Genomic DNA, 57671 nt, shown 5'->3' with positions numbered 1-57671 from the left:
ACTGTACATTTCGAAGTAGTTTTTCTGAGAAATCGGGTCGTATTTATGGTCATGACATTTAGCACAAGCATAAGATAAACCTAACAAACCTTGACTAACAGTTGCGGTTCTATCTGCTACATATTCCGATCTAAACTCTTCATCAATAATACCTCCTTCAAGATTTTGAGGGTGTAATCTATTAAATGTTGTTGCTAATTTTTGCTCTCGCGTCGCATTTTCGAACATATCGCCTGCTAATTGCCAGGTAACAAACTCATCATAAGGCATATTTTTATTAAAGGCCTCAATAACCCAATCTCTCCAGGGCGAAGTATCTCGATATCTATCATTACTATACCCATGTGTATCTGCGTAACGCGAAAGATCCATCCAATCCAAAGTCATGTGTTCACCATAATGAGGCGATGCTAAAAGACGGTCTATTTGTTTCTCAAAAGCATTCGGCGATGTATCTTTTACAAAAGCATCTAATTCTTCTAAAGTTGGAGGTAATCCTGTTAAATCGAAAGAAGCGCGACGTAATAAAATTTCTTTATCTGCTATTTCTGAAGGTGATAATTTAAAATTCTCTAATTGTTTAACCACAAAATTATCAATAGGATTTGATATAAAAGCGGTTTGTTTAACCTTAGGAATTTCTGGATTTTCGGGTTTTAAAAAGGCCCAATGTTCTTTATACTCTGCTCCTTCTTCAATCCATTTAATGAGCACTGCTTTTTCATAATTGGTTAAAGTAAGATGAGAACCGGGATCTGGCATAATTAAATCCGGATCATTGGAAATAATACGATGAAAAAATTCACTTTTTTCTAAATTCCCGGGTGTAATAGCTACTTTACCTGGTGATTCTGGCAACTCCGCATAGGCCACATCTGCTGTATGCAATTGTAACCCTCCTTTAATATTGCCAGCATCAGGCCCATGGCACAAATAACATTTATCCGACAAAATGGGTTTAACATGTTGATTAAAATCTATGCTTTTTGGTAGCTCTGTATAAGCTACATAAACAGCTTCCGGCAAATCTGGTCCGCCACAAGAAAACATAAATAACACCCCCAAAATCAGGGTGTAAAAACTCATACCTTTAAACATAAAATTATAATTAGTTGACCTTTCAAAGATAAATTTTACATTTCCGTTAAAACTGTATAAATCAGTCTTAAAAATACACATTTCCGATATGTTCAGTTATTGTCAAGTATAAAACACGCTTATTATTTGTAGTTTTATGAATGAATTGGTGTAATTTTGAAAAGAGTCTCTTGTAAACAAATCAGTAATTAAACTAATCATAAAAACATGCTAAAAGTTTTTCAGTCTTTAAGATTAACATTACTTAATACCGGTTATGCCAAATTAAATGCTTTATGGGATTTTGATAATGTAATCAGCCCGTTTACTCGTATGTATTATATAACAAAAGGCTCTGCAAAAGTTTACCATAGTAATAAGGTTTTTAATTTAAAACCAAACCATATTTATTTAGTACCAAGTTACACTTATGCTCGATATACCTGCGAAGATTATCATGAACAATACTACATAAGTTTTTTAGAAGATATCAATAACGGACTTTCTATATACGGTATAAAAGATTTTGAATATGAAATTGAAGCAGACCAAAACTGTCTTTACTATTTTGAACGGCTAGTAGAATTAAATAATAACAGAAAAATAAAAAACAGTAACCCCAAAACGTACGACAATCGACCAACTTTACAAGATTTTATTAAACAAAACGACACGTTAAACGCCAAAGAGTTACTAGAAACCCAAGGAATATTAACCACTTTATTGTCAAAATTTATAACCAACCACAAAATAAATAAAGACCAGGTTACTCCAAACAAAGCAATTTACCTAATTCAGAACTATATTAATGAAAATCTACATACGCAAATTACTATAGATGAATTGGCTAACAAGTGCCATTATAGCACCGATTATTTCTCACGACTTTTTTATAAAACTCACGGTATTAGACCTAATAAATATATACAATCGAAAAGGATAGAGCGTGCACAATTACTGTTATTAACCACATCAAGTTCACTTAAAGAAATTGCTCAAAAAGTTGGATTTGAAAATTTAGCATACTTTTCTAGAACGTTTAAAAAACATACAACAAAAACACCCGCTGCGTTTAGAAAAGAGCAAGTAACCATATAATAAACACTATTTAATATAATAATCAAATGTGTTATAAAACAATACATTTATTATGTATCAACTTAACAAACAACTTTACTTTTAAACTTTACAAGTTGCTTTGTAAATGCAGTATTTAATTTACTCCAATTAAGTTGTAAAAAGTATAAACCTGCTAACAAAGACGCTCCTTAATGTTGTATTAATTGACCTGAAAGAATTCTAATAAAATCACTAATACAAAATAAACTAAAAAATGAAATTTAAAAATCTAAAAACCATTCTATACGTTTTTATAGGTATAGCTTTATTTAATTGCAAGCCCGCAGAAAACAACAAACTTGCTACAGAACACATTAAAGACTTTAATTTTGATTGGAAATTTAAATTATCAAATGATAGTATTTCTCTAGCTAACACTCCCGAATTTAATGATGAAAATTGGAGAACACTAAATTTACCACATGATTGGGCGGTAGAAAGTAAATTCGATTCTTTATTAGCTAACGATGCCAAGGCAACCGGCTACTTAGCAAGTAAAGGTTATGGTTATTATAGAAAAACATTTGATAAACCGTTTAACGAAAACGAAGTTACCTATGTTCTTTTTGATGGCGTTTACAACAATTCTGAAGTTTGGATTAATGGTAAAAAATTAGGATTCCACCCTTATGGCTACTCTCCTTTTTATTTTAATTTAAGTTCGTATTTAAATAAAAACGGAAAGAACAATGTGCTAACCGTAAAAATTGATCATACTAGATATGCCGATAGTCGTTGGTACACAGGCGCTGGTATTTACAGAAACGTACAGCTTATTACAGCTAACAAAATACACGTTCCGGTTTGGGGAACATTTGTTACCACACCAGAAGTTTCAACTGAAAAAGCAACAGCACAAATAATAGTTTCTGTAAAAAACGATTTTTCTTCAGAAGAACATGTTGTTGTAAAAACAAGTATTGTTAATCAAAGTAATGTAGAAGTTGCCTCGACTAGCAGCAACTTAAGTCTTGCAGCGAATAGTTTAAAAAATGTTACTCAAAATATTGAAATAGCTAATCCATCGTTATGGGATATTGACAACCCGAATCTTTACAAAGCCATAACTACCATTATAAAAGAGGAACAAGATATTAATACTTACAAAACTGATTTTGGAATTAGAACCATTAAATTCGACACAAATAAAGGCTTCTTTTTAAATGGCCAAAACATGAAAATTAAAGGTGTTTGTTTACACCACGATGCTGGTCTTGTTGGCACCGCAGTGCCAAAAGGTGTTTGGAAACGCAGATTGCAAATTTTGAAAGATGGAGGTTGTAATGCCATTAGAATTTCGCATAACCCTGCATCAACAGAGCTTTTAGACCTTTGTGATGAAATGGGCTTTTTAGTTCAAGATGAATTCTTTGATGAATGGGATAACCCAAAAGACAAACGTCTAAACCAAAACGAATCTAAAAGCACCGATTATATTACCCGTGGTTATGGTGAACATTTTCAAGAATGGGCTCATAAAGATTTAGAAGCTGTAATGCTAAGTCACAGAAATCATCCTTCTATTTTTCAATGGAGTATTGGAAACGAAATAGAATGGACCTACCCAAGGAATGCTGCAGCAACCGGATTTTTTAACAATATGAACTGGAATGGAAATTATTTTTGGGATGAACCTCCATATTCTGTTGAAGAAATTAAGCATCAACTAGAAACCTTACCTAGAGGAAAATATGATATAGGCGAAACAGCGCAAAAACTTTCAAAATGGACTAAAGCTCTAGATACAACACGTCCTGTTACGGCAAACTTTATTTTACCTTCTGCTAGTCATTTATCTGGATATGCCGACGCTTTAGATGTTATTGGCTATAGTTACAGACGTGTTTTATACGATTATGGTCATAAAAACTACCCAGATAAACCTATAATGGGTACCGAAAACTTAGCACAATACCACGAGTGGAAAGCCATTATGGAACGCCCTCATATTTCTGGAACATTTTTATGGACTGGTATAGATTATATGGGTGAAATTAGATCGCCTTGGCCTGTTCGTGTTCAACCTTCTGGTTTATTAAATACTGCTGGATTCAAAAAAGGATCGTACCATATGATGAAAACATTATGGACTAACGAACCACACCTTCATATTGCTACTCAGAACATTGAAAAATCATTAAATAAAATAGATTCTAACGGCAAAATCACTGCTAAAAACCCTGAAAAATGGAAGCATGCACTTTGGGAATGGCAAGACGTAAACGAACATTGGAATTATAATACAGACGAAATGATATCAGTAGAAATTTATTCTAACTGTGATGAAATAGAGTTGTTTTTAAATCAAAAGCCTCTTGGTAAAAAGAAATTATCAGATTTTGAAGACCACATTTACAAATGGGGCGTTCCTTTTGCTGATGGTAAGTTAATAGCAAAAGGCATTAAAGACGGAAAAGAAATAACTTCTGAAATAATTACAGCAAGAAAGGCAACACAAATAAACCTTTCTACAGAAGAAAAATCAATCAACGCCAACAATTATGATGTTTCGCATATTATTGTACAATTAACTGATGATAACGGTAATCCTATTAAAACGGATAACAAAGAAATTACTTATGAAATAAAAGGAAATGCCAAATTATTAGGCATTGATAATGGATGGAAAAAGAGTGTTCAAAAATTTCAAACTAACGTGAATACAACCTATAACGGGACCACTTTATTAATTATACAAGCTATGGACAAAGCAGATGATATAGAAGTTATAGCTAAATCGGAAGGTTTGCCTTCTACCTCAATTAAAGTAAGTATAAATTAAGCTTTTTAATTACATTAAAACTAAATACAAAAAAAAACGAAAATCAAGTTGATTTTCGTTTTTTTTTGTGATGTTTAAAATCCTTACTGCTTAACTATCCTTTTAGTAACCTTTCCTGCATCGGTATTTAATTTCATAAAGTAAACTCCATTTACAAGATTTGTTAAATCGGCAGAAGTACTTACCAAAGCGCCAATAACATTATATACTTTAATGCTTTCAACTGTAACACCGGGGCTAACAATATTTACTTTCCCATTTGTTGGGTTAGGATATACTGCAAGATCATTTATTTTTTTTGATTTTACTGTACTTAAAGTCATTGCTGCATTTTGCGTAATATCATCAATATAAAATACATCACCGTCATACGTACCTGTGGCATTAAGTTTAATGTCTAGTCTTGATAAATATCCTGGCTCAGTTCCTGCAAGAATGCTATTATCGGACTCTTTTACCGCTTCTTCAAAATTAAATTCAACTTCGTACCAAGTATTTAGTGTTAAACCAGAAAGTGAAACCGTATTTGTTAAATATCTAGCACCTCCAAACCAAGGTTCTAACTGTACATCTACCGCGGTTTCATTAGTCGATAAAATTTTAAATTTACACCAAGTTCCATCAGTTACTCCATAAGTTCCTCCAGGGTTTTGAATAGCCAACCATCTCCATGCTGGAGCTGTATCTGTTAAAGTAATTTGAAAAGCCGTTGCACTAGGATTTATATCTGTAGTTGAAGGGTTAGAGGCATTAACAGCGGTGGCTTGTGCTGCTGCACCTGCCCTAACAATTGGAGATAGAGTTCCAGACTCGAAGTCCATAGAATACTGCCCGTGAGCTAAACCACCTATTATTAAACAGGTAGTAACAAGTAAATTTTTAATCATAATATAGTTGTTTAAATTAATATGTTTACAAAACTCCTGATTTATAATAAAATACAGTGATATGAATGGTTTTTAGAACACTACATATGTTTATTCTACTTTACAATGTAAAGCGCCATATTAATACTAACAAAAAATCGCCTGAACCAATTCAGACGATTTTTACAACAAAAAAAACTAACTAAAACTACTAACTAAATTTTATATTTAAAGTAGATATTTAATATCTAGTCATATTTGGTTTTTATATTATTATTCATCTTCTAACTTCCATGTTCTTACCCAATCATATTTTGTAGTTAGGTCATCAAAAGAGGCTGTTTCGAAAATAGTATTCGCATCAATTGGATTCCAATCATAGGTTTCAATAGCCATTGTAATATGGCCTTCTAAATCAAAATCGGCTGGAGGATTTGTAATTGAATGGCTTAATTTTCCGTCTAAATAAAACAATATTTCTGTTGGCGATTTCCACCAGCAACCATAAACAAAGTACCTTGAATTATTTTTTTCGGTTAAAATAGTTTTGGCTGGGCTTTGCTTAGAGCCTGTAACTTCTGTATCACAATCCCTTTCATGCCTCCATGTATTAGACGCATATATTTGATCAAAATTATCTGCCCAAGCTGCTGTATTTGTAAGTCGGCCAACGCATTCTTGTATATCTAATTCTAGTTTTCTAACAGGTCCTGTATTACAATTTTGTTTAAAAGCTATCCAAAATGTAGAGGACATTATTGTTTTATTGGCTTGCATTTTACATTCGTAATAATAGCCTGGTTTAGCTGTAATTTTTGATCTCACAATAGCTCCACCATGAGTCCAATCTATACCATTAACACGTTTTGGAGCGTCAAATTTTTCAACAGTAATATTTAAATTACCATTAGCTACTGTTACGTTATCCGCTTCAAATAATGCAGGTGGTCTTCCTATCCAACTAAATCCATCTGATGAAGGATATCTATGCCATTTATTATCATTAAAAGTAGTACCGTCAAATTCATCTGACATATCTTCTACTTTTACCCATTTTTTTCCGGTAGGCACCTCAACACCGTCTGCTACAGCATAAGGCTTATTACTCGAAGGTTCCGTAACAACAACATCAAAACTACATGTAGCAGTATTTCCTGCTTTATCGGTGGCTACAAAAGTATTTGTTGTTGTACCAATTGGGAATGATGCCCCAGATGCTAAACCAGCCGTTTGTTCGGTAACTGTACCAGGTAAATTATCCGTACCTACAGGTGTGGCATAATTAACGGTTGCTACATTTTTTCCTGCATCAATAAAAACAGTAATAGAAGACTCACAAGTTATTGATGGGTTTGTTTTATCTACTTGAGCTACTTCTTCATTTTCATCTGAGTCTCCACTACTACATGCTGTAAGCATAACTAATGTTAGTGCCAAAAGTGTATATTTTTCTATTTTTTGAAACATAAGTTTATTTTTTTTTACAAACTTAGTCTTCATTTAGAAAAATCGACTTTTCATATGTATTTCAAACTATAACAAATGGTTCTATGCAGTTAAAATTTATCACTAAACCTTGGTAAACCACTATTATCATTAAAAAAAATGAGCGTAATTATAAATTTTAAAGTTTTTAAACTAAAATTTACAATTACGCCTAACATGATATTAAATAAAAGACTTTTTATCGTGTTTACATTCCGTAATCAATGTGTTATTCATCTTCTAATTTCCATGTTCTAACCCAATCAATTTTCATGGTGTTTATAGTATTATCTCCTAAATCAGATTTTGGAGGAAGTCCACCTACCCAAACAGCTTCATTTGTCCATAAATCGAAAATAATTTCTAAATCTCTTGTAAACACTCTATCGGTGTAAGTTTGCCCAGATCGATCTTCTCCAACTTCAACACTTCCTGCTGGTTCTCCGTTTAAATAAAATTGAATGTGTTTAGCATCTTTCCACCAAACCCCGAATGTGTGATAATCTTCATTCCATTTTACATTTTTTAAGGGATTAGTATCTGATAACCCCGAACGGTTATAATTATCTTCATCTCTAATCGTTACCGGAGATTTACTGGAATCGGCATGAAAATATTGCGAATTCATTTGGTTAGGAAAATCTGTTGCCTGAGAACAGCCAAAACAAGAAGGTTTAGAATTATTTTCAATAATATCAATTTCATCTCTATTATTAATATCTCCATTATTTAACCAATAAGTATTATATGCTGAAATATGAGCGGCTTTTATTCTAGCCTCGGTATACATAGGATAACTTGTTTCGGCTTTTGAATGAATTCTAGCGGTTTGAAACCATCTATTTTCGGGATTACTTTCGTTTAATGTCGCTTTTATCCATAGGTTACCATCTGTTACTCCTGAGTTGGTAGCAGCGGAAGTCATGAAAACAGGCACACCATAATTCCAGGTAGATTTAAACCATTTATTACCATCCCATGCATCAAACTCGTCGGACATACTTTCTAACTTCACCCATTTTTTTCCATCTGGTGTTGTGTTGTCTATAGATGTAAAAGATGGTTGTGCTGGGTCAATGTTGTTAAAATCTTCGGCAGTAGGTCCATCAACAACATCATTAACCGTAATATTTACAGTTGCCGTATCATCATCTCCATCTTGATCTGTAATGGTATAAGTAAAACTATCAACACCACTAAAATCTGCATTTGGTACATATTCGAATACACCATCGCTTATTTCGGTAATTGTACCGTTGGTTGCGTCAGTTTCAAGCTTATAATCATCTCCATCTCCTCCATCTTTACCAATATCATCATTTGTAGAAACATTTACTTGATTTGAAACTCCTGCTGTACTATCTTCATCAACAGTTAACTCATCATTATTAGCAGTAGGTTTAGAGTTAACAACCTCAACTAAATCATCTGATTTTGAATCGTTACTACTACAACTTGTTAAGCATAAATTAAGTGTAAGGATTAACAAATACACTTTTTTACTAAAAAAATTTAATTCTATCATTTTATTTTCGAGTTTTATTATATGTACTTGAAACAAATTCATTTACATATAATTTATTCTTATTTATAGAAATCAAAACTATTGATTAAGTAATAATTTTAAAGTTTTTCTGTCTTGACATAAACTGAACATCTTAAAAAAAAATATTTTCAGCCCATTAGCCTTGATTGTTAATTTATAAGATTGAAAATTACAATTCCAAGATTTTAAAATGCCTCCTTCGCTTTTTTACTACTTACAACTAAAAAAGAGAAAGTTTAAAAATAAACTCTCCCTTTTTAAGAATGACTAACTATAATACTTTTTAAGGTCTACTTGTTAGTTTATATAAGGCTAAATCGTCCATATAAAACTTAAGCGTTTCAGAATTAACATTTTGCCCTCTTATCATAAAACTCTCATTTCCATCTGCTGAAAAAGATACAACAACTGATGTATAAAACCATTCTCCTATTGGAGTAGTAGCACTAAAAGCAGGGTTATCTGGTACACCCCAATCTGTAGAAGGTCTCCAAAACATTCTAATGTTAGATGTTACAGGAGTTCCAACATCTACAGCATAAATCCATGCTCCCATTTCATATTTAAATCCTTTTTCTGTAGGGAATGTGATATTATTACCATCTGCGTCTGTATTTCCAATAATCATTCCTCCATTAGGATCAAACTCTAAGTACATACTTTTTGATCCGGAATGTGCTTGATCAAAAGAAAAACTCATGCTATACCCATCCCATGGTGCACCCCACCAAAGATATGGCCAATTGCTAACTTCAGATTTTTCAAATGAACTATCAATATTTGAAAAATCTGGATCCTCAAACAAGTTTTCTTTTATAAAATCTGTTAAAACAGCATCGGTAAATGCATCAGAAGCAACAGCATCTAGTGTTCCTAAATTTCCTGGTATATAAGATACTTTTACAACATCATCATTGTACATAATTTCATTATCCAATTCAATAATTAAAATATTGCCTTCTTCAGAATCTACAAGTACACTACGTATTACTGGTTTTAATACAGCCCCACCTGCAGTTTCGATTGTTAATGAAAAATTATTTTTATTAACGGTTGCAGGATCCATTTCTCTACTAAACTCTAATCCTATTTTTGTTTGAGCTTCTTTTTCAAAAACTCTATCCAATGTAACAGGTTCGGTAGAAGGAATAACCTTAATGAATTTCTTAACATTAATAGTATCTGCTCCTCCAGGTCTAGTTCTTGAGGTTATAAATTGCAAATCCCAAGAACCTAATTTGCTATATTTTACATCTACCTCTGGAGCCGCATCCATTATTTGGATTGGTTTAGCACCTGGTAAATTCCAAACAAAACTAATTGGTCCTCCTTCCGTAGTATAAGATAATCTTATTGCTTTACTCGCTGTAATTTCATTTTCAGCATTATCAGATAAAGTTAATTCATCACCTGTACTTCCGTCATCATTTATATAATGAGCTTTTATAGAGGCCTCGACCGCACCAAGTACAGTTACTACAATTGTAGTATCAATTTCTCTACTATTGTTAGGCATCGCACTATCTTCATTTGGGTATACATCCCCTTTAAACACCTGATTTAACGTTACGTTATATTCTCCTGGGGTGTAGAAAAATCCTTTAACAACATCTTCTGAAGATGTATTTGTGTCGCTTCCAGATATTTTGGAAACAGTTTCTGGAAATGTCCATGTTCTAGATTTTACACCTCGAGAAATATCGGCAAAATCGATATGACCTCCAACATTAATTGTATTATCAAAATTCATCTCTGAAGTTACAATAGCTCTATGACTTGGCTCTACTAAATTAACCGACTCTTCCTCGGAACAAGCAACTAATACTAGTGCCATGAAGAGAATAAGCTTAAAAATTCCTATATTTTTCATAATTCGTTTTTTTTAATTAAATAAACTATCGTTGGTTTGAACTTCTTGAGTTGGTATAGGGAAATAATTGTGTTGGGCTGCCTTATAATTAGCTGCACTTTGAACAAAATCTGGTCTAATTCTCTCAACTATAAATAATGGTGCTACCCCGCCAGAACCAACATTTAAAATTGTTTCCTTATTTTCTTCTCTCCAAACTTCATCTGCTCTAAGTTCATCAAATACTTCTTGAACAATACCCCAACGTACTAAATCTTTCCATCTATGGCCTTCAAAACATAACTCAACAACGCGCTCTACACGTTGCAAATGTGTTAAAACTGTTGCTGCATTAGCAGGTACCATGGGTTGAGCACCATGTACTTGTTTACTAACATGCAATTGTGGGAACATACCACTATTCTCGTCCATGTATTGTTGTAAAGTAATAACACCTGCTCTACTTCTTACCATGTCAATATAATCTATGGCTGTTTCATAATCTGAATTTGCCATAAGTACAGCCTCTGCATACATTAATAATACGTCTGCATAGCGCATATGCCTAAAGTTAATACCCGATCTAGATAAGGCAGGCTCAGCACTTAAATGATACCAATTTGAATGCTTTTTAACGTATGCACTTTGTCCAAATCCAAAACCTTTAACTTCTGAAGATTCTAAATTATAATACGTTCCTTCCATATTTCGAACGGCAATGGTAGCGTTCATTCTTCTAGATTCTAAGTTATCATCGTTTATAGAATTATTAACATCTACTTCATCATTAACAAGCATTTCATGCAAGTTATAAGTAGGCAATATGGTATTAAAAGCTCCGTAATTTAGTTGCCCTACAGCCGTAGCCATAGTGGATGATTCTGCTCCTGTTTGATTTGGAGTATCATCAACAGCATTTCCGGGTGCTCCTGCAGATAAATCGAACGAGTAATTTACTTCAAAAATAGATTCTTCATTAAACTCATTTTCATGACCAAAATTATCACTAATATTTCTGGTTAATGAATACACATCAGAATCGATAACGCTCTTTAAAACCGTTACTGCTGTTGGCCATTCTTTTTTATACAAGTATACTTTACCTAACAATGTTCTTGCCGCTCCCCAAGTAACACGACCATTATCTGTACCATTCCAAACTTGTGGTAAATTTGATTGTGCAAATTCTAAATCGGGAATAATAATAGTGTCTGTAACATCATCAATACTAGAAAAAGGTTTAGAAAGCTCTTCTTTAGTTTCGGCAACTTTATCATGAATTACCGCACCACCGTAAGTATGAGCTAACTGAAAATAAAAGAATGCTCTTAAAAAACGTGCTTGTGCTTCTATTTGATTTTTTGTATCTCCAGTAAACACATTATCATCTGCTTCTTGAATATATTGAATAACTTGATTAGCTCTAAAAATACCAACATAAAGTTCATTCCATTTATCAGTAACATGATAAATTCCCGCATTAAAAGTTAAACTTCTAAAAGCTTGTGGTCTATACCAAGATTCTGTTCCTGCTATATCCCCTAAAATAAATTCATATTGTAAATCACCACCACTTATGCCTTGAAATTGAAGTGCACCATAAACGGTTGTTAGCGCGCTATTAAACTGTCTTTCAGACTTCCAAAAGGTATCTGTTGTAATCGCGTTCGGATTAATTTCTTCCAAAAATTTATCTTCATCACAAGCAACAAATGCAAACGAACAAAGAAAAATTAATGTAAAAGTTATGTTTTTTAATAATTTCATAATAATTAATTTTAATTTTTTAAAAACTTATTTGAAAACCTAACATGAACTGACGTGTAACGGGATAGTTACCACGGTCTACACCACGAGTAAATATTCCATCGCCCCCTACTTCTGGATCATATCCAGAATAGTTTGTAAATGTAAATGGGTTAGTTGATGTTAAATACACTCTTGCCTTTTCTATACCTGTAGTTGTAATACCTGGTATAGTATAACCAAGAGTTAAAGCTCTAATTCTAAAATAGGTTCCGTCTTCTAAAAAATAATCTGAACCGGCTTTTACATTACTATGGAATCCATTTTGTCTAAATGTGGGTACATCTGCAGTTGGGTTTTGTGGAGACCACATGTACAATAAATCTCTATGTCTTCCATTTTTGTATGCATATAGCTTCGCTCCATTATAAATTTCGGCTCCATGTGAATAAAAACTTTGAGCGCTAAAATCGAAACCTTTATAATCTAAGTTTAAAACTAACCCTACCTCAAACTCCGCTTGTCCTGAACCCGAGTAAACCCTATCGTTATCATCAACCTTGTTATCATTATTGGCATCTTTATACATCATATCGCCCAATTGCGGTGTACTTAAACTACTTAAATCTAACTTTTTATATTCATCTAATTGTTCTTGAGTTTTAATAACACCATCGTTTTGCAGAAGGAAAAAGGCTCCAGCTTCATAACCTTCAGCTAAAAATGTTGTGTATTCAACATTATTACCCATTGATATTACAGGTCTACCATTAGCATACCCTCTATCAATACCATTTAAATCTGTTACTTCGTTTATATTTTTAGTGAATGTACCTGACAAGCCATATTTTAATTCGCTTCCAATTTGATCCTTATAACTAATAGCGATTTCAAGCCCTTTATTAACCATGTTACCAGCATTTACAACTTTTACATCGTAAACTCCCGAAGCGCCAGTTTGATAAGTACCTGATGATGCTGGTAAACGCTCTTGAAGTAGCATATCTTTTTTATCATTTTGATACACATCTGCAGTTATGTTTAGTTTGTTTTTAAACAATGCTAAATCCACACCTATATTTTTAGACAATGTGGTTTCCCATTTAATATTAGGATCTACGTAACGTCTTTGAATTGCTCCAAAATTTAGCTCTTCATTAGGTCCGAAAGGGTAGTTTATTCCAGACTCGATAATAGGTGTAAATAAATACGGTGCAATACCTTGGTTTCCTACCTCAGCCCAACTTCCTCTTATTTTGAAATTACTAATAGCATCAATATTAAACCAGTTTTCTTCATGTATATTCCAACCCGCAGAAAAACCAAAGAAATTACCATACCTGTTAACTTCTGAAAATTTAGAAGATCCATCTCGTCTATAACTTGCAGATAATAAATATTTTTCATCATAGTTATATTGTACTCTAGCTAGTTTACCACTTAGTGTTGTTTTTTCGTTATAACTAGTTGGCTTAATACCTTCCGATCCGCTTCCTAAAGTTTGTAAATCGTTACTTGCATCATCACTAAAAATAACGCCAACTCCTAAATTTCTTCTTTCAAATTTCTCATAAGAAAGCACACCTAATAAAGAAAGATTATGCTTTCCGAAATTGGTAGAATAATTTATTATATTCTCAATGGACTCTCTTTTAGAAAATATATAATCTTCATTTAACAATGCATTTGGTGTTGATGCCGTAGCATTATAATCGCCTGTTCGCGTGTATGCCAAATATTGAGGTCTAAAAAACTTTCTAAAATAGTTAAATTCGTTTCTACCTAGGTTTACTTTGTATTTTAAACCTTTAGCGACTTCATATTCTAGGTTAAGTGCTATGTTATTAGACTTTGTTTCTCTTTCATCAACATTATCTAATTGACGTGATAAATAACTGTAAAAAATTTCGTTACCAACATCCAACTGCACACTATTCTCGCCAACAGAAGGAATGTCTCCTAGCGGTCTAGCCCATGGTTGCTGACCAATTCCATATTCATAAAGTGACCATGGCTCCTGAGTACGATTCTCTACAGTGTATCCAATAGTAGCAAAAGCTTTAAATTTTCCTTTTGTAAATTGACCTGTTAATCTATTTGATAATCTATCAAACCCAGAATTTATTAAAACACCGTCCTGTTCAAAGTAATTTGTAGCAAAGTTTAAAGTTAAATTTTCAAGACCACCAGAAATGTTTAAATTTAAGTTTCTAATTACTGCATTATCGTTTTGCACATCACTAACAAAGTCGGTATCATAATCTAATGGATCTGCATTAAAAAAGAACGTTAAAGGTTCTGTTCCTAATAATTCAGTGGTTACTTCCAAATTATAAAGTTGTTCAACTGTATTCATTAAAGGTGTACCAGAAGTAATATTTTGAACACCAGCATACGTACTAATATCAACCTGCATTTTACCCACTTTACCTTTCTTTGTGGTAATTAATATAACGCCGTTTGATGCTCTGGTTCCGTAAACAGATGCCGCAGCACCATCCTTTAGAATGTCGATACTATCAATTTGCTCTGGGGCTATATTAGGATTTCCTTCATAAGGAATACCATCTACAACGTATAATGGTCCTAATGCTCCCGAACTTATTGATCCCAATCCCCTAATTTGAACGTTAGCCGCTTCACCAGGTCGCCCACTAGATGCTTGAATATTAACTCCGGCTACTTTACCTTGAATGGCCGATCCTAAATCTGAAGTAGCAATACTCACAATATCTTCCGAACTTACATTTACAACCGCACCAGTAACCTCTTTCTTTTTTTGAGTACCATAGCCGACAATTACAACCTCATCCAATTCAGATAAGTCTTCTTCTAAAACTACATCAATTTGTGTTTTTCCTTTTATTGCAATGTTTTTAGATTTAAAACCAATAAAACTAAATTCTAACACCTCATTGGCATCAGCTTTAATTTCAAAAAAACCATCAAAATCTGTAACACTTCCTTTGGCTGTTCCCTTAACCAAAACATTTACACCGGGTAAAGGTTGGCCATCAGAGGTTACCTTTCCCTTAACAGTTAGGTTTTGACTGTGCATGAGTCCATAACTCAAAAACAGCAAAAACGCCAACCCATATTTCATAATCGTTAGTTTAATACTCATAAGTTTATTTAGTTTATAAAATTGATACCCAAATATTGTAAATTTGATAAAACAACAAACCAAAATAGACTTGACATGAACTTTACGGTGTATTAATTTAACATTTACGAACTTGACAAAAACTTGACACCTACGCATAAACAACCATGCAAGGTGTTGATTTACAGCAATTTATACAATCAGAGTCATACATATGTTTTTTTTATGTTAATTATTAACCTAATAATCTTCTATAAAGAAAAAAATCAAACATAAAATAGTTAACCTTTGTAAAATTTAATGCTTAAAAAAAACCCTCGCAATGTGCAAGGGTTCTATTTAAAATGTTGAATAGTATAATTTTGTAATAATTAATTAACAAACTAAAACATAATGTATTTATAAACGATTAATTATTTTTTAACTACCTTAAATAAATCGCTAAATCCATCCCTGCTGACTTTAACTAAATAAAGCCCACTTTGAAAGTCACTAAGATTAATATTAACCCTATTTTCTGTTACCTCCATTTGTTGTATCATAGTACCTTGTATACTAAAAATAGTAATAGTTGTTGATACACTTAACCCTTCTATTATAAGATCCCCAAACGTAGGATTTGGATAAACAGAAATACTACTTAAGTTCTTTTTGCCTACTGATAAAATACCAGTATAGGTTAAACTAAACCAATCTGCATTCCATTGCCAAGTTGTGGCACCTGTAGATTCAAAACGAATATTATGAGCGCCTTCTGCAATATTAATAACACCAGAACCTGGTTGAGTGGTATATGTCTCCCAAGCTCCAGTTCCCGATAAATCTGTGGTGTTCAACAAAACTCCATCTACATATACATTTACTCCTATTCCTGTCGTACTTGGAGTGCCAATGTTAAATTGAATTTCATATAAACCACTAGCCGGAATATTAACGGTGTAGTCTGCCCAATCTCCAGAAGTATTGTTGTTTAATCCAACACCAGGATTTACCACCATGCCATCGGAAGAGCCTCCCGTGTTTACAAGAGTTTCTGCTTCAATATAAATAGTTTTACTTACATTTACGGTACAGGTAGCAAACACACTACTATTTGTTGCTGAGGTTGCTGTAATGGTAGCTACACCATCTGTAAGTCCTGCGTTTACAACGCCATTTTGATCTACGGTTACAATATCATTGTCCGATGTCCAGTTAATATCCGTCTCTGTTGTATATTCAGGAGTAAGTATAGCAGTTAAAGTTTTATTCAATCCTGGAAATAAGTTTATTGATGAAGGTATTGATATCGACTCAATGGGAACTATAACCTCACCTTCTTGAACATTAATGGTAACTTCATCAAAAATTGTTGGCATATCATTTGAAGTAGCTCTAATAACTACATCTCCTTCTGCTATTCCTGTTAAAACCCCAGTGTTTTCATCAACTATTGCAATTCCTTCATTGCTAGAACTCCACTTTATATTCGTATTAAAAGCACCTGTAGGCAAAACAGTTGCCATACGAGTAATGGTTTCTCCAACTTGTACCACAGTAACACCGTCTTCTATAGTTAAAGAAGAAACACGAATATGGTCTATAATTTCAATTCCTTTAGTTTCAGTATCCAATACATTAGCGCCATCTTTTAGGGTTAGCCTTATTTCGTATCCAGTACCAGGAGTTGGCTCACTAGCCAGTATATATGGAACCGTTACTGTTTTATCTCCTAGCGCATTAATATTTAAAGACCCAGAGCCTAAAATAGAACCGTCTTTTACCAATTCCATTACTACTGTGCGGTCTCCCATTGCTGTTATAGGCACTGAAACATCTCCTGAGGTAAATGGCCGCATATAATCTGGTAAATTTCGAGTAAATATACTCTCTTGCCCAGCTATACGTACATCGACTGTGATATTGTCGGAGATATTTGTTCCTTTTACTTTTGCTGTTATTACTGCAGAACCTCCTATAACTTTACCAACCACTTTGCCTGTTGAAAGTACTTCCACAACAGCATCATTGCTTGAAGTCCACTCAATTTCAGGTGCATTTTCAGGCTCTGGTATTAATTGCAAAGTTAAAGGTGTATTTACGTATTGGTCTGCGGTAATCTGGTTACCTTCTAAAATCTCAATAGATGTAACTATTGATTCTATATAAGGAATAGCAGTTATCGTTTTAGTATCAAATATACTCGCTGACACTTGACTTGTTGCTGTAATAACGGTAACGCCAGAATCTGCAACTGCAGTAACTACACCGTTTTCATCAACGGTTGCAACATTGGTATCAGAAGAGGTCCATATTAGTCCTTTGTTTGAAGCGTTTTCTGGTGTAAAAACTGGTACAATTCCTAAAGTATTTCCGTTCATTAATGATTCCGCATCGCTTCCTAAGGAAATTGAGGTTAGCTCTACAGCGGTATCATCAGTGCGACCAGGATCTGCTGTCATATCAAACACTTGAATCATGGCTGTTGTAAACTGAACGTTTCGCCACCTCTCGAAATAAACTGTATTTTGTCCGTTTACAAGATATTCAACCGGACATTCTAACTCAACGACACCAAACCAGCTACCTCCCCAACTTCCAACACCATAACCCCGTGTATTTGCTACAAAATTATCGGCATCTACAATAACTTCATTTCCGTTTACGGTAAGCTTCTTTACTTTTATACCTGAAGACCCATCGGCTAATGTGCCGTCCGTAGGACCATCAAAGAATCCTCCAATTCTAATTATTGCTTCTCCAGTTGCTGGCTTAACAACACCATTTACAGTTGCCGTAATACTAGTTTGTCGAGGCGTGTGACAAAGCTGAGTACCACGCTTGTTGGTTGCATTTCCTGCTAATGGATCGCACATATACTTCGATTCCTTTGACTCCTCATCTAGAGTAATATTTGAGTCATACGAATATTCATAAATAATAGTCGAGTTTGGTTTAAGAGTCACTTGACTTGGTGCATCTGCCATTTGAGTTATTGTCAATACTGGAATGCCGTCATCTCCTTTAAATAGGTGACGAAACTCAACATTACTAACAGTATTTTCACCTTCTCCATGAAAATTCAGATTCATGGTCTTACTGAAATCCTGTGTATTGTTTAAGATTAAATACGCACGATCATCAAGCACGTATGCATCTACCTGTACATCATTGTCAGTTGATTGGGTGTCAATTCTTGTACCATCCACACCTTTCCAAAGTTCGAAAAAGGAGAGAATCTTACTCCATCCCCAACCTTCAGTAGGTTCATTCATCGTCCAAGTATTTGGATCACCTGTCCATGATCCCCGTGGCTCCATCAAAGTAGCTCCTTGATATCGAACTACATTGTTACCTGAAAAAGATGCTCCCCAAACCGCCTTGGTTGGAGCGAAGGGCATACTGTAAACAACATGTGATGGACGCTCTAAAAACTGCATCTGCATTTGGTTGAAAGACTTTAAGAACGGCCAGTCACGAACACCATTTGGCAATGACAAAATATAATTGCCACTTACGGCTCCAAACTCAGAAAGGACAATATCTTTTTTGTCTCCAAATAGCGTACTGTCATACCACTCAAACATATCAAGGAAAGCTTCTATATGTCCTCCTGCTCTGGTATGTTGTTTATCTCTAGCAAGGTCTGCACTAGGCCAGTCGTACATATGTACTCCATAGAAATCCATATCGGCACCAGCATAGTCAATGAATCCTTGGTACATGAAATCCCACTGCCACCATTGGTCCTTTGTATTATCCCATGCTTTTGGCCATACAGCATTACCAATTCCTGGATTTGGAATACCGCTTCCTACTCCAGACAGCATATTATCATACCACAAACCTGCTGCTTCACTTGAGTTATCATACCAAAATTGTCCGTCTGTTCGGTTAAGACCATCTGGTTTATAAAGGTCTAATTGTCCCCAAGTCATCCCACCAATCAAAGGTGCTTTATTACCGAGTTTAGCACGGACCTCTTGGGCAACTCGTTTGTGATACTCCCAATTTTTTTCTAGACTTGATACTATCATTCCAAAACCCGTATTCATAAAGTTCATATCAGGTTCATTGTAGGCTTCCCAATACTTTGGTAATGGTTCCCCAATGTCTTGGTCTGATTGTGCAAAATAATGTGCTAAATAATTAGCGACCCAGTCTGCAGCAGCATCTGTATCTTTTACAAACCAACCATCTGCACCTTTACCAAAACCAGGATACCAAGATAAGTTTGAATACATAGGCGAAAAGTCATTAATACCCATAATCATGCCCTTTGATTTAGCTTCATATTGGTGGCGGGAAATAAAGTCGTTTGAGTTGTACCATTGCTTTAAGCCACCACCATGCTCAATCATTTGAGTTTCGTTAGCCCAACCAGATTTATTAGGATCTTCTTCAACGAATTGCATTTTCCAAGTTGCTCCACCGGTTTCACGACCAAAGTAAACATCGAGGTCATTGATTAAGTAATCCAACATATCTTCATGACCTCTCCAATCTGATTCTTGTGGTGTAGCATGAATAGTCATACGACGTTCTCTTCCAAAATCTGAAACACCATCAACGGCATGTTTCATATTCAAGTTCACATCAACCATTATGTTTTGTGATACTCCTGTGTTGAAATAAATAATGCCTACTAGCAACATCAATATAGTTTTGTAGCTTTTCATTATTATTGGTTTAGTTTAATGTGAGATTTATAATTAAATTATTTACTTAATTTTGATAAAAAGTCGTTTTTTTTTAAGTATTATCCTTTGCTATTGAAAGGGCATCTTTTTTTACTTAAAAACAACCTTTTTGGTTAGGCTTCCCATATTAGAAGTTAGTCTAACCACATAAATAGAGGTATTGTTAAATTGATAATTTAGTGTCTCATTATTTTTTAACTGTTTGGAAGCTAATAAACGACCAAATAAATCTATAATTTGAACATTTCCCGAAATAGCTTTTAAAGTAACTCCTGTTTTAACAACTGTGAAACTATTTTTTAATACATCATTGTCTGTGCTTAAAGTAGTTCCTAAATCAGTTATTTTCATACTTAAAATTCGCGTTTTGTTAAACATATCAACAGTGCCATCTCTACCAATTCCTACTCCAAAAGTCATGGTGGTAGCATCAGCTACAAAGTTTTTGGTTAAAAGCTCTTCAGGTTCTTCTAACCCAGTGGTAGTAGTATATAAAGAATTAGCTGAAGCAAAGTTAGTTGATGGAGGCGTTGTACTCCACGCATGTAATGTGTGGTCTACCTCTGGGCGACCTTGTTTTCGAACTACGGGAACTTCAACTTGGTACATGTTCCCAATAGTTAACCCTGATTTGGTAAAGGTAAACCAAGCCTCTTCATCTGCGGTTGTATTTCCGTTACCAGGGCTGCCCAGAGTTAGAAAACCTTGTAACCAACTGCAAGAGCTTACTGAACTATTGCTCCACCCAGTTGATGGGTTAATAAAACCAAAACCATCTGCGTAATCAGTCAATATTAAAGTTTGGTTAGGTCCCCAAGCGGTTTTACCGTTTGCAGTACTAGAGGCATAAGTAGCATCAAAAGTTTGATCAAGAATAACTGTCTGTGCATTTAAATTTAATGTCCCGATTTGTAAACCGAGGATAGCGAATAATAATGTAATTTTTTTCATAATAGTTAATTTAGATTTTATCATAGTAAACTTATACCTAACCACAACAATATCAATGATTTAAAACTTGACCAAAACTTGACAAATAAATAAAATTTCGACAAAACACTTATTTTACAGATGTAAAACTTGACAACAACTCAATATCTTTTTTTGCGATATTCACAATTAATAAGCTTAAAAAATAAAGAGTTTGTATAAATCACAGTTGTCTACGAAGAAACCATCACTTTAAAGTTTATAACACCTATAAACCTTCTGAATTTAAATCATTTATTTCCTAAGCACCTTAAAATCTTTTTAAAGAGCAATGATTTTTGCTTTTTTTTTTAAAATTGGAACAAAAAAACCAGAGAAATTAACTTCTCTGGTTTAATTCAATTTTATTAAAACTATCAACCTATTACAGGACGACTCAATAAATAATTACTCAGGTTTAAAAACCCTTATATAATCAAAATAATTTCTTGTTCTTTCAGGGTTTGTTACTCCTGGATCGGTAAGATAGTCAATACCATTACTTTCTCTCCAACCTTGCGCTGCTTGACTTATAATTAAATACATAGGCTTATTTAAACCTGTACCATTTGTGTAGTTCTCTGGGTCTATTTGATTCTCTGGAGTTCTTCTAACCTCTTTACCATCTACAAAATACCGCAAATCTTTGGGTCCCCACCACAATACACCATACCTATGGTAATCTTGGGACCAAACTGTATTTTTACCATCAGCATACCAAGTTTCTGCACCTGTAGGTTGATAATCTTGAAATGGACTTCTAATAAAAACATGATGACTTAAATGCAATCTCTTAGAAAAATAATCGTTAGTTACATCACCATAAGCTTCAAGATTATCTATTTCTTGTGTAGAATCTTCACTTAGCATCCACACAGCACACGCTAAAGGCGAGTTACTTATTTTTGCCCGAACCTCCATATATAAAGGGTATTTAACCATTTCTTTTGAGCTAATGCAACCTGTTTCCACAGTTCCATTAATTATGGCCGCTTCATATATCAACTCTCCATTACTAATAGCGGAACGAGAAGGGGAATACCTGGTTTTATCAGGACCTCTCCATCCGTTAAAAAATTTATCTTGCCAGTTAGTTGTAAATTCAGCAGATGATTTATCGGATGAAAATTCGTTTGAGAATTTATCTTGATATTTCCATAATTTACCTTCATTTGGTATAGGTAATTGCTCAGGAAGCATATATTTATCTTCAGTTTCATCGCCTGAATCTTCAATATCAGTTTGTTCCTGCTCTTCAACTTCAACTTCTTTTATAGGAGAATCAGCTTTCTCACAACAGAAAGCAAAAACGCATAATAATATTATATAACTTATATTTTTCATTTCTTTTACCTTTTTTAAAAATGTGAAAATCAAATTATTCAATTGTTTTTGGAGTACGTTTTAAAGCTTCTACTTTTAATTCTTCATGTAATTCTCTATACATTTCTAATCGCTTTTTTTGATAGGCATTAGCTTGCAGCCAGATAACTGGTTGATTATTGGCATTCCAACTATTCCACAAATTCGCCATTTTCTTTCGCTGTAGGTTACTAGATTCTATAAGGTTATTAGATTCAAATGGGTCTAATTCCATATTATAAAGCGCCATATTTTTATTCTCTAATAAAAATTTTGAAGTTGGAGTTCTTACAGCCCACCCCTTACCTTCTGATGCTCGCCAAAACAGTGCACTATGAGGAGAGTCTTTTACTTCTTTTTGTAGGTATGGCAACAAATTCACACCATCAAGTTTTGCATTCTCGGTGTCAGCTTTAGCAACTGCAATAGCTGTGGCTGCAATATCCAATGATGAAACCAACCCATCAAACTGTCTAGGGGTTTTAATTCCATTAGGCCAGTGCACTATAAATGGAACATGACTCCCACCTTCGTACATAGAACCTTTACCTTTTTTAAATGGATAATTACTAGAAAAAATCTCTTTATTATATCCGGTAGTTGCGACCCCGCCATTGTCGGAAAGGAAGAAAATAATAGTATTGTCTAATTTTCCACTTTCTTTAAGCGCATCCACAACCATACCAATACCTTCATCCATCTTATCAATCATGGCCGCATAAATGCGACGTTCTCTACTTTCGATATGCTTATATTTTTCAATAGTTTCTTTTGGAGCTTGCAGTGGCATGTGTGGAGCGTTATAAGCCAAATACAACATAAAAGGCGTGTCTGATTCCTTAACAAATTTGGCAGCATCACGACTTAAGGCCGTGGTAAGATATTCATTAAATTCTCCTGCCCCATTATTTAAAACAAGCGGATAAAAATCTCCTTCGTTGGCTCCATAATTAGGTTTTCCTTTTTTATTTACTAGAGGTTTAATAGTATTTACTTGTTCTGGAAAATAGGTATGTCCACCTGATAAAAACCCATAAAAATGATCAAAACCTCTATTATTAGGATGGTAAGGAGCTGCCGCACCTAAGTGCCATTTACCAATAATTCCCGTTCTATAACCGGTTTCCTGCATACGTTTGGCAAAGGTTTTTTCTTCAAGCGGTAAACCCATATACAGATCAAAAGGAGAATAGGTTGAATTGATTTCCATTCCAAACCTAGCTTGGTATCTACCCGTTATGAGTCCTGCACGAGAGGGCCCACAATAGGGATGTGTTACATAACCATTTGTAAACACAATACCATTATTTGCTAATTTATCTAATTGTGGCGTAAAAATATCTTTACATCCGGTAAACCCAACATCGTGATATCCTAAATCATCGGCGAGAATTACTAATACATTAGGACGATTTTGTGCCGTAAGAACTATAGATTGTCCGTGCAATAGCAAAATAATTAGAAGGAACATACTTGAAACTTTCTTTATCATATTTTAAACTTAAAGGATTTATTAAACTAGAACTTATAAAAAAACACGTATGTAGAATACGTGTTTTTTTTAATGAATAATCATCTGTTAAATAATTAATTAATCTTTAATAAATTTTTGGTAAATACTGTCAAGACCTAAAAAGTATATACCCTTTTGTAACTTTTCAATATTTATAACTTTATTAAAATCACCTTTTTTGATTACTTTACCTGTTACATCTATAACCTGAAAACTTTCAAAGTGCATATTAGTTTTTATATTAATTTCAGTTTTGGCAGGATTTGGATAGAAAGTGAATACTTCTTTAGCAAAATCTTCGGTAGATAGTGCTGCCGCTACTTTCCAACTATAATCAAATATATTATCACCAGAATTACCAAAATTCGTTGATGATGTAGTTCTTATTTGTAATATAGCAGGATCTACTATAGTTGTTGGGGTTAGTGTAACAGTAACCTGTCCAGATGCTGTTGTAATTGGAGCAGAAGCAAAATTAGGCGTATCAGCAAAACTACCCCCTGCTAATATCTTTACAATCACCTCATTAGGATTAGAAACATCTTGACCTGAATAATCGATAACGAAATCATAACTAGATGCAACATTTAGCGTTGCATTAGTTTCCGTTTTAAATTCAGTAACAGTCTGACCATTTATAGAAACCAATGAAACAATTTGTTGAGCAAAAGCAAATGTTCCACTCAATAATAAAAATAATAAAGTAATTTTTTTCATAATATTTAGTTTTAGATTAATTATGTAACAAATCAAATGTTTTAATTAAATAAAAACTAGAAAAGGTACTTGACATAAACTAGACAATTCTAAAAATCTACTTTTTAAGCACTTTAAAGTTATAACCCGTATCTGTTTTTAAAAAATAAATTCCGTTAGCAAGATTTGAAATATCAATAACCTTATCTGATTTAAATGTTTTTACCACCTTTCCAGAAATACTATAAACACTAATTTGTTTATAATGAATAGCGTCCTTAATACTTATTACTCCAGTAGTTGGGTTAGGATAAATTTTCATGGAAGATGTTAATTTAGTATTATTAACACTTAAAGTTTGGCTTCTTAAATCACTACTAAAATTAAATACTTGCAGTGATACAGTACTTATATGACCTCCCGTATCACCAAACTCAACTGATATTATATTGTTTGTTTGAATTAAATCAAATGGAACAGGAATTTCTAAAACACCAAAAAAGCGTTCTCGCTGTGCCTGATCATCACCTCTCCAATTGTTTGGCACATCAACCAAAGTACCATTTACTTTAATTGAAGGTCGTAACGATAAACCATGTATTCTACCAATACCAACTCTTAAAACAGCTTCTCCGTAAGCATTTGTTGAAACGGCATTTAACTGGAAATTTACTTCTTGATTTGCAACAATTGGCTGTAAGTAAGTTGTGGCATAATATTTAGTTTCCGTATTGGATTCATTAATTGATATGGTATTATTAAATGTGTATTCTAAAACCATGGTACTTTCAGCATTTAAAGTAACTGTTGAAGTATTTACTGCTATAGATTCTTCTAATAATTGGGGTAAATTACTTCCATCTAAATACAGATATTTTTTTGTTATAGAAGCAATAGATAAACCATCGGTTTCAATTAGATTTAAATCAATTTCTTCATCTGTAAAATTTAAATTATTTAGTACAACATAAGCCTTATTACCATCTACATACCCATCGACTTGAACATCCAAATTATCTGAAAATGTATCAATTCTAGTGCCATTTACATTACTCCATAACTGATAAAATTTCACCATATCTGTATAAACCCATTGTCCTGTATAACTGGTTGGTTCATTCTCTTTCCGCATTAAACGGTGATTGTATGGTATACCATTGTTATAACCCCATTCTGCTTTTACTATAACGAAATTAATAGCAGAAGCAATATGGTTTGGCCTATCTAGAAAAGACATTAATTGTGCATTTTGTGCTTTTAAATGAAGCCAGTCTCTATAAGGACTCCATTGTTGCTTTGAATAATCGTGCATTTGCGCACCATATTCTGAAATTACAAACGGCTTTACTTCTCCAAAAGACATGTAACTGTATTGCTCCATCATATCAAAGGTAGCTTCAACATTACTACCCGAGCGTAACTTTTTCTGCCCGCCTCCAATAGAAGGAAAATCGTATAGATGTATAGACCAAAAATCCATATTATTACCTGCTACATCCATAAATAGCTTATCTCTATTTATCCAACGTTGAAAATCACCTTTTTCAAAATTTGGAAAAGCAGCAGTATAACCACCGACCTTAACATTGGGTGCTTGAGCCTTTATGGCTATGGCGACATCGTTATGAAAATCCGCCACCTCTTGTAACGAGTTGGTATAATCTTCTGGTCCGCCAAGATGCTCATAAGCAGGTTCATTTATAATTTCGACAAATTCGGGAACGGGTTGACCATTATTGCCATGAAACTCATTGATATAGCGTCCCATATATTCACCTGTTGCAGTTCCATTAGCAAAACTCCAACCTTGATTTGTTGCTTTTTGCCCTTCGCCTGTCCAAAATGGATATTTTTGAGCACCTAGAATTAAAGTATTTCTAGCTTCATATTGATGTAAATTTGTTTGAGAGGCATAAGCATTACGTCTATTTAAACCAAGTGATGCTATATGCTCGGGGTTAGCATAACCTGTTCTAGATGGATCTTCTTGCATTTGATTTGAATACCATGACACGCCACCAGTATCTCTACCCATATAAACGTCATACCCATTTAAAAAATGATCTCTTAAATCTGAAGTAAAATTAGTGCCATTCCATTCATTTTCTGTTTGATTTGCATGAATAGTTATAAACTTTGAACGATCAAGTGTTTCAACATTTCCAACGCTATGCTTTGCATTTAAATTTGCCGTTATTTTAGAATTATTACCAGTTGAAGATATAGTAATATTTACACTACCATTAGCAGTACCATCTACATCATCCTTCAAAAAAACAATTAATTTATAGTAATTACCGTTAGCTAAAGTATTGCTAAATGGCACATTAGCGGGAATTGTATAATTATAATTAATAACATCATTATTAGGATGCGTATCTGAAGATGAGCCTGAAAGTGGGCAAGTCATAAAAGCGCCATATTGATTAACTGTGTTTTCTGCAGCATCAACTTCGCGAATCCAGACACAAATATAATCTCAATCTGGAGTGCTATAGGTTATTTCCATATCAAGTACTTGCCCTGGTAAAAACGTTAAATTAGTTGGTGCATTTGTCCAAGAAACTGAACTTTGCGCTGTTATTATCGCTGATGTTAAAAAAAATAATAAAGTAATTTTTTTCATAATTTTATATATCAAATTTTGTTTTTTAAAGAATTGATTATGCTAAATGTATATAAATAGCGAAGGCCAATCGATAATTTAAACTTGACAAAAACTTGACAGACCAAATTCTTAAGGTTTATAACCCTTTAGGAGTGCTTAACATTCAATAAAATAAAACAAATTCATTCTATTGTTTAATTTATTTTCTATATAATTACTCATACATATCCCTCAATTAAAAACTAATACTATATTTTTACCTCACACCAAAATTTATATAATTCTTAAAAAAAAAGACATATTTTATGTTATACCTAAAATCAACTAAATAAATTTATATTTTTAACATTCAAAACAGTATTACACATAATTTAATGATAGTAAAAAAGAATATTAAGTTTTACAAAAATTTAGAATACCTAAAAAGTGCTGTAATTTTAAATATATTAGTATTTACTCTCTTTTTAATTACAGGAAGTCTAAGTGCCCAAATGAATACTATGCAAACATTTGATAAGGCGATGGATTTACGATATAAAAAACCAGATAGCTCAATCATCCTTTTTCAGAAAAGTCATGAGTCTTATTTACAAAATAAAGACACTATTAATGCCGTAAAAAGTTTAATGGAGTTATCTTTAGTTTATGCTAATAAGGCACAGTACGCAAACTCTTACAATGTATTATGGAATGCATTATTACTTACAGACAACACAAACCTAATAACAACTAAATCAGTAATATACAACAGGTTAGGGAGCATCTATAATTACTTTAAAAGGGAAGACAAAGCACTAGAATACCTAAAAAAAGCATTAGAGATTCACAAGTCTTTAGTTAAAGAAAATAAAATTCCAGCATCAGGTCTTGTGCCCTACTATTTTTCAATTACCACTAGTTTTAGAGAGTTAAAAAAAACAGAGCTTGCTCAAATTTACTTAGACAGTAGCTATTTATACTTCTCAAAAAGTAAACCTGCTATTGCAGAATCTTTTTTAGAATTTGAAACAGCTAATATTTTGGCATTACAAAATGAGAACGAAAAGGCATTGAAAATTTTTGAACGCATTTATCCTTGGTTTCAAGAGAATCAACCGTCATATTTAGTGCTGTTTTACAAATTTTGGGGCGATGTTTACCTTAACTTAATGCAACTCGATAAAAGTGAAACATTATACAAAAAAGCCCTTAAAGCATCTGAAGAATATAAAAGTCATATTGACTTTACACCATTAATTCATGAAAAACTTACAGAGCTATATATAAAACAAAATGATTATGTAAATGCATTTAAAAATTTACAAATAGCAAAAGATTTAGATGCTAAATTCTTTGATAGCCGCAGCCCTTACAATCATTTTATAATGGAAATTAAAGACTCTTATAGACTTGAAAAAGATAGGCAGGAAAAACTTATACAAGCTCAACATTTAAGACAGCTAGAACAGGAAGACAAAATAAAAAACCTACAACGAATCATTTTACTGGTCTCTGTTGTTTTCATACTTATCATCGGTTATTTCTACATTAAAAACCTTCGCGCAAAACATAAAGCAGAAAAACAACTTATTAGACGTAATAAGGAATTGGAAATAAAAAAAGCTAAAGAACTTTTAGAACTTAAAAATAAAGAACTAGCTGCCTCTGCACTTCAATTGATAGAAAAGGACGAGTTCATGAAAAATCTTAAAACGAAAATTAGAGAAGGTGAACCAACTATTAAGAAAAGTGAATTAAATAAAATACTGAGATCGGTATCTATAAATAATACAAGTTCATGGGATGAATTCAAATTGCGTTTTATAGAAGTTAACAAAGAGTTTTATGACAAAATATTTGAAAAATATCCAAAGCTTAGTCAAGGTGACCAAAAAATATGTGCTTTAATTAAATTAAACATGTCAAGTAAAGAAATGTCCAGGTTACTTGGTATTTCTGTGGAGTCTGTGCATACATCAAGACATCGTATAAGAAAAAAAATGAACCTTTCTCGTGATATTAATCTTGAAGACTATATAAACTCTTTATAATATAGTTTTTATCAATGTTAAAAAGCCTTTTTCGTGCTTTTGTAAAGTTTAAGTCAAGTTGATTTAAGCTCATTTCGTGGTGCTTTCTACTAAATTAGCTCTCCTTAGTTTACTGCTTCATTTAAAATAATTCAAAGATTATTAGATTGTTTTATTTGATGAGTACATTATAGCATACACCCTTATTTGTTTATTTAAATACGCCCTAATATATCATTTTAAATAGGCTCGTAAAAGATTTAAAGTTATAAAACGAAGAGGCAAAGCATGCTGAGTAAACTAAATTTTATTTTAAAAAACAATATGAGATATATCTAAAACCATATCAGATACAGCTCGGGATATAAATTAATTAAAATTGTCGTGTTGGTATAACAGTAAAGTTTTAAGCAACAGACAAACTCATATAAAATAAAATCTATAATAATGAAAGCAACAGTTTACGAAGGCAATAAAACCTTCAAAGTAATCGACAAAGAAATTGAACAACCAAAAACTGGAGAAGTTCAAATTAAAGTAGCCTATGTTGGCGTTTGTGGAACAGATGTGCATATTTATCATGGTATGATGGATAAACGTGTGAACATTCCAGAAACTATTGGTCATGAAATGTCTGGAGTTATAGAAGCTGTTGGCGAAGGAGTAAGTGGTTTTTCGGTAGGTGAAAAAGTAGTTGTTCGCCCATTGGATGACAGAAAAGTAAAATCATCTGATAAAGGATTTAATCACATTTGTGAAGAGTTAAAATTTATTGGTATTGATAGCCCTGGTGCTATGCAACAATATTGGAATGTGCCAGCATTTACATTGCACAAACTAAAAGAAAATACAGATTTAAAATTAGCAGCCTTAATAGAACCTTTGTCTGTTGCAGCACACGATGTACGCTTAAGCGGTTTGGTTAAAGGTGAAACTGCTGTAGTTTTAGGTGGTGGCCCTATTGGTTTATTAGTTGCTATGGTTGCTAAAGAAGCTGGTGCTCAAGTTATTATTTCCGAAGTAAACCCAAAACGCATTGAAAAAGCAAAATCATTAGGTTTTGATGCTGTAAGCCCTATCGATGTCGATCTTGTTGATTATGTGAGTGGCAAAACGGAGGGTAGAAAAGCAGATGTAGTTTTTGAAGTTGCTGGTGTACAACCTGCATTAGATGTAATGTGTGAAGTTGCAGGTATTCGCGGACGTATTGTTATGGTTGCCATACATGGTGTTAAAAAAGAAGTTGATTTATTTAAATTCTTCTGGAAAGAATTAAAATTAATTGGTGCTCGTGTTTACGAAAAAGAGGATTATGAAAAAGCAATTACTCTAATTACGGCAAACGATTTACCATTTGAAGATATGATTACAGATGTGCAGCCTCTAAGCAATATTCAACAAGTGTTTGAAAACATAGACAATAACCCTGATGGTTTAAAGGTACTTATGGACTGTCAAGCATAATAAATTAAGTAAAAAACATAAAAATATAAACGATGAGTATTTTAAATAGTTTCAGTTTAGAAGGAAAAACAGCTATAGTTACAGGCTGTAAAAGAGGTATTGGTAAAGGTATGGCAATTGCTTTAGCCGAAGCCGGTGCAGATATTATTGGCGTATCAGCTTCATTAGAATTAGAAGGTAGTGCTATCGAAAAAGAAGTAACTGCCTTAGGAAAAAAATTCACAGCTTATCAATGTGATTTTTCAGATAGAAAAGCTTTATACACATTTATAAAAAGTGTAAAAGCGAATCACTCTCAAATAGATATTTTGGTTAATAATGCAGGAACTATTTTAAGAACTCCAGCGGCAGAACATCCAGATGATATGTGGGATAAAGTTATTGAAGTAAACCAAAACTCACAATTTATATTAACTCGTGAATTTGGAAGAGATATGATTGCTCGTGGTTCTGGTAAAATCATTTTCACAGCATCATTATTAACATACCAAGGAGGTATTACAGTACCAGGTTATGCAGCAAGTAAGGGTGCTATTGGTCAAATGATTATGGCTTTTGCTAACGAATGGGCAGGTAAAGGTGTTAATGTAAATGGTATTGCGCCAGGATATATTGCTACCGATAATACAGAAGCATTACGTAACAACCCAGAAAGAGCAGATTCTATTTTAGCGCGTATACCAGCTGGTAGATGGGGAGAACCTAAAGATTTTGCGGGACCTATTGTATTCCTAGCATCAAAAGCATCAGATTATATGCATGGTTCTATAACACTAGTAGATGGTGGCTGGATGGGGCGATAATGCACAAATTATAAACCTTGAAATACAATAAAACTTAAACAAAAAATATACTAAAATGGCAGAAATTAAAGAATACCAATTATTTATTAATGGAGAATGGAGAACTTCAACTTCTGGTGATACCATTGATATTGTAAACCCTTCTACTGAAGAGATAGTAGCACGTGTACAAAACGGTACTGCTGAAGAAGCTATTGAAGCTCTAAAAGCTGCTGATAAAGCACAAAAAGAATGGAAAAAATTACCTGCACGCTCTAGAGCAGATTTACTATATAAATTAGCAGCGGAAATTAAAGCAAATTCTGATTATTTAGCTGAATTGCTAGTACAAGAGCAAGGTAAATTATTAAAAGTAGCAAAAATGGAAGTTGCTGTTACAGCATCTTTTATTGAATATGCTTGCGAAGGCGCTAGAAGAATTGAAGGCGATATTATCCCTTCAGATAATCCGAACGAGCAAATATGGATTCAAAAAATACCTAGAGGAGTTGTAGTTGCTATTACAGCATGGAATTTCCCTTTAGCGTTAGCTGGACGTAAGTTAGGCCCTGCCCTAGTTGCAGGAAATACTATTGTTATAAAACCAACTTCTGAAACGCCTTTGGCAACTTTAGAATTAGGAAATTTAGCCAATAAAGTAGGTATTCCTGCCGGTGTTATTAATATTCTTACTGGCCCAGGAAGAGCTATGGGTAATGCTTTAGTTGAAAGCCCTATTTGTAAAATGGTAACCATGACTGGGTCTACGCCTGTTGGTCAACAAATTGCTAGAAACGCTGCACAAAACTTAACACATGTACAATTAGAATTAGGAGGAAAAGCACCTTTTATTGTTTTTGAAGATGCTGATATTGATGCCGCTGTAGCATCGGCTTTACATTCTCGTTTTGATAACTGCGGACAAGTGTGTACTTGTAATGAGCGCATGTATATTCATGAAGATATTTATGAAACTTTTATGGAAAAGTTTATTACTGCCACAAAAGCGCTTAAAGTTGGAGACCCGATGTTAGACGATACAGATATGGGACCAAAAGTAAATGCTTCGGAATTAAAACATATGGAACATTTGGTTGCTGTAAGTATTGAAGAAGGTGCAACTGTTGCTACTGGTGGTAAAAGACCAGAAGGTTCTCAATTTGAAAAAGGCTATTGGTTTGAGCCAACCGTTTTAACCAACGTTAAACAAGATATGACTATTGTTCATGAAGAATCCTTCGGTCCTATTTTACCTGTTTTAAAATTCAAAACTTTTGATGAGGTTATTGGTTATGCTAACGATTGTGAATATGGTTTAGCGGCTATGGTTTTCACAAATAACATGAATACTATCATGAAATGTAATGATGAGTTAGAATACGGAGAAATTTACGTAAACAGAGGTCATGGAGAACAACACCAAGGCTTTCATAACGGTTACAAATTATCTGGTTCTGGTGGTGAAGATGGTAAATATGGTTTTGAACAGTACATGGAAAAGAAAACTTTTTACATAAAACATAAAGCCTAATTAGTGAATTGAATTGGTTTTGAATGAATCAAAACCAATTCAATTTAATAGCATTAAATTTAAATGAAAAACAACGTTTTAATCTTTATAATTCTATTTATTCTAACCCTGCAAAGTTATGCTCAAAATAACTTTAAATGGTTTGATGAAAGTATACCCTTTGAAGAGAGAGCCAATTTATTGGTTCAAGCCATGACTCTTGAAGAAAAATGCAGTCAATTTGTTTCAGCATCACCAGCAATACCAAGATTAGACGTACCAGAATACAATTGGTGGAATGAGTCTCTACATGGTGTTGCACGAAACGGAAAGGCAACTATTTTCCCTCAGGGAATAGCTATGGGAGCCACTTTTAATCCTGAATTAATAAAGGAAGTTTCAACTGCAATTTCAGATGAAGGCAGAGCCAAATTTCAAGTTTCAAAATCTATAAATAATAGAGGTCAATATGCCGGTTTAACCTACTGGTCTCCAAATGTGAATATATTTAGAGATCCTCGCTGGGGGCGCGGACAAGAAACTTACGGAGAAGATCCCTTTTTAACTTCAAAAATAGGCATTGCTTATGTGGAAGGTTTACAAGGTGATCATCCAAAATACTTAAAAACTACAGCTTGTGCAAAGCATTATGCGGTACATTCTGGCCCCGAAGAACTACGTCATAGTTTTAATGCTAATCCTTCAAAATTAGATTTAAACGAAACTTACCTACCTGCTTTTGAAGCCTTAGTTACACAAGCAAATGTACAAGGTGTTATGGGTGCGTACAATGCGGTATATGGAGAACCATCAACAAGTAGTACTTTCTTGTTAGATGATATTTTAAAAAAACAATGGGGTTTTAATGGTTATATAGTTTCCGATTGTGGTGCTTTAGGAGATATTCTAAAGGGACATAAAAAGGCAAAAACTGTTGAAGAAGCAGCGGCATTAGCACTTATTGCCGGTGTTAACCTAAACTGCGGATGGGTTTATAATGAAATTCAATCTGCTGTTGAAAAAGGACTTATATCTGAGTCCTTATTAGATGAACGTTTAAAACAATTATTTTTAATACGTTTCAAACTAGGATTCTTTGATAAAGATGAAAGCAATCCATATAATAGTATAGGTACTGAAGTTATCAACTCTAAAGAAAATAAAGAACTTGCTCGAAAAGTAGCGCAACAATCTATAGTTCTATTAAAAAATGATAATAACGTTTTACCGCTTGATAAAAAAATAAAATCACTTTATGTCACCGGACCATTTTCCTCTTCAAGTAATATTTTAATAGCAAATTACTATGGTATGTCTTCCAATTTAGTAACGGTTTTGGAAGGTGTTACAGAAAAAGTATCGTTAGGAACCTCTTTAAATTACAGACAAGGCGTATTACCTTTTCAAAAGAATTTAAATCCTCTTAATTGGGCACCAAATGTTGCAAAAACAATTGACGCTACCATTCTAGTTGTTGGTATTTCGAACGAAATTGAAGGTGAAGAAGTTGATGCTATTGCATCTGAACATAAAGGTGACCGAAAAGATTTAAAACTACCGCAAAGCCAAATAGATTATATAAAAGAAATAAGTGAAGTAAAAAAAGGTCCATTAGTTCTAGTTATCGGCACAGGTAGCCCAGTTTCGCTAGAAGATGTAGAACCTTATGTAGATGCTATTGTATTAATGTGGTATCCCGGAGAGCAAGGCGGCAATGCCGTTGCCGATATTCTATTTGGCGATGTATCTCCTTCTGGTCACTTACCAATTACATTTCCTAAAAACGTAGATCAATTACCTGCTTTTGATGATTATAGTATGAAAGGCAGAACCTATAAATACATGGAAAAAGAACCGATGTATCCTTTTGGTTTCGGACTAACTTATGGCCAAACAGAGTTCTCCAATGCTAGCGGCTATTTAAAAAGCATTAGTAAAAAACAAGATTTCTCCTTTTCTGTAGATTTTAAGAATACTAGTAAAGTAAACTTTGAAGACGTTATTCAAGTCTATTTAGTGCCTGAAGATACTCAAGGCTTCTTACCAAAATATTCTTTAAAAGCCTTTAAAAGAGTAGAATTACTTGCAGGTGAAACAAAAAACATAAGCTTTAATATTTCTAATCAAGATTTCTATCAAACTAATTTGGAAGGAGAAAAGGCGTGGATAAAAGGAAATTACAAATTAATGATAGGCAATGCGTTACCAAGTAAAAAAAGCTTAAAACTTGGAGCAGCAAAACCTATTGAAATAACAATTAAACTAAAATAGTAAAAGACTTATAATATGAGTACAAAAATTTCAAAAGTAGATGTACGTCTATTTACGGTACCATTACCCGAAATTATGTCGGATGCTAAACATGGCGACCATTATCATTTTGAGCTAGTAACCACAACCATCACTTTAGAAGATGGAAGCGAAGGCACAGGATATACCTATACTGGAGGAAAAGGTGGTTATGCCATTAAAGCCATGATTGAACATGATTTTGCAAATGTTTTAATAAGTAAAGACGGAACCGATATTGATGGTATTTACGACTTTTTAGAATGGCATGTACATTACGTAGGCCGCGGTGGTATTGCATCTTTTGCTATTTCTACGGTGGATATTGCCCTATGGGATATTAAATGTAAAAAAGCAGGATTACCATTATGGAAAATGGCTGGGGGAGTTAATAATACCTGTAAAGCGTATTGTGGTGGTATTGATTTAATGTTTCCTATTGAAAAGCTTTTAAAGAATATGGAAGGCTATTTAGCTAAGGGATTTAAAGCGGTTAAGATTAAAATAGGTAGAGATAATCTTCAAGAAGATTTAGACCGTATTAAGGCAGTTCGAGAATTTATTGGTCCAGATGTTACGTTTATGGTTGATGCTAATTATTCTATGACTGTTGAAAAAGCCATAAAAGCTATTGAAGGTTTTAAAAAATATGATATCACTTGGTTTGAAGAACCAATTATTCCAGATAATTACAAAGGCTTTGGGGAAATTGTCGATAAAACAGGCTTTCCGTTAGCTATGGGAGAAAATCTGCATACTATTCATGAATTTGAATATGCTTTCGATCAGGCAAAACTATCCTTTATTCAGCCAGATGCCTCAAACTGTGGCGGTATTACTGGTTGGCTAGCAGCAGCACGATTGGCAGATAAACATGGGGTTCCTGCTTGCTCTCACGGTATGCAAGAATTGCATGTAAGTTTAGTATCTGCACAACCCAATTCAGGCTGGTTAGAAGTACATAGCTTTCCAATAGATGAATATACAACAAGACCTTTAGTGGTAGAAAACCATAGAGCTGTTGCCCCAGATTACCCAGGAATTGGTGTGATTTTCGATTGGGAAAAATTAGCGCCTTTTGAAGCTAAATAATAAGTTAACAATAAACTAAATCTAAAAAAAATCTTATGAGTGCAAAGATTTCAATTTTCGGAAATTACCAAGGTGAAGAAATTAAACAGTTTTTATTGAAAAATGAACATGGTATTGAAGTGAAAATAACTAATTATGGAGCAACTATAACTTCAATAACGGTTCCAAATAAAAAGGGCGAAATTGAAAATATTGCCTGTGGTTTTGATACTTTAGATGGTTATTTCGGTAAAGAATATGTTGAAAACTCACCATACTTTGGAGGTACTATTGGAAGATATTGTTCTCAAATAAAAGATTCAAAATTTACTTTAAATGGAAAAATATATCATTTAGCTAAAAATTGTGGAGAAAATAATCTTCATGGTGGCGTTCTTGGGTTTGATAAAAGAATATGGAAAGCTGAAACTTTTGATAATGCCGTAAAAATGTCTCTTTATAGTAAGGATTTAGAAGAAGGATTCCCTGGAAACGTTGAAGTTTCTGTAACATTTACATTATCATCAAATAATGAGTTAAGGATTGACTATTCTGCCAAACCAGATCAGGACACTCCGCTCTCTTTAACAAATCATACGTATTTCAATTTAAATGCTTTTTCTTCAAATGTAGAAAACCATAATGCTAAAATAAATACAACTAAAAGGCACAAAATGGACGATACAGGTGCGGCAACGGGAGCAATTGAAAATATAGAAGGTAAGATTGATGATTTATCTAAAGGAAAAAGCATTGGAGATGTACACACTGCAATGGGTGATGGATTTGAGCATTTTTATGTATTTGATAATCCTGATTTTAAACTTCAAGAAGTAGCTCAAATTACATCGGATGAATCTGGAAGAACATTAACAGTATCATCAACAGAACCTTGTATGTTATTATATACTGGAAAATACACATCGGACGCTATTAAAAGAGAAAATGGTGAACAATATGGAAAATACCGCGGTTTTTGTTGTGAAACTCATCGATATCAAAATGGGCCAAACATTGAAAACTCACCAAAATCAATAACAAAAGCGGGTGAAGAATTTAAAAGTACTACCATCTTTAAATTTGGATGGTAATTACAATAACAGAACTAAATTAATAACTAAAAAAACCAATTATGATTGAAGGCGTTTTATTAGCGATTTTCGCAGGATTAATGTTGGGATTGTACGCACTCCCAGAAAAATTTACCAAAGATTTTAAGTATGAAAATACTTGGAGTTTATTTTTTTTACTAACCATGTTTGTCGTGCCAATTATCGCTTCAATAACTTTAATTAATGGTTTCGGTGATATTTTTGGAAACATGCCCACCGATATTTGGGTTAAAATGGGTCTAACAAGTTTTCTATGGGGAATTGGTGTTATGATGTGGAGTAAAGCCATTAATCACATTGGGTTATCTTTAGGGTTTTCTTTATTTATAGGCACCATTATTCTTGTAGGTTCTCTATTACCTTACATTGAAGAAGGTTTACCTGCAACAAACGTACTAACCACTATTCTAATAGGTTTAGCTGTTGTTTTAGTTGGTGTTTTTGCTAATGGAAAAGCAGGTTTACTACGTGAAAAAGACGAGGCTAATTCTTCTGAAAAAAAGGAGAAAAAAGGCTCTATGCTTACAGGTATCTTAATTGCTATTATTGGAGGTTTATTAGCCACTGGTTTTAGTTATGCCAATGCTGCGGGTCGCCCGTATTTACATGAGGCTTGTCAAGCGGCTGGTAATGCAGAATGGATTACTGCTGTTGCCGTTATGTTTCCTATTTTTATTAGTGGAGGTATTGTAATGACGGCTTATTTCTTGTGGCAGTTATCTCAGAAAAAAGCATGGGGAGAATTTAAAACACCTGCATTTAGCAAAAACTTTATGCTTATTTTAATCATGGCCGTTTTTCATTATGCGGCTTCAGCTTTATTTGCATTTGCCGCCTTTAAGTTAGGAGAAAGTGGAAATACTGTTGGTTATGCTATCTTTAATACATCTTGTGTAGTTACAGCTATTTTGAGTGGTATTATTACTAAAGAATGGATAAAGGCTTCAGGAAAAGCAAAAAGCTTTTTATATTTTGGATTAGTATGCATGGTAGTCGGTATTGTGATTGTGGCATACGGAAATGGAATTTCATAAATAAAAAAATTAAATCATTAGAAAATGAAAAAAATAATATACACATTAACTATTGCTATGGCAATGAATTTAACCTCATGCAATAACGTAGAAAAAAAACAAGATGTTACAGAAACTGAGACTTTAATTTCTGACGAACAACAAGATTTTTTAGGCATCACCAATAAAGAATATTTAAGTGCTGCTTCAAAAAGAGCTCTTAAATGGCCAACAGATTTAGGAAATGAATGGTTTTTTGAATATCAAGTTTTCGATTTAAAAGGCGATTTAGCTTATGAAGAAGGTGTTGTAAGAAGAGACCCTAGCGCATTAATTAAAGAAGATGGAAAATACTATGTTTGGTACAGTAGAAGTACTGGTCCTTCTCAAGGATTTGGCGGCGATGTAGTTAAAGATAAAGTGTTCCCTTGGGATCGTTGTGATATTTGGTATGCAACTTCAGAAGATGGAATTACATGGAAAGAAGAAGGCTTAGCGGTAGCTCGAGGAGAAGCTGGCGCTTATGATGATCGCTCGGTATTTACCGTAGAAATCATGAAACACGAAGACACCTACTACTTATGCTACCAAACGGTTAAAAACCCATATAGTGTTCGTGTTAAAAATCAAGTAGGTTTAGCTTGGTCTAAATCACCAAATGGTCCTTGGACTAAGAGTGAAGAGCCTATTTTAAGTCCTGCTGATAATGGCATTTGGAAAGGAGAAAAACAAGACCGATTTGCCGTAGAAAAGAAAGGGGATTTTGATAGTCATAAAGTACACGATCCTTGCATTATTCCATACAAAGGGAAGTTCTACTTGTACTATAAAGGTGAACAAATGGGGGAAGCTATTACTTTTGGAGGCAGACAAATTAGACATGGTGTTGCCATTGCTGATAATCCTAAAGGACCTTACGTGAAATCTCCATACAACCCGATTTCAAATAGCGGACACGAAATTTGTGTTTGGCCTTATAATGGCGGTATAGCAGCATTAATTACTACAGATGGCCCAGAGAAAAACACGGTACAATGGTCTCCAGATGGTATTAACTTCGATATTAAAGGTGTAGTAAAAGGAGCTCCACATGCTATAGGTTTAGATAGAACTACTGATAACGAAAAAGAACCTACCGAAATATTACGTTGGGGTTTAACTCATGAATACAAAAACTCCGATTACCAATATATTAGAGGTTTTAAAACATGGAGAATGAAAAAACATACTGCTAAAGGTGTGAGTGAAGATTAGATTAATTTGAGCTTAGTTTTACTTACTACAAGGGAAATTATCATGCTACCATAATATTAATAAAACAAATATTAACCTTGACACATAACTTTTTAACCACCAATTCACTAGCTAAAAACCATCTTATCTCTACAATTAAAAATAAATGGTTTAAATTATCTAGACGGGTACGTTAAAAACTATCATATAAGGTAAAGCACTTTGAATGCTGTAAAAAAATTGGTTTGGATAGTTCCTCATTCTCATCAAGGAATTGCTTAAATTCCACAAAAGCCCATAAACTTTATGTTTATGGGCTTTTTACATTTTATTAGGTATCTTATAAAATGAAATAATGCCACATGAAAATTGCCTGATTAGGTGCTTAAATTTTAATAAAAAGCTACACCGTATAGCAAGAAATAACAATTAGATACCTAAACCTTATACTTCATTTGCCATTATTCGAAATTAATTTAATTATCCGCTTATAACGAAATATTAGTCACAATATTTAAGATTAAAAAAAACAAACACCTACTGCTTATAAACTGATAATATTGACTTTAATCGGAAATAAATCAGATTAATTCAAAAATCTTTTAAATTAGTGTTCCTCCATATTATTAATAGCAATTTACTAATAGGTTGATAATTAACTTTTGCCAAAAAATTGGCAATAGATTAATTGATATAAGTTGCTACTCATGATAACAAATTACTTCATATTAATTGTTCCAATAATTATTCTGATACTCTCAAATAATGTATGTGGTAAAAAAATTTATTCTAAGAATTATCATTTCTCTACAAATTCTAAAATATTTTTTTCCGGTCCCTCTCATATTGGTATACTCTATTCCTTTTTAGTATTTCGAATGCCAATAATAAATCAAGAGAACATCTAGTAATAGGTTATCATGTATCTTAAAATCTATAGAATTGGAAAACATTAAAAATTATCTAACAACTAAAATTAAAAAAAATGAAGAAAAAGTACTTTTTACTAAAAATTATTCTTTTAGTATTTTCGACTCCTTTATTTGCACAAAATGCCCCTGTACCAACCGTAGAATATCAAGCTTTAGTAGATTTCTACAATTTAATGGGAGGAGACGATTGGCGAACCAAATGGGATATTAGTAGTAATAATTTACATACTACAACATGGTATGGAGTTGTTGTAGAAAATGAACATATTGTTGAAATTAGTTTACCAAACAATAAAGTTAGAGGTGCTATACCTGCTTCATTCAGCAATCTAAAATTTCTTAGAAAACTTGATTTAAGTGCAACCACAACCTCAAGTTCTTATAGCCATGATTTGAGTTCATCAAATCTTGAAAACCTTTCTGGATTAGAAAGTTTACAAGATTTAAACCTTAGGTATTGCAGTATTTCAGGTAGCCTTCCTACGTCGTGGAGTCAATTAACAGAGTTAAAATCCTTAATAGTAAGCAATAACGAACTTGCAGATACTATTTTTAACGAGATAGGTAATTTAACAGCATTGGAATCTATAGATTTTTCTAATAATAATTTATCAGCTATTCCAGCATCAATAAGCAATTTAACAAACTTAAAAACTATCAATTTAAGATATAATGAGATTACCATCTTACCACAAGAATTGGAAGACCTTACTAATTTAACTCATGTATATTTAGAGTATAATATGATTAACGATATAGAAGGATTTTTAAATACCAATATTTATTTAGGTATAAATTCCCAAACAGTAATATTGGACGAAATTGTTTACAATGGCGTAGATGTGATTTTAACTAATTTACCTGATATTACGCGTTACAACAGAACTAGCAACGATTTCTCTGCATTAAATAATTTTTATTTACAAATAGATGGAAGCAATGTGGCTACAAACATTAAAATGGAAGCTGATGGCAGCATTGTGCTATCAAAATCTTTATTAAATACTTTAACTTCTGAAAAACAGGTAAGGTTATACCAGCAGTCCGGATCAGCAGGAGGCACTTATATTAACTTTACAACTACCACTGTAGATTTACCAGCAATTCCTGATGATGAATATCAAGCATTAGTCGATTTTTATAATGCGACCCAAGGAGATAGCTCTTGGATAACCACATGGGACGTGAGCGTTAATAACCTAAATTTAGGTGCATGGTATGGTTTAGCTATTGAAGATGGACATATTGTTGAAATAAACTTACCAAACAATAGAATTATAGGTGCCATTCCAGCTACTTTTAATAATTTAAAGTTTCTAAGAACGCTTAACCTAAGTTCTACTACTACTTCGTCTTATTATGCCCACGATTTCAGTTCCACCAATCTTGATAATCTATCGGGATTGGAAAGCCTAGAAGAACTGAATTTGAGGTATTGCAATATATCTGGAAGCCTACCATCTTCATGGTCGCAACTTACCAATTTAAAATCGTTAACATTAAATAATAATGCGCTTTCAGGAACTATTTTTAGCGAGATAGGTAATTTAACAGACATGGAAGAAATCGATTTTTCATATAATAATTTAACAGGTATTCCCACCTCCATAGCGAATTTAACAAGCTTAAAAACTATTAATTTAAGAAATAACGAAATTACCATCTTACCACAAGAATTAGAAGACCTTACTAATCTAACCACATTGAATGTTTATTATAATCAGATTACGGATACCGAGGCTTTTTTAACTCCTAGCGTTAATTTAAGTATATATTATCAAACCATAACCGTAGATGAGTTTGTGTACAGTGGAGATAATGTGGTATTAACCAACTTGCCCGATATTACCCGCTACAATAGGGCTAATAATGATTTTTCGGAATTAAACAGTTTTTATTTAAGAATAAACAATAGTAATGTAGCAACAAATCTTGGTATGGAGGCAGACGGAAGTCTTATAATTCCAAAAGAGTACCTAAGCTCTTTAACTCCAGAGCAACAAGTGTCCATTTTCCAACAAAATGGAACTTCATATGGCACAACTATCAACTTTACCACTACCACGTTAGATTTACCTGCAATTCCTGATGACGAATATCAAGCACTTGTTGATTTTTATAACGCTACCCAAGGCGATAGCTCTTGGATAAACACCTGGGATGTAAGCGTTAATAACCTAAACTTAGGAGCATGGTATGGTTTAGCTATTGAAGATGGACATATTGTTGAAATAAACTTACCAAACAATAGAATTATAGGTGCCATTCCAGCTACTTTTAGTAATTTAAAGTTTCTAAGAACGCTTAACCTAAGTTCTACTTCTTCTTCTTATTATGCCCACGATTTCAGTTCTACCAATCTTGATAATCTATCGGGATTGGAAAGCCTAGAAGAACTTAATATGAGGTATTGCAATATATCCGGAAGCCTACCATCTTCATGGTCGCAACTTACCAATTTAAAATCGTTAACATTAAATAACAATGCGCTTTCAGGAACTATTTTTAGCGAGATAGATAACTTAACAGCATTAGAAGAGGTTGATTTCTCCTATAATAACATAACAGCTATCTCGACCTCTATAGGCAATTTAACAAGCTTAAAAACTATTAATTTAAGAAATAACGAAATTACCATCTTACCACAAGAATTAGAAGATCTTACTAATCTAACCACATTGAATGTTTATTATAATCAGATTACTGATATCGAGGCTTTTTTAACTCCTAGCGTTAATTTAAGTATATATTATCAAACCATAACCAGAGATGAGTTTGTGTATAGTGGAGATGATGTGGTATTAACCAACCTACCCGATATTACCCGCTACAATAGGGCTAATAATGATTTTTCGGAATTAAACAGTTTTTATTTAAGAATAAACAATAGTAATGTAGCAACAAATCTTGGTATGGAGGCAGACGGAAGTCTTATAATTCCAAAAGAGTACCTAAGCTCTTTAACTCCAGAGCAACAAGTGTCCATTTTCCAACAAAATGGAACTTCATATGGCACAACTATCAACTTTACCAACACTACTTTAGATTTGGAAGAAATTCCAGATGAAGAATATCAAGCACTAGTAGATTTTTACAATGCCACACAAGGCGATAGCAATTGGATAAACCAATGGGATGTTAGTATAAACAACCTAAACTTAGGAGCATGGTATGGTTTAGCAATTGAAGATGGACATATTGTTGAAATAAGCTTACCAAACAATAGAATAGTAGGTGCAATACCTGCCTCATTCAGTAATTTAAAATTTCTTAGGAAACTTGATTTAAGTTCGACTACAACCTCAAGCTATTATACTCATGATTTTAGTTCTACAGATCTCAATAACCTCTCTGGTCTAGAAAGTTTAGAAGAATTAAATCTAAGATATTGCAATATTTCTGGTCCACTACCCGCTTCATGGAGTCAATTAACTAATTTAAAATCCCTATCCATTAGGGATAATGACATAACCTCAATACCGGCAGAACTAGATAGCTTAACGAACCTAGAAGTATTGGATTTAAGTTATAATTCTTTAGAGAATTCGGAAGTTAATTTTTCTAATTTACAATTAACCACTCTTAATCTTCGATACCAGACCATTAATATTGAAAATATAGAAATTGAATCTAACGAGATTAATATTGATCTGCCAACCGCGTTAATAATTGATTTCAATACAGGAGAAGTAAATACTAATGCCAGCAACGAATTTCAACTATTTGTAAATAATGTGTATCAAAAAACTAGCTTTTCAAGCGATGGGAAATTAATATTTTCTAATATCAATTTACTAAACTTAGAAGTAACTGATAACATTAGAATCTATCAAACTACAGGTGCAGCGCAATACTCCAATATTTACTATAACACTTTAAGTTTTGGTTTACCTCTTGTAGATGAAGAATTTGAAATTTTAAAAACATTATACAACGCAACAAACGGCGATTCCTGGACAAACTCATGGGATATTAGTGTAAATAATGTAAATACAACCAGTTGGTTTGGTGTTAGTATAAAAGGAGGGCACGTGGTTTCTATTAATTTATTTAATAATAATCTATCTGGGGTTATTCCTGCGGATATTACGGGCTTGAGTAAGTTACAAATACTAGCTTTAAATAATAACGATTTACAAGGTAGTATACCTACAAATATTAGTTTATTAACAGATTTAGAAACATTGGACTTAAGTTCTAACGCGTTATCTGGCAATATACCTAATACTATTTCTGATTTACAATACTTGAAAAAATTTGCCATTGGTAATAATAATTTTACCGGTACGGTTCCATCTGTATTATCAGATTTTGTAGCCCTAGAGCATTTAGATATTTCTAGTAATGGTTTCGATAATGTTGAAAAGAAACTGTACTACGATTTTACTAACACCTATATAGATTTACGAAACCAAGTTATTAATTTTAATACGGTATTAAATTTAGAAGGTAGTGAACTAACCGTCGAACTAGGAAACGTTGCAAAATACGATTTAGAAAACAATAATTTCGATGCCAAAAACACGTTTGTTTTACTAGTTAACGATGTTACCCACACCTCTACTATTACCAATGATGTTGGTGAAATTATATTCGAAGATGTAAGAATTGGCGAAATTCCTTCCAATGCTAAAATTTCAATTCGTCAAACTACAGGTACGTTTAGAAATACAGAGTTTAATTATGAAGGTATTGAAGACAAATCCAATATTCCTGTTGTTGAACAAGAATATCTTGCATTAGTTAGTTTATACAACAGTTTAGATGGCGATGATTGGACTAATAGTTGGGATATTTCAACCAATAACCTACACACTAACAAATGGTATGGTGTAAGCACTTACGATGGGCATATTGTAGCTATAAACTTAAGTGCAAACAATGTATCAAACAGTGTTCCTAATATATTTGGTGATTTGCCTTTTTTAAACACATTAAACTTATCATCAAACAAATTAACTAGCATTGATACCGCTTTACCAGCAACCATAGATTTTGTGTACGATAGACAAACTATTGAAGCTGGAGATATTAACCTAAATAGCGAGACCACTATAAAAGATTTTAGTATTAATACCTACGAACATTCTAAAAGCAGTTTTAATAATCAAACCTATAATTTACGAATTGGGAGTTTCTCAAGAACCATTAATCTTTCAGAAACTGGTATTAAATTAATAGATTTAATTAAGACCTGGAAAGTACCCAATAATCAAAAAGTAGAACTAAGGCAAATTTCTGGTGATGCTAAAAACAGTATCATAAATTATTATTTACAATATGAATCTGGAGATTCCAATCTAGATAGTCAATTGAATGTTTTGGATATACAAACTTCAATTAATCATATAATTAATAACTATGTTCCTTATTTTAATTTTAATGCAGCCGATGTGAACAGTAGTAATAGCATCAATATTCTAGATGTTATTGGGCAAGTTAATATTATACAAAATCAAGAGAAGGAAGTCACCACCAAAAGTGCCTTAGCCAAAGAAAAAACACATAGTGCCACGACTTCAAAAATTAGTATAGAAAACGGATTTTTATACTTAGACACTAATGGACATGATGTTACTAGTTTCGAAATTTTAATTAATGACACCACTAAAGAAACAATAGAAGAATTAATTTCTCCGCTTGGTTTTTCAGTAAACATGGCTAATAAAAACAATAGTGTTAATCTTATTGCCTACTCTTTTAGTTCGAGTTTAAATGGAAAAATAGCACTAGCTAAATTGGCCAACACGAGCGCTTCTGTTCAATCCGTTCTTTTAGCAGGTATAGATGCCAATGAGATTCCTTCAGAAATTTTAGAAAACGCACTAAGCACTAATGAATTTGATATCGGAAAAACATCTCACACATACAATTTCCCAAACCCTTTTAAAGATGAAACTACAATCGATTTCTATTTAGATAACAATAGAGCAAACACAACCTTATCAATTTACGATGTACGCGGCAGAAAAGTAGAAGAAATAGTTATAAAAACTCTATTAAAAGGAAATAACCAATACCTGTTTAAACGTAAAAAATTGCCATCTGGAATTTATTTCTATTTAATAAACACTAAGGGTTATAACGCTACATTAAAAGGTAAAATGATAATAAAAGATAATTAATATTAAAAAATTATGAGAGCTATAAAATTCACATTATTACTGTTGTCATTTATTACAACAGCATACGGACAAAACAGCCTAATTATAGAAGACTTGGAGGCTGCTTCTGGAGATGATACAAAAATAGTAATTGCACTAAATAACACTGAAAGTATTTCGGGTTTTCAATTTAAAATAAAAGTCCCAAACAACTTAATAGTTAAAGAAAAAGAGGTAAGTTTTACTGGTAGAAATACAGACCACCTTATTTACCCAAAAAGGATGGGTAATGGCGAATATTTGTTTTTATGTTTCTCTGGAAGCAATGCTAATTTTACAGGACAAACAGGTAGCCTTATTGAAATTCCTATAGAAATACCATTAACCTATAATACTGGTGACACATATGATATGACATTCACAGAAACCATAGTAAGTTCTAGTGCAGGAGTCGATATAGGAAGCAACCACCAAAACGGAGAATTAACCATTATTGAAGGTGAAAATCCAGATTTACAAGTTGGAGCAATATCCGTACTGCAAAATGATATTTTACCTAATGCGCCATACAGCATTAGTTGGGAAGTTGAAAACATTGGCTTATCTGCTGCAATTGGAGGTTGGAGAGAACAAATAGCAATAGTATCTCAAACCAATGGAAAAAAATATATTATCGGAAATGCAAATTATTCCAATCCGCTTACAGAGAATGAAACTATAACACGAGATATAGACGTTATTATCCCTAGAATTATTGGTTTTGATGGCGAAGTAAAAATTGAAATTACTCTAATTACAAATGCCGAAGTTAGAGAACCTGCAAATACTAAAGAAAATAATACAGCCATTTCAAATGACACCCAAAATTTATTAAAAAGATTAATTTTTACACTATCTAAAAATGAAGTTTTTGAAAACTCAGATGATGTATTAAGACTTAAACTTGTAAGAAGTGGTGATACAAGTATAGCCGAAGATTTTACAGTTTCTTCTGATGCTGTAGGTGCTTTCAATTTGCCTAGTACGGTTACAATTGGTGAAAATGAATCATCAAAATTTCTTTATGTAAACACGATTGATAATGAAACTTACGAAGGCGACAGAACCGTTAATATTATCGCCCAAAGCGCTGCTTATAGCGATGAAAGTGTTAGTTTAACATTGCTAGATGATGAAGATGTTGTACTTAGCTTAGAATATCCAGAGGTATTTGAATCTGCAATAGGCAGTAACATACCCTTTACTTTAAATGCTAATTTTTCTGTAGATGAAGATAGAACTATTACACTGTCTACAGATTTGCCACAAAGATTACAATTACCTAGCCAAGTTACATTATTAGCCAATTCTACAACAATAACCTTTAATGGCACAATATTAGATTCTCAAATCATAGAAAAAGCAGAAACAGCTAATATTATTGCAAAGGCAGATGGTTATACTACTGCTGTTAAGGAAATTAAATTAGGAGCTATAAACCTTCCCGATTTCACTATCAGCATAAACCCTGCTCAAATTTCTGAAGGCGATGGCATCAAAGCTTCTTATGCAACCTTAAAAAGAACAGATCAATTAGATAAACCTGTTACAGTAAAAATTAGCGCAAATACCGCTAATCAATTAATATTACCCTCCGAAATTACATTTCAAATAGGAGAATCTGAGAAAATATTCAATATTGGAGCTGTAAATAATTCCGAGGTTGAAGGTGAGCGCACAGTTATCATAACTTCAAAAATTAAGTTTGATAGTTGCTCATGTGTTGATGATACAGAACCAAGCGCCTCTGTAAATGGAAATATTACAATTTTAGATAATGATGGGCTAGCATTAAATATAAAAATAACGCCGTCAACAATTAAAGCAGGTGCAGATAATAACACGCTTGTTATTTCAAGAAACACTGAAGACCCAAACATTCTTCAAAACACAGTAATTGTAAACCTATCTAGCGATTTAGGAAACATTATCGAGCTGCCAGATACAGTTACAATTCCTGCCAACCAAAAAGAGGTTGAGGTTACCTTCAATACAATTATAGATCCAAATCAAGATGGCGATGAAACCGCCAGAATTCAAGTGGATGCCGCGGGCTATAGTTCTGGATTTGGCTGGATACTAATTTCAAATCAAAATAAACCCGATGCTTCTATTTCAGAAATATCAACGAACATAAGTGTAGAAGCAGGAACGAAAATAGATGTAACTAGCTTTATAAAAAATCAAGGAAATATTGATTATCCAACAAAAAGTAAAATCGATTATTATTTATCTAAAACACCTAATATTGGTAGTACAAAACCTTTTGTGTCTTCCATAATAAATAAGGTTATTGCGGTAGACGAAAATTTTGAATATATTGAAAATATTCAGCTTCCAAATTTTTCTGGAGATTACTACCTTACAGTTAAAGTAAACGCTGATTATTCTATAAATGAATTAGATTATGAAAATAATGAGAACCAAATACAAATAAAACTCCTTCCATCCTATTCTGTAGATTTAACGCTAGATAAAGAGGTATATGAAACTAACGAAATTGTTGAAGTTACTGGAGTTGCTAAAAATGCATCAGATGAAAATGTGCCAAATGCAGATATTGCTTTAAAAATAAAAAATGCAGATTTTGTAAAAGATTATACAGTAAAAACTGATGCTAATGGAACTTTTGTTTTTGAATATGTTCCCTTCGAAAACGAAAACGGTTCTTACACCGTAGCTGCAAGCTTCCCTGGAGAAGATGTTATTCCTCAAGAAAGTTTTGAGTTATTGGGTTTAGATATGATTAATAAACCACAATACATTAAATGGGAAACAGTTGTTAACGAGCCTTTAGGCAAAGAGTTTATTCTTAAAAACAAAACCAATACAAAATTAACGGGTGTTTCCATTCAGCTTCCTGCTGATGCTGAGTTTTCTATAGAACAAACCCCCATGGATATAGAACCAGGAGAAACAATAAACTTTCCCTACACTCTAGTATCTACAGTAGCGAGTTTAGAATTAAAATATACCGAATTTAAAATAGTAATCCAATCAAACGAAGGTGCTACATATACCGAGCAAGGTTATTATTACAGCAAAGATCAAGAGGCTAAATTACTGGCAACTCCTATTTCTATTAATACAACTATGGTTAAGGATCAAGCAAGACTTTATGAAGTTGCAATTAAAAATGTAGGAGCAATAGACGCCGAAAATGTAGAAATATTATTACCAGAATTAGGATGGTTAAGATTAAATTCTCAAAAAGTAATTGAAAGAATTAAACCTAACGAAGAGGTTAAAATCATTTTAGAATTTAAACCTACAGTAAAAGAACAGGTTAATGTACCTATTAATGGAAACTTTGTTGTAAAACAACAAAAGGGAAAATCAATTTCCATTCCTTTTAGGTTAGAAACGGTATCAGAATCTACGGGAAATCTAATTGTTGATGCTACCGATGAATACACGTATAATACAGCAAGCGCACCACATTTAAAAGATGCTAAAGTAATTGTTAAACATCCGTTTACGGGAGTTGTAATTGCCGAAGGACTTACCAATGAATTAGGTTTATTTGAAGTTCCTAATATTAATGAAGGTTGGTATGTTGTAAATATTTCGGCAGAAAAACATAATCCTTACCAAAACAATATATTGGTAGATCCTGGTAAAGACACAAAAGTTACAGCGTTTTTACCTTACCAAGCCGTTACCTATTCTTGGGATGTAGAACGCATAGAAATCTTAGATGAATATGACATTACCTTACAAGTAGATTTTGAAACTAATGTGCCCTTGCCTGTTGTTGTAATGGAAATAGATAATCCTAAATTAGATTTAAACCCAGGAGAATCTAGAATGACTTATATAACAGTAACTAATCACGGTTTAATTGCTGCTAGAAAAGTTAGTATTAATACGGGAGAAGCAGATGGGTATTCCATTCAACCCCTTATCACCTCATTAGATGAATTAAATGCAAAATCTGCAGTAACCATACCTGTTTTAGTTAAAAACACAAGCGATGGCGGTAAAACTGCTGGATCAAATAAAAGTGAGGCAGCACAAGCCGGTGGTGGCAGTTGTAATGTTCCTGTAACTTTAAGGGCTGTTTATATTTGCGATACAGAAAAAGAATTATTTTCATACACAGCCTATGTTAACACATGCGCATCAACGGGTGGTGCAGGACCAATAATTACCGGTGGTTGCTCGGGTTGCGGCCCAGGAGGTGTTGGAGGTGGTTCAGGATCCGGTTATGGTTATTCACCGGGTTCAGGCACAAGCACATTAACATCATTTCCAGATTTTTGCGATCCTTGCACAAAAAGTATTACATCAACAGTATTAAGTTGTAATCCATATACTTCTGCCCTTAGTTGTGCATTTGGTCTTTTAACATCAACAAGTCTTACAGATTTGGGATTAGGGGCTGCTGGCTGTGTAAGTTCTCCTTTTGGCTGTATATGGTCTATAATAACATTAAAAGATTGTTTTCCTTCCGGTGGCGGTAGCAGTGGATCTTCAAAAACACAATATAGTAAATCAGCTTTAGATGAAATTGGAGGGAATTTCGACTATATTTTTGAAGACTTTGAGAAAATTACAGAGGCCGAAACTGCACACCTTAACATGTTATCAGAATATTTTCAAAATCCCGACTTAGAGGGAGACAATGATAATTTGTCCCTTTTCTTAAGCATTACCGGCAATGCCATGGATTCGGAAACTGTATTAACTCCAGAAGACGTAATTACTCTTAAAAATGCCATGGCAGAAACAACAGTAACCACAGCTTATATTGATAGCTTTGTTACCCGATGGAATACTACTATCGAGGCTTGGGATTTAGATATTTTATCACCAAACACCTCATATCCAGATATTATAGATAAAGTACAAATTGAGGAGTATAAGAAAATTAAAACAGATTTATTAACTCATGCATTTACAAGAGGTTTTGTTTCTGTAGCAGACATGTATAATTCTGACATAGAGTCTATAGAAGAGTTTGTTGAAGAAAAAAGTAAAGACGCAGCAAGCGTTTGTGCATCGGTAACTATAGAGTTTCCTCAAAGGTTAACAATGACGCGTGAAGCTTTTGAAGGTACTTTAAAAATAAACAATTCTAGCGCAAAGGCAATCACTGAAATTAATTTAGAATTAGTTGTTAAAGATGAATTTGGCGAAAACAAATCGCATTTATTTCAAATTAACAAAGAAGCATTCTTGAATGGTGAGGGCATTGTAGACTCCGATTCAAACGGACAAGGTTTAGTTACATTTATTCCAACTAAAGAAGCTGCTCCACAAGTAGTGAAATCTTATGCATTTGGCGGAATACTCTCTTATTTCGATCCAGAAGTTGGCGAAACAGTAAGCATAGCACTTAATCCGGTAACCTTAGAGGTTAATCCTAGTCCAGATTTAATACTTCATTATTTTATGCAACGTGATATTTTAGGTGACGATGCACTTACTAAAGATATTGTAGAGCCTTCTATTCCAGCAGAATTATCACTAATGATTACAAACGATGGTTATGGATTAGCTACAAATGTAAATGTAGAATCTATGCAACCAGAAATTGTGGAAAATGAAAAAGGGCTATTAATAGATTTTAATATGATAGGTTCTAACTTTAATAACGAGCCAACGCAACTCGGATTATTAAATGTTGACTTTGGAGACATTCAACCCAAAACATCGGCTGTAGGACAATGGTTTTTTACAAGTTCCTTAATTGGTCATTTTGTTGAATTCGATGTTAAAGTAAATCATAAAAGTAGTTTTGGAAATGCAAATTTAAGTTTAATCAAAGGGGCATTTATACATGAGTTGGTTAGAAGTGTTAAATCCTATGGCACCGATAGTGATGATATTTCAGATTTCCTGGTTAATGATGTATCTGATGTTTATGATACACCTGATATGATTTATTTATCAGATGGAACTTCCGAAGATGTATCAGAAGTCGACGCTATAGAAATTACAGAAGCTGTTACTCCGGCAACTTTAACTTCTAAAATAAGAATAAACCCAAGTACAACAGGATGGAACTATGGTAACATTTTAAACCCTGCCGCTAAAAATTACACCTTAGCACGAGTGGTTAGAGATAGTGATAGTTTTGAAATTCCATTACAGAACTTTTGGCAAACCCATGTAACCCTCAAGGACGGTTTAAATCCTAAATATGAAAACAAATTACATGTATTAGATAAGATTTCAAATATAGAAACCTACACCTTGTACTTTACACCAATAGATGGAGATATCCCTCAAGTTATAGCATTTATTGATCCTCCAGAGGAATACAATACAACATCGGTAGATTTTATTACAGTAGAATTTAATAAAGAAATTGATTTTAACACGTTTACATTCGAGGATGTCGAAGTCATTCATCAAGGTGCTTCGGTGCCAACAGATAATGTCTTGATTGGTAAAATTGATGCCACTACATTTTCAATAAATATTGAAGCTCTTACTGCACAATCTGGATTTTATGAATTGACGGTAAACACCATAGGAATAAAAGACTTAGCAGGAAATGATGGCAGAAACGGTAAAAAATTAGATTGGTTACAGTTTGTTAATGAGTTAGGAATTCTCAAATTCGAGTCCGATCAATTAAAGAAAAACCCATTAAATAGTATCGATATTATTTTCAACAAACCTATTCGCACAGAAGAATTTACCGAAGATAAAATTACGATTAATGATACACCTGTTAGTGGACTTACCATTCTAAAAGTTGACGATTACAACTATACCATTTCTGGAATTAATCCATTAAATGAAGATAATGGCGACTATACAATAGCTATAGATGTTACAAATATTAAAGCAACAGATGGTGTTTCTGGGCTAGCAGTACAAACCTTTAATTGGATGGTAGATACTAACTTACCAGAAGTTATAGAAATACAAACAGCTAGTCAAGGTGCCACAAACACACAAAATATTACCCAATTAGAAATAGAATTAAATAGGGCAATTATTTCAGAGTTGGAACCTTCTGCTTTTCAGTTTACTAAAAACGGGCAAGATTTAGACATTCCTATAATCATTCAAAAAACAGATGATTTACATTATACCATTTACGGCTTAGGAAGTTTTACCGCCGACAATGGAACCTATCGTGTAATAATTGACCAATCTACTTTTATAGATGAAAATGATAATTTTGGGGAAGGTATTGCAGAAACTTCCTGGACGGTAAGATTAGATGCTTTAAACGCTTTTGCAAACTTAAAACTAACACCAGACAGAGGTATTTCTAGTACAGATAACATTACATCTGGTAGCGATGTTCAATTAATTTATGAAACCTTAATAGATAATATAACTGTTGAAGTTTATGAGCTTTTAGGAACAAGTGAAGTTTTAATAAATAAACAACTTACCGAAACTAGCGGTGAATACGGCGTTCCTGTAAGTGATTATGTTGGGGCTAAAAGGTTTAAGGTAGTTGCATACGATGATTTAGGTAACAGAAGTAATGCTGAGGTTTTATCGGCCTATATAGATTTTACCGATATAATTACTGATATTCAACCTGTAGATGATGTAAGTAATGACTGTTCAGATTTTAATTATGTTGATGTAACTTTTTCAGATGAAATTAATGAGAGCTCGTTTACTATTGATGCCATTACATTAAAATCTTCGGGTGTCGAAATTCCGAAAAATGACGTCACTATAAGAAAAATAACTGATAAAGCCTTTGTTATAGAAAACATACAAAACGATAATGATGGCTCTATTACTTTAGAAATTGATAAAACTAAAATAACCAAACAAATAAGTGGATTAAATGGTTTTATAACAGAAACTAAAGAACTAGGAAGTTCTGCTACTTACGCAGTAACTATTATTGGTGAAGAAAACCCTAACATAGACGGTTTATATGAATACACAGCCGATGCTAACATGAATAAGTACGATTGGATAATAATAAACGGAGAAATTGTATCTAAAGAAGGTAACAAGGTAACCGTAAAATGGAATAAATTAAACTTACAATCATTAATACTTAGATATAAAACTCCACTTAATTGTGATTTAACGGCTTCTAAAGAAGTCATTGTGAAAAATGAATCCTTAGATGTTGAAGACAATCAAAACGATGAAAGAAAAAGCTTTATTGCTCCTATTCCGAATAATGGAAAATTTACTGTTCATACAAGTATGATTATAGATAATTGTACTCTCGATATTTATGACAGTACAGGAAAACAAATATATCAAGAAAAAAATGTTGATTTAAGCAGCAAAATGAAGGATATCGATATTAATCTAAATGCAGGTATGTATATATTGATTCTTCATAATTCAGAGGAAAAACTCAATTTTAAATTTATTATAAATTAAATAATTTATAAATAGATCGAGGTTTCCTAAACAGAGATACCATTTTAAAAACAGAAAACCACTCAAGATAACTTGAGTGGTTTTATTAAATATATTCTTAAAGTATTTAAAAAAAATCAAACATCATGCTGGCTAGCATTGCTAATCAATAACTAATAAAAAAGGCTTCTTATAAACATTTATAAGAAGCCTTTAAACTATCTGCTATATCAAAATCTATTTATCTAGTCTATTCTGTTTTTACAGAAAATTTAAACGATGTATTACTCGTATAAGTTTGGCCTGGGCTTAACACCACAGAAGGGAAACTTTTTTGGTTAGGTGCATCTGGATAATGCTGAGTTTCTAAACAAAACCCAGTTCTATGCGCATAAGTACCGCCTTGTTTACTTGGCAAAGTACCATCTAAAAAATTACCAGAGTATAGTTGTATTCCTGGTTCGTCTGTAAAAACCTCAAGTACTCTCCCACTTTTAACATCGTGAGCAATTGCTGCTAATCTTATTCCCGAATTTTGATTGTTTAGTACCCAACAATGGTCATAGCCTAACCCTTTTTTCAATTGATCATTTTTAGCGTTAATATCCATACCTATGGTTTTGGCTTCTCTAAAATCGAAAGGTGTATTTGCAACATACCTTAACTCTCCTGTTGGTATTAAGGTTTCATTTACAGGAATAAATTTATCTGCATTTATAGAAATTTCATGCTCTAAAATGGTTTTAGAAAAATCTCCCGATAAATTAAAATAAGAGTGCTGTGTAAGATTTACAATAGTCTTTTTATCGGTTGTTGCTTTATAGCTGACCTGTAATTCGTTATTATTGTTAAGTGTATAAGTTACTGTAGTTTCTAAATTTCCTGGATAACCTTCTTCCATATCTTTACTTAAATAATTAAGTATTATAGAAGCTGTACTATCTGTTTGCATCTCTTTGGCTGTCCAAACTACTTTATCGAACCCTTTGTCGCCACCGTGTAAATGGTTTTCGCCATCATTAGTTGCTAGAGTATATTTTGTTCCATCTAAAGAAAATTCACCTTTGGCAATTCTGTTACCAAAACGTCCAATTAAAGCTCCAAAAAACGGTGTCTCTTTCTCGTAAGCTTCTAAAGTATCAAACCCTAAAACAATATCTTGATAGTTACCACTAGCATCTGGAGCAGTCCATGATGTAATAATACCACCATAGGTAATGATACTAATTTCCATACCTTTCTTGTTTTTCAAGATGAATTTATCAACCGAAATACCATCAGCCGTTACACCAAAATCTTCTTTAGAAACCTCTACTAACTTTTCAATTACTGGTTCAGAATCTACATTTTCCTTGGTTTTCTCATTGTTCTTACATTGAACATTTACCATAAAAAAACTAAACACTAATATAAAATACAGGCTATGTTTTATTACTTTCATTCTTTATGCTTTTAGGGTTAATTAATGTTTTAAAAACGATGCTGAAACGTATTGTAATAGGCTTCGTTTGCGTTAATTTTATCTTTAAAATCTCTCACTGTAGTAGTATTATCTATAACGAGTAGTTCTATACCAGCAATATCGGCAAAATCTTCCATATATTCTGAAGTAATTCCTTGACTGTAAACCGTATGATGTGCACCTCCCGCCAAAATCCAAGCAGTTGCAGCTACTTCTAAATTTGGTTTTGCATCCCACAATACCCTAGCAACAGGAAGATTAGGCAGCTCTCCCATAGGTTTTACCGCTTCTACCTCGTTTACAATAAGTCTGAACCTGTTTCCCATATCTACTAAAGATACATTAATAGCGTTGCCTTCTGGAGCATCGAAAACTAATCGAACAGGATCGTCTTTACCTCCAATTCCTAAAGGATGGACTTCGCATGTAGGTTTATCGCTGGCTATAGACGGACAAATTTCTAACATGTGAGATCCTAAAACATAAGATTTATCTGGCGTAAAGTGATAGGTATAATCTTCCATAAAAGAGGTGCCAGCTTCTAGTCCGTAATTCATCACTTTTAAAGCTCTTAACATAGCCGCTGTTTTCCAGTCGCCTTCGCCTCCAAACCCGTAACCATCGGCCATTAATCTTTGCGTTGCAATACCCGGAAGTTGCTTTAAATCTCCTAAATTTTCGAAAGTATCGGTAAACGCTTTAAAGCCACCTTCATCTAAAAAAGCTCTTAAACCTAGTTCTATTTTTGCGGCATCTATTAAAGATTGTCTTTGATTTCCACCACTCAATAACGATGGTGTTAAGGTATAAGAATCTTCATAAACCGCTAATAAATCATTTAATTGTTTGTCTGTAACGTTTTCAATATGCTTAACTACATCTGAAGAATCGAAACCATTTACAGAAAATCCAAATCGCATTTGCGCTTCTACCTTATCGCCTTCCGT

General features: G+C 33.2%; 29 protein-coding genes (2 of these 29 running past the window's edge). 13 read left to right on the top strand and 16 right to left on the bottom strand.

Annotated elements, in window-relative coordinates:
• Positions 1-1086, bottom strand: the beginning of a protein-coding gene (locus tag HNQ90_RS07250) for a DUF1553 domain-containing protein (RefSeq protein ID WP_144117197.1). Its footprint begins 2157 nt before the window's first position; only the first 1086 of its 3243 coding nucleotides appear in the window; its start codon is at positions 1084-1086; its stop codon lies off the left edge, out of view.
• Between the two features lie 219 nt (positions 1087-1305).
• Here HNQ90_RS07250 and HNQ90_RS07245 point away from each other — a divergent pair, with 219 nt between their 5' ends.
• Positions 1306-2175, top strand: a complete 870-nt coding sequence (locus tag HNQ90_RS07245; RefSeq protein ID WP_144117196.1) for a helix-turn-helix domain-containing protein — start codon at positions 1306-1308, stop codon at positions 2173-2175.
• 235 nt (positions 2176-2410) lie between these two features.
• Positions 2411-4978 carry a glycoside hydrolase family 2 TIM barrel-domain containing protein gene (locus HNQ90_RS07240; RefSeq protein ID WP_144117195.1) on the top strand — a complete coding sequence of 856 codons (2568 nt, stop codon included), beginning with the start codon at positions 2411-2413 and terminating at the stop codon, positions 4976-4978.
• An 83-nt stretch (positions 4979-5061) separates the two neighbouring features.
• On the opposite strand, the gene HNQ90_RS07235 is transcribed toward HNQ90_RS07240, so the two are convergent.
• The 13 genes from HNQ90_RS07235 to HNQ90_RS07175 form a co-directional block, all read right to left on the bottom strand.
• Positions 5062-5865 carry a T9SS type A sorting domain-containing protein gene (locus HNQ90_RS07235; RefSeq protein WP_144117194.1) on the bottom strand — a complete coding sequence of 268 codons (804 nt, stop codon included), beginning with the start codon at positions 5863-5865 and terminating at the stop codon, positions 5062-5064.
• Between the two features lie 252 nt (positions 5866-6117).
• Positions 6118-7311 (bottom strand): HYR domain-containing protein, encoded by a 1194-nt coding sequence (locus HNQ90_RS07230; RefSeq protein ID WP_144117193.1) that lies wholly within the window; start codon positions 7309-7311, stop codon positions 6118-6120.
• A gap of 247 nt (positions 7312-7558) precedes the next feature.
• Positions 7559-8854, bottom strand: coding sequence for an Ig-like domain-containing protein (locus HNQ90_RS07225; protein WP_144117192.1), 1296 nt, complete (start codon positions 8852-8854; stop codon positions 7559-7561).
• Positions 8855-9158: 304 nt separating this feature from the next.
• Positions 9159-10745 carry a hypothetical protein gene (locus HNQ90_RS07220; RefSeq protein ID WP_144117191.1) on the bottom strand — a complete coding sequence of 529 codons (1587 nt, stop codon included), beginning with the start codon at positions 10743-10745 and terminating at the stop codon, positions 9159-9161.
• Between the two features lie 12 nt (positions 10746-10757).
• Positions 10758-12491, bottom strand: coding sequence for a RagB/SusD family nutrient uptake outer membrane protein (locus HNQ90_RS07215; RefSeq protein ID WP_144117190.1), 1734 nt, complete (start codon positions 12489-12491; stop codon positions 10758-10760).
• A gap of 19 nt (positions 12492-12510) precedes the next feature.
• Positions 12511-15594 carry a SusC/RagA family TonB-linked outer membrane protein gene (locus HNQ90_RS07210; protein ID WP_144117189.1) on the bottom strand — a complete coding sequence of 1028 codons (3084 nt, stop codon included), beginning with the start codon at positions 15592-15594 and terminating at the stop codon, positions 12511-12513.
• Between the two features lie 392 nt (positions 15595-15986).
• On the bottom strand, positions 15987-20231 hold the full coding sequence (locus HNQ90_RS07205) for an Ig-like domain-containing protein (RefSeq protein WP_144117188.1): 4245 nt from the start codon (positions 20229-20231) through the stop codon (positions 15987-15989).
• 111 nt (positions 20232-20342) lie between these two features.
• Positions 20343-21203, bottom strand: a complete 861-nt coding sequence (locus tag HNQ90_RS07200) for a T9SS type A sorting domain-containing protein (protein ID WP_172625901.1) — start codon at positions 21201-21203, stop codon at positions 20343-20345.
• 426 nt (positions 21204-21629) lie between these two features.
• On the bottom strand, positions 21630-22565 hold the full coding sequence (locus HNQ90_RS07195) for a family 16 glycosylhydrolase (protein WP_144117186.1): 936 nt from the start codon (positions 22563-22565) through the stop codon (positions 21630-21632).
• 34 nt (positions 22566-22599) lie between these two features.
• Positions 22600-24075: a sulfatase-like hydrolase/transferase gene (locus HNQ90_RS07190; RefSeq protein WP_144117185.1), complete on the bottom strand. Its 1476-nt coding sequence runs from the start codon at positions 24073-24075 to the stop codon at positions 22600-22602.
• Positions 24076-24174: 99 nt separating this feature from the next.
• Positions 24175-24813 (bottom strand): T9SS type A sorting domain-containing protein, encoded by a 639-nt coding sequence (locus tag HNQ90_RS07185; RefSeq protein ID WP_144117184.1) that lies wholly within the window; start codon positions 24811-24813, stop codon positions 24175-24177.
• A gap of 97 nt (positions 24814-24910) precedes the next feature.
• Entirely contained in the window at positions 24911-27202 is a 2292-nt protein-coding gene (locus HNQ90_RS07180) for a T9SS type A sorting domain-containing protein (RefSeq protein ID WP_144117183.1), read from the bottom strand.
• A 69-nt stretch (positions 27203-27271) separates the two neighbouring features.
• Positions 27272-27418, bottom strand: a complete 147-nt coding sequence (locus HNQ90_RS07175; RefSeq protein WP_172625900.1) for a hypothetical protein — start codon at positions 27416-27418, stop codon at positions 27272-27274.
• 356 nt (positions 27419-27774) lie between these two features.
• Between HNQ90_RS07175 and HNQ90_RS07170 the strand changes: the two genes are divergently transcribed.
• From HNQ90_RS07170 to HNQ90_RS07120, 11 genes are all read left to right on the top strand, one after another.
• Complete coding sequence (locus HNQ90_RS07170; RefSeq protein ID WP_144117182.1) at positions 27775-29430, top strand: tetratricopeptide repeat protein; 1656 nt, start codon at positions 27775-27777, stop codon at positions 29428-29430.
• Between the two features lie 426 nt (positions 29431-29856).
• Entirely contained in the window at positions 29857-30873 is a 1017-nt protein-coding gene (locus tag HNQ90_RS07165) for a zinc-dependent alcohol dehydrogenase (protein WP_144117181.1), read from the top strand.
• A gap of 38 nt (positions 30874-30911) precedes the next feature.
• Positions 30912-31676 (top strand): SDR family NAD(P)-dependent oxidoreductase, encoded by a 765-nt coding sequence (locus HNQ90_RS07160; protein WP_172625906.1) that lies wholly within the window; start codon positions 30912-30914, stop codon positions 31674-31676.
• A 55-nt stretch (positions 31677-31731) separates the two neighbouring features.
• Positions 31732-33186: an aldehyde dehydrogenase gene (gene aldA / locus HNQ90_RS07155; RefSeq protein ID WP_144117180.1), complete on the top strand. Its 1455-nt coding sequence runs from the start codon at positions 31732-31734 to the stop codon at positions 33184-33186.
• Between the two features lie 63 nt (positions 33187-33249).
• A complete protein-coding gene (locus HNQ90_RS07150; RefSeq protein WP_144117179.1) occupies positions 33250-35436 on the top strand; it encodes a glycoside hydrolase family 3 C-terminal domain-containing protein in 2187 nt (728 codons plus the stop codon).
• Between the two features lie 15 nt (positions 35437-35451).
• Positions 35452-36546, top strand: a complete 1095-nt coding sequence (locus HNQ90_RS07145) for a mandelate racemase/muconate lactonizing enzyme family protein (RefSeq protein WP_144117178.1) — start codon at positions 35452-35454, stop codon at positions 36544-36546.
• Between the two features lie 35 nt (positions 36547-36581).
• On the top strand, positions 36582-37616 hold the full coding sequence (locus tag HNQ90_RS07140) for an aldose epimerase family protein (RefSeq protein ID WP_133966658.1): 1035 nt from the start codon (positions 36582-36584) through the stop codon (positions 37614-37616).
• A gap of 41 nt (positions 37617-37657) precedes the next feature.
• Positions 37658-38671, top strand: coding sequence for an L-rhamnose/proton symporter RhaT (locus tag HNQ90_RS07135; protein WP_042504568.1), 1014 nt, complete (start codon positions 37658-37660; stop codon positions 38669-38671).
• A 24-nt stretch (positions 38672-38695) separates the two neighbouring features.
• A complete protein-coding gene (locus HNQ90_RS07130) occupies positions 38696-39904 on the top strand; it encodes a glycoside hydrolase family 117 protein (protein WP_144117177.1) in 1209 nt (402 codons plus the stop codon).
• A gap of 964 nt (positions 39905-40868) precedes the next feature.
• A complete protein-coding gene (locus HNQ90_RS07125; RefSeq protein ID WP_144117176.1) occupies positions 40869-46940 on the top strand; it encodes a leucine-rich repeat domain-containing protein in 6072 nt (2023 codons plus the stop codon).
• Positions 46941-46952: 12 nt separating this feature from the next.
• Entirely contained in the window at positions 46953-55283 is an 8331-nt protein-coding gene (locus tag HNQ90_RS07120; protein ID WP_144117175.1) for a T9SS type A sorting domain-containing protein, read from the top strand.
• 229 nt (positions 55284-55512) lie between these two features.
• On the opposite strand, the gene HNQ90_RS07115 is transcribed toward HNQ90_RS07120, so the two are convergent.
• On the bottom strand, positions 55513-56703 hold the full coding sequence (locus HNQ90_RS07115; protein WP_144117174.1) for an aldose epimerase family protein: 1191 nt from the start codon (positions 56701-56703) through the stop codon (positions 55513-55515).
• A 29-nt stretch (positions 56704-56732) separates the two neighbouring features.
• Positions 56733-57671 carry the 3' portion of an L-arabinose isomerase gene (gene araA, locus HNQ90_RS07110; protein WP_144117173.1) on the bottom strand. Its footprint extends 570 nt past the window's final position, so 939 of the gene's 1509 nt are visible here — the last part of the coding sequence; its start codon lies beyond the right edge, outside the window; the stop codon is at positions 56733-56735.

This window comes from Algibacter amylolyticus (assembly GCF_014202225.1).
In the GTDB taxonomy this organism is placed as follows: domain Bacteria; phylum Bacteroidota; class Bacteroidia; order Flavobacteriales; family Flavobacteriaceae; genus Algibacter_B; species Algibacter_B amylolyticus.
Note: the sequence above shows the minus strand (reverse complement) of the source record. Positions and strands in the feature narration are given on the sequence as shown.

Coding starts and splice junctions, on each gene's coding strand:
- HNQ90_RS07215 (WP_144117190.1), bottom strand. CDS start 12,491: ATGAAATTATTAAAAAACATAACTTTTACATTAATTTTTCTTTGTTCG.
- HNQ90_RS07170 (WP_144117182.1), top strand. CDS start 27,775: ATGATAGTAAAAAAGAATATTAAGTTTTACAAAAATTTAGAATACCTA.
- HNQ90_RS07220 (WP_144117191.1), bottom strand. CDS start 10,745: ATGAAAAATATAGGAATTTTTAAGCTTATTCTCTTCATGGCACTAGTA.
- aldA (WP_144117180.1), top strand. CDS start 31,732: ATGGCAGAAATTAAAGAATACCAATTATTTATTAATGGAGAATGGAGA.
- HNQ90_RS07145 (WP_144117178.1), top strand. CDS start 35,452: ATGAGTACAAAAATTTCAAAAGTAGATGTACGTCTATTTACGGTACCA.
- HNQ90_RS07165 (WP_144117181.1), top strand. CDS start 29,857: ATGAAAGCAACAGTTTACGAAGGCAATAAAACCTTCAAAGTAATCGAC.
- HNQ90_RS07200 (WP_172625901.1), bottom strand. CDS start 21,203: ATGAAAAAAATTACATTATTATTCGCTATCCTCGGTTTACAAATCGGG.
- HNQ90_RS07205 (WP_144117188.1), bottom strand. CDS start 20,231: ATGAAAAGCTACAAAACTATATTGATGTTGCTAGTAGGCATTATTTAT.
- HNQ90_RS07185 (WP_144117184.1), bottom strand. CDS start 24,813: ATGAAAAAAATTACTTTATTATTTTTATTATTGAGTGGAACATTTGCT.
- HNQ90_RS07195 (WP_144117186.1), bottom strand. CDS start 22,565: ATGAAAAATATAAGTTATATAATATTATTATGCGTTTTTGCTTTCTGT.
- HNQ90_RS07180 (WP_144117183.1), bottom strand. CDS start 27,202: ATGACTTGCCCACTTTCAGGCTCATCTTCAGATACGCATCCTAATAAT.
- HNQ90_RS07120 (WP_144117175.1), top strand. CDS start 46,953: ATGAGAGCTATAAAATTCACATTATTACTGTTGTCATTTATTACAACA.
- HNQ90_RS07235 (WP_144117194.1), bottom strand. CDS start 5,865: ATGATTAAAAATTTACTTGTTACTACCTGTTTAATAATAGGTGGTTTA.
- HNQ90_RS07210 (WP_144117189.1), bottom strand. CDS start 15,594: ATGAGTATTAAACTAACGATTATGAAATATGGGTTGGCGTTTTTGCTG.
- HNQ90_RS07115 (WP_144117174.1), bottom strand. CDS start 56,703: ATGAAAGTAATAAAACATAGCCTGTATTTTATATTAGTGTTTAGTTTT.
- HNQ90_RS07140 (WP_133966658.1), top strand. CDS start 36,582: ATGAGTGCAAAGATTTCAATTTTCGGAAATTACCAAGGTGAAGAAATT.
- HNQ90_RS07240 (WP_144117195.1), top strand. CDS start 2,411: ATGAAATTTAAAAATCTAAAAACCATTCTATACGTTTTTATAGGTATA.
- HNQ90_RS07230 (WP_144117193.1), bottom strand. CDS start 7,311: ATGTTTCAAAAAATAGAAAAATATACACTTTTGGCACTAACATTAGTT.
- HNQ90_RS07190 (WP_144117185.1), bottom strand. CDS start 24,075: ATGATAAAGAAAGTTTCAAGTATGTTCCTTCTAATTATTTTGCTATTG.
- HNQ90_RS07130 (WP_144117177.1), top strand. CDS start 38,696: ATGAAAAAAATAATATACACATTAACTATTGCTATGGCAATGAATTTA.
- HNQ90_RS07225 (WP_144117192.1), bottom strand. CDS start 8,854: ATGATAGAATTAAATTTTTTTAGTAAAAAAGTGTATTTGTTAATCCTT.
- HNQ90_RS07175 (WP_172625900.1), bottom strand. CDS start 27,418: ATGAAAAAAATTACTTTATTATTTTTTTTAACATCAGCGATAATAACA.
- HNQ90_RS07150 (WP_144117179.1), top strand. CDS start 33,250: ATGAAAAACAACGTTTTAATCTTTATAATTCTATTTATTCTAACCCTG.
- HNQ90_RS07245 (WP_144117196.1), top strand. CDS start 1,306: ATGCTAAAAGTTTTTCAGTCTTTAAGATTAACATTACTTAATACCGGT.
- HNQ90_RS07135 (WP_042504568.1), top strand. CDS start 37,658: ATGATTGAAGGCGTTTTATTAGCGATTTTCGCAGGATTAATGTTGGGA.
- HNQ90_RS07125 (WP_144117176.1), top strand. CDS start 40,869: ATGAAGAAAAAGTACTTTTTACTAAAAATTATTCTTTTAGTATTTTCG.